We start from the raw sequence: 57,671 nt of genomic DNA, 5'->3' as shown, positions 1-57,671 counted from the left end.
AATTAATTGGTAAGCTAGTGAAAGTGAAAATTACGAAAGCTGGTTATCCATATAACGAAGCGCAATTTGTTCGTGTTATTGAAGATGATGTGAAAAAAGAATCAGCGAGCGCGTAAAAAAAGCATGCAAACGGAAACGGTTTGCATGCTTTCTTTTTTCATGGAAAAGTTAAGTGTTGAAAAGGTGCAATGATAAAAATATAGTTGTTTTCAGTGGAAAAGGATGATAGCTATTTGCATAGCTTTAAAAAAGGAAGAGCATCTATTCCTCTTTTATTCTGTCAAATAGTTGACCTGAAGTGATAAAATGTATTATAATCGTAAAAGACATGCTGAAGAAGTGTTTCTTTTTGCATGCTGAAGTTAGTATGTAAGTGTGATGTTTCGGAGGGAGGGAAAGAGAATGTCAAAAACAGTCGTTCGTAAAAACGAGTCTTTGGAGGATGCACTTCGCCGTTTTAAAAGATCGGTTTCTAAAACTGGTACACTTGCTGAAGCAAGAAAGCGCGAGTTTTATGAAAAACCAAGTGTAAAACGTAAGAAGAAATCTGAAGCGGCAAGAAAGCGTAAATTCTAAGAGAGGGTGTAAGTTATGAGTCTTCTCGGTCGTTTAAACGATGATATGAAACAAGCGATGAAGAATAAACAAAAAGAAAAATTAACCGTTATTCGTATGGTTAAGGCTGCTTTACAAAATGAAGGTATTAAACTGCAACATACTCTTACTGAAGAAGAGGAATTAACAGTTTTAGCTCGTGAAGTAAAACAGTATAAGGACTCCCTCCTTGAATTTAAAAAAGCTGGTCGTGAAGACCTTGTTGATAAACTGCAAAGTGAAATTCAGATTTTAAGCGCATATTTGCCGGAGCAATTAACTGAAGAAGACCTGATTGATGTAATCAAGCAAGTTATTTCTGAAGTTGGTGCGACATCAAAAGCAGATATGGGTAAGGTGATGACTGCTGTTATGCCGAAAGTAAAAGGTAAAACAGACGGATCACTTGTGAATAAGCTGGTTATCCAGCTATTAGCATAAAAAAACGTCTCATTTCGTATGAGACGTTTTTTTATGCTTTTTTTCAGTTTGGACGTGATATTACAAGCTCTTTTTTCATACATATGGGATGAGAGGAGGTCTTTTAAGATGAAAAAATTAGAACAAATGAAGAATTGGTTAACGAAGCAAATAGACCTGCCAGTGGATGTGCTAATGGATCTACCTCGGATCACGCTTGTTGGGCAAGTGCATATCTATATAGAAAATCATCAAGGTTTATTAGTGTTTTCAGATAAAGAAGTAAGATTGTTGCTAAAACATGGTCAATTATTAATTAAGGGGCAATCCTTCGTTATTAAAACAATCCTTCCAGAGGAGCTTTTGCTTGAAGGGATCATTGAGCAAGTGATGTTTTTAGAAAGTGAAAAGCAAAAGGAGTGAGGGAAACTTCCGTATGTGAAGTTTTTCTTCTTTATTCTCGTGATTCGACCTTACTATTCAGTTATCTCGCTATTTATGGGCAGTAAAACTCTTTATTTCATTTTCGTACGAGCTATTTTGCTAATTAAAGTGAAAAGTAGTATGTCTACTTTTTGGAAAGGTAGTGGAGGTAGTAGATGAAAAATAAATGGTTTATAAAGTGGCTTGGATATGTAAAAGTACGAATTGAAGGTAGAGGAGCGGAACGGTTCGTTAATGAATGCGTACGTAGAAAATTATTAGTTTGGGATGTTAAGAAGATTGCTGATGAAACGTTAGTTTTTTGTATGTTGTTACGCGATGTGAAAAAATTAAAACCAATTTATAGAAAAAATGAATGTAAATTATATTTCATTGGACGCTACGGTTTTCCTTTTTGGAATAAGCGTTTAATTAAAAATAGTGGATTTTTAATCGGTTTTTTAATTTTCTTTTTTGGTATGATTGCAATGTCAAATATGGTTTGGAAAATTGAGATTACAGGAGCGAAACCTGAAACAGAATATATATTGATGAAAGAATTGGATAAAATGGGTATTAAGAAAGGAAAACTACAGTTTCAAATGCCTAGTGTAGAAGATGTGCAACGCCATTTGACGGACAATATTAATGCGATTACTTGGGCGGGGCTGGAAGTAAGAGGGACCACCTATCATTTTAAAATTGTGGAAAAAAACGAGCCGAAAAAAGAAAAGGAACAGCATCCACAAAATTTAGTGGCAAAAAAAGAAGCAATTATTACAAAAACGTTTGTAGAGGTTGGGAAACCAGTCGTTATGAAAAATGACCATGTTGAAAAAGGACAACTTCTTGTATCAGGTGTATATGGTAATGAGGAAAACCCGTCAGTTGTTTCGGCGAAAGGCATTGTATATGGAGAAACTTGGTATACATCCGAGGTGAGTGTGCCGCTGAAAACACAATTTCAAGTGTATACTGGTAATGCGTATAATGAATACTTTCTTAAGTTTGGGAGTGCAAAAATAAAAATATGGGGATTTCAACATGATAAGTATAAACGCTCTCGTACTGAACATGTAAAACATGATGTGAAATTATTTGGTTTTACATTACCGATTGCATATGAAAAAGATATTGTACGAGAAGAGGAAGAAGCGAATCGAGAATACACAGAAAAACAGGCATTGAAAGTAGCGAAAGAGATGGCCGAAAAAGAACTAAAGAAAAAATTGGATGAACATGCTATGATTGTAAGTGATAAGATTTTGAGTAAAGAGGTTGAGGCGGATCAACTAAAAGTTACATTGCATTATACTGTAATTGAAAATATTGCAGAGTCACAACCGATATCCGAATCCGATATTCAAGGAGACTGAGTAATGGCAGAACAATTAGTAGAAATGAACCAACAATTGGAAAATACTAACGAAGCAATCGCTCTTTTTGGAGTCAATGATGCTCATTTAAAAGTAATGGAACGAGAACTTAATGTATCTATCGTAACTAGAGGTGAAACAGTTCATGTGTCTGGGGCAGATGAAAACGTGACACTCGTAGAAAAAATCTTACAGCAATTACTTGTTGTTATTCGTAAAAGTGTATCCATTACAGAAAGAGATGTTGCGTATGCAATTCAGCTCGCACAACAAGGGAAAATTGCTCAATTTGAAGAGTTATATGAAGAAGAAATTTTTAAAACGGCAAAGGGTAAATCTATTCGTGTAAAAACAATGGGACAAAGACGATATATTCATGCGATGAAGAAGAATGATATTGTATTTGGGATAGGACCTGCTGGAACTGGAAAAACGTACTTAGCTGTAGTAATGGCTGTAAGAGCGTTAAAACAAGGGTATGTAAAGAAAATTATTCTAACAAGGCCTGCTGTAGAAGCTGGAGAGAGTTTAGGTTTTTTACCAGGGGATTTAAAAGAGAAGGTAGATCCATATTTACGTCCATTGTATGATGCACTGCACGATATTCTTGGACAAGAATATACGCAGCGTATGATGGAGCGAGGTGTAATTGAAATCGCGCCTCTTGCTTATATGAGAGGGCGTACGCTTGATGATTCATTTGTTATTTTAGATGAAGCGCAAAATACAACTGGTGTCCAAATAAAAATGTTTTTAACAAGATTAGGTTTTAGTTCTAAAATGGTTATAACAGGGGATCCTTCGCAGGTAGATTTGCCAAAAGGGGCAAAATCAGGTCTTTCTATTGCTACAAATGTTTTATCTGGTGTATCAGGACTTTCGTTCATTACATTAGAGCAAAGCGACGTTGTGAGACATCCGTTAGTGCAACGTATTATTGAGGCGTATGATAAAATGGAATGATCCTATTTGTCAGGATCATTTCTTTTTGTATGATAAGGTTGGCGAATAGCAATTTTTTTACTATCATGAAAGAAGAAGAGTATAAGCGATAAATGACGTATGATTCTAAAAGTGTCGCTTGTTAGAAGAAACGAAAGCTATAAATAGTTTCACTTTATTTCTGGAGAGGAGAAGGTATTGAAATCATGTCAAGATCTCAAGAAATTTCTAAGTGGTTTCGTAATTTACAACATTCGAAAAAACTAAGTTGGATTTCTTACGTTTTATTAGGAGCAGTGCTGTTTTTTGCACTTATGAATAATGTAAAACCAGAGCAATTAGATGTTACAACATATTCTATTGCGAAAAAAACAATCCATTCTCCTATTAAAATTGAAGATAAAGTTACAACGGACAAAAAGAAAAAAGAAGCCGCTACAAAAGTTGAAGATCAATATACATATAAAAGTGAGTATAAACAAAATAAAGTGGATATTGTGAATGACGTCTTTGCTAAAGTAGATGAAGTGATACAAGAGATTAAAGCGGTTGGGCCGGATGAGCAAAAAAAGATTACTGATGCTGAAAAAGTGGACAAGTTGAAAAAAAAATTGCCTACTGATTTAACGAAAGAATTATCTGATTTAAACTTACTAAACTTAATTAATGCAGATTCGAACCAATTAGTATTAGCAAAAGATGCAGCAGTTACAGCTATTAATAGTATCATGACTGAGCATATTAAAATGGACGAATTGAAGGATGCGAAGGAACGATATGTAAGTGAGATGAATAGTGTTAATGTTGATAATGGTTTAAAGGAATCTATTAAGGCGTTAGGGAAATATGCGATTTCTGCAAACTATTTTTATGATCCGACCTTAACAAAAGAGAAGAGAAAAGCGGAAGAAGATTTAGTTCCACCTGTTTATATTCTTCAAGGGCAAGTCCTTGTTAGAGAAGGTGAAACGATTTCAAGTGATATGTACAATCAGTTGAAATTAGTTGGTCTGTTAGAAAAAGGGAACAGTTTTCAACCCTATGTTGGATTAGCGGTACTCATTGGTGTGCTATTGTACTTTATGCATAAGCAATTTGAAGTATTTTTACAACGGAAAAGGGAAGATAGACCGTATATTTTAGCGTACATTACCATTTTGTCGATCACGATCGTTTTAATGAAAATCATTAGCTTGTTCCAAAAGCTTGAATATGCAGGGATCGCGTATGTCGTTCCAGTTGCAATGGGAACAATACTTGTAAAACTAATGATTGGTGATCGATTTGTTTTTTTAACAAGCATGATTTTTTCTGTATGCGGAAGCATTATGTTTAATGAAGGAGTAACGAGCACCCTGAATTATAGTGTGGGGATCTATGTGTTACTAAGTTCACTATCAGTTAGTATTTTCTTGAGAGAAAAAAATCGTCGTACGATGATTTTACAAGCGGGTATACTCGTTTCTGTGTTAAATGTGGTCGTATTGGCAGCGTTATTATTGTTGCGTAATGGGAATTTTTCGCCTCTTGAAATTGGTACACAATTATTGATGGCTTCTGTTTCAGGGATTATCTCTTCGGTGTTAGCTATGGGGATTTTACCATATTTAGAGAGTGGACTTGGCATTGTATCAAGTATGAAGCTTATGGAACTATCAAGTCCAAATCATCCGCTTTTGCGTAAGATTTTGCTAGAAGCGCCAGGGACATATCACCATAGTGTAATGGTAGCGAATCTTTCTGAAGCTGCTTGTGAAGCAGTCGGGGCAAATGGTGTATTAGCCCGTGTAGGGGCGTATTATCATGATGTAGGAAAAACGGTACAACCACAGTTCTTTATTGAAAATCAGATGGGGATTGAAAACCCACATGATAAACTCGCCCCTGTAACGAGTAAAGATATTATTATCGCTCATGTAACGGACGGGGTGAGGATGCTAGAAGAGTACCATATTCCGCAAGAAATTATTGATATTGCTGGACAACATCATGGTACAACGTTACTTAAATATTTTTACTATAAGGCGATTAAAGAAGATAAAGAAAAATATACAGAAGAGATGTTCCGTTATCCAGGATCCAAAGCAACTTCTAAAGAGTCGGCGATTGTTGGTATTGCTGATAGTGTAGAGGCCGCGGTGCGTTCTATGAATCATCCAACGCCAGATCAAATTAATAATTTAGTGCAAAGTATTATTAAAGATCGTTTGCAAGATGGACAATTTAGTGAATGTGATTTGACATTTAAAGAGCTACAAATCGTTGAAAAAACGTTATGCGAGACGTTAAATGGTATTTTCCATTCGCGTATTACATATCCGGAACTACCGGAAGAGAAGGAGAAAGAATGAGTTTATTAATTGGTTTTATTGATGAAACAGAAGAAGTGAAAGACGATTATATAAGTTTGATTCGAGAGCTGGTAGAGAAAGCGGCTCAAATGGAAAACATAGAAGAAGGGGCAGAATTATCGGTTACGTTTGTAGATAATGAACGTATTCGTGAAATAAACCGTGATTACCGAGATAAGGATCAGCCTACGGATGTTATTTCTTTCGCTATGGAAGAAATGGGAGAAGGTGAAATGGAAATTGTCGGTGCGGAGATGCCACGTATGTTAGGAGATCTTATTATTTCTATTCCAAGAGCGAAAGAGCAAGCTGAAGAATATGGACACTCTTTTGATAGGGAACTTGGGTTTTTAGCGTTACATGGCTTTTTACATTTGCTTGGTTATGATCACATGACAGAAGAAGATGAAAAAGAAATGTTTGGAAGACAAAAAGAAATTTTAGAAGCATTTGGATTAGGACGATGAAAAAAGGAAAACTTTTAGATAGTTTTGGATATGCTATAGCTGGTATATTCTTTTGTCTTCGTCATGAAAGAAATATGAGAATTCATTATTTAGCCGCAGTCATTGTTATATGCTGCGGCTTTTATTTCCATATTACGAAAATAGAGTGGGTGGTATTACTTATTGTGATAGGGATTGTAATGGGTTTAGAGATGGTAAATACGGCTGTGGAAAAAACAGTAGACTTAGTGACTGCTGATATACATCCATTTGCGAAAATTGCAAAGGATGTCGCAGCAGGAGCGGTTTTACTCTTTGCAGTTATAGCCGTTATAATTGGTGCTATTATCTTTGTACCGTATGTGGTATAGTTGCATTCCGAAGCTTTTATTAAGCCTAGGAAGTGCTATAAAGGCCTTTAGTGAGAGAGTGTATCTATTCACAGCTGTGAACAGGAAGGATGCGGGATATGAATAGTAAACAATTAATTCAAGAAGCAATCGAAGCGCGTAAACAAGCGTACGTACCATATTCAAAATTTCAAGTAGGTGCAGCATTATTAACGCACGATGGAAAAGTATATCGTGGCTGTAATGTTGAGAATGCATCATATGGCTTATGCAACTGTGCAGAAAGAACTGCTTTATTTAAGGCAGTTTCTGAAGGGGATAAAGAGTTTGTAGCTATTGCGGTTGTAGCAGATACAAAACGCCCAGTACCTCCTTGTGGAGCATGTCGACAAGTTATGGTAGAATTATGTAAACAGGATACGAAAGTATACCTATCAAATTTACATGGTGACGTTCAAGAGACGACAGTCGGAGAATTGTTACCAGGAGCATTTTTAGCGGAGGATTTACATGAATAGAAAAGGTTATAAATCAGGTTTTGTCTCTATTATTGGCAGACCGAATGTTGGGAAATCTACATTTTTAAATCGTATTATCGGCCAAAAAATTGCCATTATGAGTGACAAGCCACAAACGACTCGTAATAAAATTCAAGGCGTATATACAGAAAATGATTCACAAGTAATTTTCATTGATACACCAGGAATACATAAACCGAAACATAAACTAGGTGACTTCATGGTGAAGATGGCTCAAACGACATTGAAAGAAGTTGATATTGTGCTGTTTATGGTCAATGCAACTGAAGGATTTGGTCGTGGTGAGGAATTCATTATTGAGAAATTACAAGAAACGAAACAACCGGTATTTTTGGTAATTAATAAAATTGACCAAGTTCATCCAGAGCAATTATTAGAGTTAATTGATCAATATCGTAAACTACATGAGTTTGCAGAAATTGTACCAATTTCTGCATTAGACGGTAATAATGTAGAAGCGTTAATTGGAGCAATTAAAAAATATTTACCAGAAGGACCGCAATACTACCCAGATAATCAAGTAACGGATCATCCGGAGCGATTTATTATTGCAGAGCTTATTCGTGAAAAAGTACTACATTTAACACGTGAAGAAGTGCCACATTCTGTAGCGGTTGTTATTGATGCAATTCAGAAGCGTGAGGGCGGTGCAGTTTATATAAATGCAACGATTGTTGTTGAACGTGCGTCACAAAAAGGAATTATTATTGGGAAACAAGGGAAGATGTTAAAAGAAATCGGGAAACGAGCTCGTTTTGATATTGAAGCACTTCTTGGTTCTAAAGTATTTTTAGAGGTATGGGTAAAAGTACAAAAAGATTGGCGCAATAAGATGTCTCAGCTTCGTGATCTTGGTTTCCGCGAAGACGAGTACTAAAATAAAGTAAGGCTGTAATCAGTGGATGTTTGCTCATCCGCTGATTATTGGTTTTTGTAAACTTTAATAAATTAGGAAAAATTTTTCTCACATGAAAATGGACAAAATGGGTCAATTTAATAACAAAGGAAATTGGTTTATAGGCTACGCTTATTGAGAAAGGTGGATTCTTATGCTAGATTTTACCTGGAAGTTTTTCTCCAAAACAGGAAGCATTGAAACGTATTTGCTTTTAAAAGAGATGGAAAAAGACGTAAACGATGAGATGGATCAACATGATGAGGAGCTAGCGCATCTAGACTCTCCAATTTCTTGACCCGTTTTGTTCAAACCTTGGATGGTGACGAACATGTTTCAAAAAGTTGAGGGCATCGTTATCCGTACGACAGATTACGGAGAAACGAATAAGATTGTTACAATATTCTCAAGAGAATTCGGTAAGATAAGTGCAATGGCAAGAGGAGCGAAAAAACCGAAAAGTCGGTTAGCATCTGTTTCGCAACTTATGACACATGGGCATTTTCTTATTCAAGTGGGATCTGGGCTTGGAACTTTGCAACAAGGCGAGATTATTTCAACTATGAAAGAAATTCGCGAGGATATATTTTTAACTGCTTATGCATCATTTGTTGTTGAGTTAACTGATAAAGCAACAGAAGATAAAAAACATAATCCGTACTTATTTGAAATGTTATATCAAACGTTGCATTATATGTGTGAGGGTGTTGATCCAGAAGTATTATCATTAATTTATCAAACGAAAATGCTTCCGGTATTAGGGATGCGCCCGTATTTTGATACATGTGCGATTTGTCATCAAGAAACAGATTTTGTCGCCTTCTCTGTCAGGGAAGGCGGTTTTCTGTGCTCACGTCATGCGGAGCAAGATCCGTATCGTATACCGGTGGGAGAAGCTGTACATAAATTGTTACGTCTTTTCTTCCATTTCGATTTACATAGGCTCGGCAATGTATCAGTGAAGGATAGCACAAAAAAACAAATGCGCTTAGTATTGAATACATATTATGATGAATATTGCGGAATTTATTTGAAATCAAGACGTTTCCTAGAGCAACTTGATAAGTTTCAAATATAATTTGGGGCCGTATACGGTCCTTTTTACATACTTTCTTTTTCGAATAGCATATTTAGTATATAATATTTAAGAGATAGTATAACTTTTTTCGTTGTGCATTAAAGGTGGTGATTATCATAGAGCTGAATAAACGGCAAGAACATATCATTCAGATTGTAAAAGATCACGGTCCTATTACAGGGGAGTCAATTGCTGCGCAATTGGGTTTAACACGTGCAACGCTAAGACCAGACTTAGCAATTTTAACGATGGCTGGTTATTTAGAAGCGCGTCCACGCGTAGGTTATTTTTATACGGGGAAAACTGGGGGGCAGCTATTATCTGAAGCTGTTAAGAAAATTAAAGTGCAAGATTATCAATCTAGACCGGCTGTAATTGATAAAAATGTATCAGTATACGATGCAATTTGTACGATGTTTTTAGAGGATGTTGGTACATTATTTGTTGTAGATCAATCTACACTATTAGTTGGTGTTGTGTCTCGAAAAGATCTATTAAGAGCTAGCTTAGGGAAGCAGGATTTAACCTCTCTTCCGGTTAATATTATCATGACAAGGATGCCAAACATTGCCATGTGTCGTAGAGAAGATTCTTTATATGATATTGCGATGGAATTAATAGAAAGACAGATTGATGCGATGCCGGTTGTGAAAGATACGAAGCAAGGTTTAGAAGTAATTGGACGAATTACAAAAACAAATATTACACGTGCGTTTGTAAACCTAGTAAATAACGAATAAGTGTAATTTGTTTAAAGTGAGGTAATGTAATGGATAATAAAATCGTATATGTCGTATCTGACTCTGTAGGAGAAACGGCTGATTTAGTTGTTCGAGCAGCAATGGGGCAATTCCCATTTGCTCCTGATATTAGACGTGTACCGTATGTAGAAGATACAGGGACATTAAAAGAAGTGATTTCGATTGCTAAGAGTAATCAAGCGCTTATTTGTTTTACGTTAGTAAAGCCGGAAATGCGCCAGTATTTAGTGAAAGAGGCTGCAAAAGAAGGGGTAGAGGCATACGATATTATCGGACCTCTTATCGATCAAATTGAAGAAATTACAGGGCAAGTGCCGAGATATGAGCCGGGTGTTGTTCGTAGATTAGATGAAGAGTACTTTAAAAAGATTGAAGCAATTGAGTTTGCTGTAAAGTACGATGATGGTAGAGATGCACGAGGTATTTTAAAAGCGGATATCGTGTTAATTGGAATTTCACGTACATCAAAAACACCACTTTCTCAATACTTAGCTCATAACAAACGGTTGAAAGTTGCCAATGTGCCGCTTGTACCAGAAGTGGATCCACCTGAGGAATTATATCAAGTGGCAAAAGAGAAATGTTTCGGTTTGAAAATTACACCGGATAAGTTAAATCATATTCGAAAAGAACGATTAAAATCACTTGGATTAAGTGACGGCGCAACATATGCCAATATTAATCGTATTCAAGAAGAGATTGATCACTTTGAAGCAGTAATTAGTAAAATAAATTGTCAAGTAATTGATGTATCGAATAAAGCGATTGAAGAAACAGCAAATATTATTGTGAATGCAGTGCAAAACCAAAAAATGTTTTAGCACATTTACCGAAGGTGAATGTGCTTTTTTCGCTCATATGAAATACGATACTTGTTGGATTAGTAATAGATTATAGCGGAGTGGTTATACTTATATTCTTCTGTTTTTTTATTATGTGAAAAGCATGGTTTAGTTATCCTAAAGTAGAAGATGAAAAAATAAAGGGATATGTAGCGTAGTTGAAGAAAATATATTATAATAAAAAATTGTGATAAAAACCTATATTTTACGTTTAGACTTTAATTTTTCAGAATAAACTAGGGATAGGATTTACAAAAAAGACATGTAATTACATTAAATCGACAAAATCTATACAAGAAAACGCACATTATGGAAGGATTCACAGAAGGGATGTAGAATACAGAAATATGCAAAACATCAATAACGTATTAGTTGATGCAGATGCATATCCCGTGAAGGATGAGATTGTGCAAGTTGGAACTGAATTTCATGTCGAAATTGTGTTTGTCGCATCGTATACTCATCGTTCAAGAAAACAGCAAGGCAATTGGATTTATGTAGATTCTGGACAAGATGAAGTTGATTTATATCTATCAACTTGCAAAGGTAACAGATCTCATGATCATACAGTATATGAGGCTTGCTAGTCTTCTTGTAAAAAAGGTGTATATGTATTGTCTTCAAGAGGTGCATTTGTAATAGATGAGCATATGAATACAATTTTATATAGTAGTATGTATCTGCGAAGTTACGCAGACAAAGGGCCTATATAAGAGGTCCGAAGTCGTTTACACAATGTGATCGACAATACTTTCTAACAAGTTTAGAAAAAATATTGTCGAATTATAAAGGAATTTTTTAATTTATATCGAATACAAAATACGACACGGAGATGGAGTTATGGGCAACAGAATTCCCGAAGAAGTTGTTGAACAGATTCGGACGTCATCCGATATTGTAGAAGTGATTGGTGAATACGTTCAACTTAGAAAGCAGGGACGTAACTATTTCGGCCTTTGTCCATTTCATGGTGAGAATTCTCCTTCATTCTCTGTTTCATCTGATAAGCAAATTTTTCATTGCTTCGGATGTGGAGAAGGTGGAAATGTATTTTCCTTTCTAATGAAAATGGAAGGACTTGCTTTTACCGAGGCTGTTCAAAAGTTAGGTGAAAGAAATGGAATTGCGGTTGCAGAGTATACATCAGGGCAAGTACAACAAGAAGACATATCTGATGACACTGTCATCATGCAACAGGCTCACGAACTTTTGAAAAAGTATTATCATCATTTATTAGTAAATACGGAAGAGGGAAATGAAGCACTTTCATATTTATTAAACCGTGGTATTACGAAAGAGATGATTGAGAAGTTTGAAATTGGTTATGCATCGCTTGCTTGGGATGCTGCAACGAAAATTTTACAAAAAAGAGGTTTATCGCTGTCTAGTATGGAACAAGCCGGTCTTCTAATAAGAAGTGAGAAGGATGGTAGTCATTATGATCGCTTCCGTGGAAGAGTTATGTTTCCAATCCATACGCTACAAGGTAAGGTGATAGCGTTTAGTGGAAGGGCTTTAGGAGATGACACTCCGAAATATTTAAATAGCCCTGAAACACCGATTTTTCACAAAAGTAAATTGTTGTATAACTTCCACCAAGCAAGGCCGTTTATTAGAAAGCGTGGGCAAGTAGTCCTTTTTGAAGGGTATGCCGATGTACTAGCTGCGGTAAAGAGTGGTGTGGAAGAAGCTGTTGCGACAATGGGAACAGCTTTAACTGAAGAACAAGCAAAACTTCTGCGACGTAACGTTGAAACTGTTGTTCTTTGCTATGATGGTGATAAAGCAGGACGAGAAGCGACGATGAAAGCAGGGCAATTACTGTTAAAAGTTGGTTGCCAAGTGAAAGTCACATCCTTGCCAGATAAGCTTGATCCTGATGAATATGTGCAACAATATGGGACTACCGCTTTTGAAAATCTTGTGAAATCAAGTATAAGTTTTGTTGGTTTTAAAATAAATTATTTGCGTTTAGGGAAAAATTTGCAAGATGAGTCTGGCAAAGAAGAATATGTGAAAAGTGTTTTAAAAGAGTTGTCGTTGTTACAAGACGCGATGCAGGCAGAATCATATTTGAAGTCCTTATCGCAAGAGTTTTCTTATTCAATGGAAACACTTTTGAATCAATTGCACCAATATCGCAAAGAACAAAAGGTACAGCAAAAACAAATAAAGCAGGTTTCTAAGCCGTCTCAAGTTGTTCAAACAAAACCGAAGTTAACAGGTTTTGAAAGGGCAGAAAGAGAAATTATTTATCATATGTTGCAAAGTGCAGAAGTAGCCGTTCGCATGGAATCCCATATAGAAGATTTTCATACAGAAGAACATAAAGGGATTTTATATGAACTATACGCATATTATGAAAAGGGAAATGAACCTTCAGTCGGAACATTTTTAAGTTGGCTCTCTGATGAAAAGTTGAAAAACATTATCACTGATATTTCGACGGATGAATTTATTAATCCAGAATACACAGAAGAAGTGTTACAAGGCCATTTAGAGACGCTTAGACGTCATAAGGAAAAACTTGTAAAGATGGAAATCATCTTTAAAGTAAAACAGATGGAAAAAACAGATCCTGTAGAGGCTGCTAAATATTATGTAGCATATTTACAAAATCAAAAAGCGAGAAAATAGCTTTTTTGGTAAAGATTTAGTATAATGAATGTTTGTATCTCGCGTAAGGAGGGGAACAGATGGCTGACAAACCAGCTCGTTCTAAACAAATTGAAACTGAAATGACCCTTGAGCAAGTGAAAGAACAACTCACTGAGGTCGGAAAAAAACGTGGCGTTCTTACATATGAAGAGATCGCAGAACGCATGAATGGATTTGAAATTGAATCCGATCAAATGGATGAATACTATGAATATTTAGGTGAACAAGGGATTGACTTAGTTGGCGATAACGACAACGAAGAAGGTCCTAATAATCGCCAAATTACAAAAACGGAAGAAGAATTCGACCTTAATGATTTAAGTGTGCCACCAGGTGTGAAAATCAATGATCCTGTTCGTATGTACTTAAAAGAAATTGGTCGCGTTGACTTACTATCCGCTGAAGAAGAAATTCGACTTGCGACGCGTATTGAAGAAGGCGATGAAGAAGCAAAACGCCGTCTTGCGGAAGCGAACTTACGTCTTGTAGTAAGTATTGCAAAGCGTTACGTGGGCCGTGGTATGCTTTTCTTAGACTTAATCCAAGAAGGAAATATGGGTCTAATTAAAGCGGTTGAAAAGTTCGATTATCGTAAAGGTTTCAAATTTAGTACGTATGCAACTTGGTGGATTCGCCAAGCAATTACACGTGCGATTGCAGACCAAGCGCGAACAATTCGTATTCCAGTTCATATGGTTGAAACGATTAATAAGTTAATTCGTGTACAACGTCAATTGTTACAAGATTTAGGACGTGAACCATCTCCTGAAGAGATTGGTGAAGAAATGGATCTTGCGCCAGAAAAAGTACGCGAAATCTTAAAAATTGCACAGGAGCCAGTTTCTCTTGAAACACCAATTGGTGAAGAAGACGACTCCCATTTAGGTGACTTTATTGAAGACCAAGAAGCAACATCACCTGCGGACCATGCAGCGTATGAATTGCTAAAAGAACAATTAGAAGATGTGTTAGATACACTAACAGATCGTGAAGAAAATGTTCTACGTCTTCGTTTCGGTTTAGATGATGGACGAACTCGTACGCTTGAAGAAGTTGGGAAAGTATTCGGCGTAACGAGAGAACGTATCCGTCAAATTGAAGCGAAAGCACTTCGCAAATTAAGACATCCAAGTCGTAGTAAGCGTCTTAAGGATTTCTTAGAATAGGCTAACTTTAAGTTTACTTCACTTTTGTGAAGTAAACTTTTTTATTTTGTTAATTTTTGTTAAAATTTAGCTATCGGCAACGATTACAATTTCTTGTAATTTATTTTACAGAATTGTCTTTTGATTTGCAAATGCTCATTTTTCGATTTTTCGATTAATTTTGTTTATTCTATACAAAAAAATATGTAGAAAAGCGAAAAATATGATGAGAAACGTTAATAATTATCGAAATAATAAGCGATATAACAATAAAAAACAATAAACTGAATTTATGGAATATTTTCAACAAGTGATAGTTTACTCTTTTCGGATAGAGCGTTTTCAAGTACAATGGAAATGACTGAATCATCTAACTATTTAGGGGTATAGAGGGGGGAGAAGAGATATGAAACGTAATCCGCTGATTCCGTTCGCTCTTATTGCAGCATTAGGTATTATCGTTATGTTTGTATTTTCATTTCAGGGGCTAAATAAATCTAAAGAGTTAGCTGATACAAAAAATGGCGGGAAGCCAGCGCAAACAGCATCAAAGCCAGAGGATATTGTGAAGCAAAGCTGTACGAGCTGCCATGGCGATCAGTTACAAGGGGCAGTAGGACCTAATTTACAAAAAATTGGTGGAAAACTTTCAAAGGATGAAATTAAAGAAATTCTTTCGAAAGGAAAAGGTAACATGCCTGCCAATTTAGTTCCAGCTGATCAAGCGGCTAAAGTAGCTGATTGGCTATCTAAGAAAAAATAAGGTTCCATAAAACAAGCCTTTTGCTTTTGCAAAAGGCTTGTTTTTCTATACTTTCTAAAATACGATGAGTAATAGAGAATGGAATTGTTGTTATGGGCTTGCAACAACTACTATAAATTCATTATCATGGAGACAGACTGACAAGAGAAGGAGTAATGGAAATACATGAATGAAGTAAAGCTTTCAAAACGATTAGAAGAAGTTGTGCGCGAGATTCCAGTAGGATCTACAGTAGCTGATATTGGATCGGATCATGCGTATTTACCGTGTTATACAATTATAAATAATATTGCTACAAAAGCAGTTGCAGGAGAAGTTGTAGATGGGCCGTTTCGTTCTGCGCAAGCAACTGTAGCTGAAAGTGGCTTACAAGATAAAGTGGACGTTCGTAAAGGGAATGGATTAGAAGTAATTACACCAGGGGAAGTAGATGTAATTACAGTTGCTGGTATGGGTGGAGCACTAATTCGTGACATTTTAGAAAGTGGTAAAGAAAAGTTAGAAGGTGTAACACGTTTAATTTTACAGCCGAACATTGCAGCACATCACATACGTGAATGGTTTATTGAAAATGGCTGGGAGCTTATCCGTGAGAAAATCGTAAAAGAAGACGGGAAAATTTACGAAATTTTAGTTGGGGAACGAGGAAATATTGCAGCACCTTACTCGGATAATAAACAAGCTGAATTATTTATGGGTCCATTTTTAATAAAAGAAAAAGGTGAGGCTTTTGTTGAAAAGTGGGAAGGAGAATTGAAAAACTTCCAAAATATCTTAAAACAATTAGAACGTGCAGCAGATTCTGAAGAGACAAAAACGAAACGTGTAGAAGTAGAAGCGAAAATGAAAATGATAGGGGAGATTTTATCATGAGTAAAATTCCAAATGGCCATGAGGTTATTTCTTTATTTGAAAGTATGTACCCGAAGCATTTAGCGATGGAAGGGGATAAGATTGGCCTGCAGATCGGGGCGCTTAATAAACCCGTGCAGCACGTATTGATTGCTTTAGATGTAACGGAGGAGGTTGTAGATGAAGCAATTCAATTAGGAGCGAATGTCATTATTGCGCATCACCCTTTAATTTTTAATCCGTTAAAAGCGATTCATACAGAGAAAGCGTATGGGAAAATTATTGAAAAGTGTATTAAGAATGATATTGCCGTTTATGCCGCTCATACAAATGTAGACGTTGCTAAAGGTGGAGTAAACGATTTACTCGCTGATGCGTTAGGATTACAAAATACAGAAGTATTAGCTCCAACATACGCAGAAGAAATGAAAAAAATTGTTGTGTTTGTGCCAGTAACTCATGCAGAAGAGGTTCGTAAAGCATTAGGAGACGCAGGTGCGGGTCATATCGGCAATTATAGCCACTGTACGTTCAGTAGTGAGGGAGCAGGCGCGTTTGTACCTCAGGAGGGAACAAATCCTTATATCGGGGAAACTGGGCGGTTAGAACGTGTGGAAGAGGTACGTATCGAAACGATAATTCCAGCTTCACTACAAAGAAAAGTTATGAAAGAGATGTTGGCAGCTCATCCATACGAAGAAGTGGCATATGATGTATATCCTCTTGATAATAAAGGTGAAACGTTAGGGCTTGGAAAAATAGGCTATTTACAAGAAGAAATGACACTTGGCCAGTTTGCTGAACATGTGAAACAATCATTAGACGTGAAGGGCGCAAGAGTTGTCGGCAAGTTAGGTGATAAAGTGCGTAAAGTTGCTGTACTTGGTGGGGACGGTAATAAATATATAAACCAAGCGAAATTTAAAGGGGCAGATGTATATGTAACAGGTGACATGTATTATCATGTCGCTCATGATGCGATGATGCTCGGTTTAAATATAGTTGATCCAGGACATAACGTTGAAAAGGTAATGAAGCAAGCTGTGCAAAAGCAACTGCAAGAAAAAGTAGATGCGAAAAAATTCAATGTACAAATTCATGCTTCGCAGTTACATACAGATCCATTCACATTTGTATAAGAATAATAAAAACCGTTGCTCATGTAGGCAACGGTTTTTATTATTGTTCTTTTTTCACTTTTACACGAGGTAAGATTTTTTGAAGTGGTACTTTTCGAATTCTTTCCCACGTAGCCGGATTCATTGGGTCATATTGATCTAAGAAAGCGATAACCTCTTTTGTAATTGGTGTTGGAGTAGAAGCACCTGCTGTAACAGCTACGTTTTCTACACCTTGTAGCCATTCTAATTGAATTTCACTTACATCCGCAACACGGTAAGCTTTCGTACCAGCAATTTCTTGTGATACTTGCGCTAAGCGATTCGAATTGTTACTTTTTGGATCACCAACAACGATTGTTAAATCTGCAACATCCGCTTGTTTAGCTACAGCTTCTTGACGAACTTGAGTTGCTAAACAAATTTCCTTATGGAATTCTGCTGTTGGAAATTTTTTCTGAATGTCCTCCATTAAATGTTGAACATCCCATTGACTCATCGTTGTTTGATTCGTAACTAAAATTTTATCCGTTGGGATTTCTAATGTTTCTAAATCATCCGCTCTTTCGATAAGGTGAACGATATCAGGTGCAATACCAACCGCGCCTTCTGGTTCTGGATGGTTTTTTTTGCCGATATAAATGACATGATATCCTTCAGCTTTTTTTGCTTCAATAAGGTCATGTGTTTTTGTAACATCTGGACAAGTTGCATCGATTGTCGTTAAACCTTTTTCTTTTGCACGTTGTTTAACTTCAGGAGAAACACCGTGAGCGGTAAATATAACAGTACCAGAATCGATTTGATCTAAAATATCTAAGCGACTTGGTCCGTCTAACGTAATGATTCCATCTTCTTCAAAAGCGTCTGTAACATGTTTATTGTGAACAATCATACCTAAAATATAAATAGGTCTCGGTAATGATTTATCTAATGCAGCGTTACGTGCAATTACCATTGCATCGACAACACCGTAGCAATAACCACGAGGGGAAATTTTAACAATTTTCATATGAGTAATCCTCTCCTTCTAAACAAGGGATACTTTTGTGCATAGTCCTTTACATTATAAAGGAGGAGAGGATAGAAAACAAAGGATTGTTACACATATAGTTTGGGTTTTGTTGCTATTTTTTGAACAGGCTCCTCTCGTACTTCTGTTTCTATGGCTGGCTCAATCACTATTTTTTTTCTTTTTCTTTTTTTTTGTGGAGGAGGGGGAGTTGCTACCTCAACCTTTTCTGTTAGATCTTCAGTTTGATCTTCTTCCGTACTTTTTCCAGAGGTGAGGATTTTAACAATGCTTGGTAGGTTACGCATAATGGGACCGTACTGTTCGACGACAGGGCTTACAGATTGAACGACTTGTGATACTTTTTCGATATTGTTTATCATATTAGTTGGATTCGAAATTAAATTCGAAAAAAAACTGCCGATGCCGCTGCTAGATGCTGCTGTAGTGGCTGCACCGCCGCGCGTTTCGTTTGATTCATACATTTGAGGGGGAATCATTTGCTCTGGATACTGCTGCATGTATGGTTGATATTGCTGTGAGTATTGATGCGGGTATTGTTGTTGGTATTGTTGTTGGTATTGCTGTTGATATTGCTGTTGCTGTTGCTGTTGATATTGGGGTGGCTGTTGTTGGTGCATCATTCGCGGCTGTCCTGCTATTTGTCGATAAGGCGGAACCATTTGCATGAAAGGTTCGGTTGGATCGTGTTTTTTAAAGAGTTTAGCAAGGAACCCTTTCTTTTTTTGTGCCATCGGTGGTAGTTGTGGAATGGGGTATGGTGTATAAGGTTGTTGGCCTGGATTCGGATACATTTGCCTTACGGGAGATTTTGGAAACATGTGAGAAATCCTCCTTTCTTCAGTTAGGTATATACACATACAATATGCAATAAGAGTGAAGAAGGTTAGTTTTTGAAGTAAAAACCTAAACTAAAGATGGATTTTACTTGTAGATTTCGATATAATGTAGACTTGACTGATTTGTGCGCGCAGTAGAAATTTAGAAAGAAGGTGTAACTTATGACACAACAAACTTTTACACAGTATGATTTTAAACCATTTTTAATAGATGCAATTCGTGAACTACGCTTTACAGAGCCGACAGGAATTCAACAGAAAATTTTCCCGGTCGTGAAAAAAGGTGTAAGTGTAATTGGACAATCCCAAACAGGTTCTGGGAAAACACATGCATACTTACTTCCTACATTAAACAGAATTAATCCAAGTCGTGAAGAAGTACAGCTTGTTATTACAGCTCCTACTCGTGAGTTAGCACAACAAATTTACGAAGAAATCGTGAAATTAACAAAGTTCTGTGCAGAAGATCAAATGATTACAGCACGTTGTTTAATTGGTGGAACTGATAAACAACGATCGATTGAAAAGTTGAAAAAACAACCACATATTGTAGTTGGAACACCAGGACGTATTAAAGACTTAGTAGAAGAAAAGGCGCTATTTGTTTATAAAGCGGATACTATTATTGTCGATGAAGCGGATTTAATGCTTGATATGGGATTCATTCAAGATGTAGATAAAATTGCAGCACGTATGCCTAAAAACTTGCAAATGCTAGTTTTCTCTGCAACAATTCCTCAAAAATTAAAACCATTTTTGAAGAAATATATGGAGAATCCAGAACATATTCATATTAATCCGAAACAAGTTGCAGCAGGAAATATTGAGCATTACCTTGTGCCTTCAAGACACCGTAATAAAATTGAATTAGTGAAAAATATGCTACTTCAATTTAAACCGTACTTAGCAATTGTGTTTACAAACACGAAGAAGAAGGCTGATGAAGTAGCCGATGGATTAGCTGAACGTGGGTTAAAAGTAGGGCGTATACACGGTGATTTATCACCACGTGATCGTAAAAAAATGATGAAACAAGTTCGTGATTTAGAGTTCCAATACATTGTCGCAACAGATTTAGCGGCACGCGGTATTGATATTGAAGGAATTAGCCATGTTATTAACTATGAACTTCCATCAGATTTAGATTTCTTCGTTCACCGCGTTGGAAGAACTGCACGTGCGGGTCATTCAGGGATTGCAGTGACAATTTATGATCCAGCAAATGAAGAAGCGTTAGATAGTTTGGAAAAACAACGTCATATCGAATTTAAGCATGTAGATTTACGCGGAGATGAGTGGGCGGATTTAGGTGACCGTCGTCGTCGTAAGAGTCGTAAAAAACCAAATGATGGACTAGATGTTATGGCAACAAAAGTTGTTAAAAAGCCGAAAAAAGTAAAACCAAACTATAAGCGAAAACTTGCAACAGAACGTGACAAAGTGAAGAAAAAATATAGCAATAAAAAAAGATAAGGGATTTCCCTTATCTTTTTTTTATCCAGCTATTTGTGAGAGTCGTAATCAATATGGGTAGAAAAATATGGATTAAAGCTTCACTTAATCCAGTTCATTTAAATGAAGAGTATAGTCTGTTTAAATAGTCATATAAATTTGTGTAGTGCGTTTTTTGTGAACAAACAATTCACTACATATTTCTACAAATTATGCTATCATTATAACTATTGTATATTGAAGAGGTGATTGTATGTTAAAGATTGGATCTCATGTCTCAATGAGTGGTAAGAAAATGTTATTAGCAGCAAGTGAAGAGGCTGTTTCATACGGTGCAACGACGTTTATGATTTATACAGGTGCACCGCAAAATACACGAAGAAAACCAATTGAAGAATTGAACATAGAAGCAGGACGTAAACATATGGAACTGAATGGTATTGAGGAAATTATCGTCCATGCACCATATATTATTAACGTTGGTAATACGACGAAGCCAGAAACATTCCAATTAGGTGTAGACTTCCTGCGCATGGAAATTGAAAGAACAGCGGCATTAGGTGTTGCGAAACAAATTGTTCTTCACCCAGGAGCGCACGTTGGTGCTGGAGCAGATGCAGGTATTCAACAAATTATTAAAGGGCTTAATGAAGTAATAACGCCTGAACAGACGGTTAACATTGCGCTAGAGACGATGGCTGGAAAAGGAACAGAGTGTGGTCGTAGCTTTGAGGAAATTGCAAAGATTATTGATGGTGTAAAATATAATGAAAAGCTATCTGTATGTTTTGATACGTGTCATACGCATGATGCGGGTTATGATATTGTAAATGATTTTGACGGTGTATTGAACGAATTTGACAAGATTGTTGGTGTAGATCGATTACAAGTGCTTCATATTAATGATAGTAAAAATGTGCGTGGGGCCGGAAAGGACCGTCACGAAAATATCGGTTTTGGTCATATCGGTTATAAAGCATTGCATCATATTGTACATCATCCGCAGTTAATGAACGTGCCAAAAATTCTTGAAACACCATATGTAGGTGAAGATAAAAAAGATAAGAAGCCACCATATAAATTAGAAATCGAAATGCTGAAAAACGGTACTTTTGATGAGGGGATTCTTGAAAAAATTAAAGCGCAATAAGGAGGGGGGGGATCCCCTCCTTATTTTAGTAGTTGCTGAAATAAAGTGTTTACTTGTTGCGCGGTAGCAGGGGAAGTTACTTTTGCGATTTGTTTTAAGAGTTCTAGTCGCTCATTATTATCATAAATGTTAATATTCTTTCCTTTCATAAGTAAAACAATTTGATCAGCTTGTGCAGTTGTAATTGAAACTTCATATTCTTTACTATATTTCAATAACTCTTTTGTAGAAATATGATTTAATTTTTTATTCACAATTTGTTTAATGAGATTCATCGAGTTATCCTCCTTCATACGTTCTTCTATCGAAATATATGAGTGCGTAGCTTGTACATATTCTTATAGAGTTTCTTTTTTCATGAGGAAAAGAAGCGTATGTTATAATGTAAGGACAAAACTACAGAAAAAGAATATATGGAGGACTTATGGAACAAAAGCAACATCGAAAAGAAAGCGTTATCCATCTCATTTATCGTTTAGTAATGATTATTTTTGGGGCAGCGTGCGCGGCGGTAGCGATTGAATTATTCTTAATGCCAAATAAAATTATTGATGGTGGAATTATTGGTATTTCTCTTATATTAGATTATCTTACTCCTAATATTTGGTGGTTAAGTTTTTCTACTTTAGTTGTTATCCTCAACATTCCGTTTATGTACTCTGGGTATAAGCAAATCGGAAAAACATTTATGTTATCCTCAGCATTTGGGATTGTAGCTTTAGCATTTATTGAATCGACATTACATGCTGTTCCACCATTTACAACTGAGCCCATTTTAGCAACAGTTTTTGGTGGCCTTATTTTGGGGCTTGGTGTAGGACTTGTTATTCGTCATGGCGGATCAATGGACGGAACAGAAATTATGGGGATTTTATTAACGAAGAAATTACCGTTTTCTGTTGGTGAATTCGTAATGTTTGTGAACTTATTTGTTTTTGCATGGGCAGCATTTGTATTTGGTGTCGAACAAGCTATGTATTCTGTTATGACGTACTATATTGCATTCAAAACAATTGATACGGTAATTCAAGGTTTAGATGAAACGAAAGCAGTTTTAATTGTATCAGATCAGTATGAGGAAGTATCAAATGCCATTTTGCATCGTCTCGGTCGTGGAACTACAAAGCTTGTAGCCAAAGGTGGTTACACGGATAAAGAAAAAGAAGTTATTTATGCAGTTGTAACGCGTTTGGAAGTGACGAAGTTAAAATCAATTGTGCATGAAATTGATGAAAATGCGTTTGTTACGATTATGAGTACACAAGAAACAAATGGTGGTAAGTTTAAATCAGCTATCCACTAAAAAGTTACTTGGAATATTTTTCGAAAGCAGAGAATTTTTCTCTGCTTTTTGTTATAATAGTAAGGTTTCTTGAAAAAACAGATATAATTTAGGCAGATTGGTTTACAACTATAATAAGCTGTACTATAATTCAAATAGATATAAATCGGAATCATTCTGAATTAAAATAGGTGAGATGCTATGAATAATATATTGGAAATAGAAGGATTAACGTTTCGATATGAAGATCGAAATGTGTTAGAAAATATTAATTTGCAAGTTCCGAAGGGAGCTTTTTTAGGTTTAGTTGGGCCAAATGGTTCTGGGAAATCCACTTTACTAAAATGTTTATTAGGCGTTTTAAAGCCTAAACAAGGGAGTATTCGCTTGTTTGGTGTTGATAGCAAGAAGTTTAAAGAATGGAACAAACTTGGCTATGTATCCCAAAAGGCAAATAGTTTCAACTCTGGTTTTCCAGCAACTGTTTTTGAAGTTGTGTCAATGGGGCTCGTTTCGAAAAAAGGTCTTTTTCGCTTTTTCACGAAAGACGACAAGGCGAAGGTAGAAAATGCGATTGCTGATGTAGGGATGAGTGAATTTCAAGGTCGCAATATTGGAGAGCTTTCTGGTGGACAACAACAACGTGTATTTATTGCTCGTGCGCTCGTTAGTGATCCTGAATTACTTATTTTGGACGAGCCTACTGTTGGGATTGATGTGAAAAATGTGGAAAGTTTTTATGAGATATTAGAGGATTTAAACAAAAGGCTTGGGATTACATTAATTCTTGTTACTCATGATATGGGGGCTGTTACCGAGAAAGTAACACATGTTGCATGTCTAAACCAACATTTACATTTTCATGGGAATGTAAAGGAGTTCCGAGAGTTAGAAGATGCAGAAATGTCCGTCTTATATGGACATCATGTCCATCGTTTAAAACACGAGCATGAGCATCACGGGAGGATATAATGATACAAGATTTTTTACAATATGACTTTTTACGTAATTCTTTATATGCAGGTATTTTAATTGGACTTGTTGCACCGCTTATCGGTGTGTTTGTTGTTATTCGTCGTTTATCTCTTATTGCAGATGCATTAAGTCACGTGACGTTATCAGGTATTGCAGCAAGTTTACTACTTGAAAAAACAATTTTTACAGGTGGCTTTTTAAATCCCCTATATATGGGGATGATTTTCTCGATTGGGGGAGCGTTACTAATTGAAAAGTTACGAACTGTATATAAGCATTATCAAGAATTAGCAATTCCGATTATTCTTTCAGCAGGAATGGGAATTGGAGTTATTTTCATTTCACTTGCAAATGGATTTAACACAGACTTATTTAGTTATTTATTTGGTAGTGTAAGTGCTGTAACGAGTACGGATTTAATTATTATTGGGATTGTAGCAATTGTTGTTATTGCGACAATTATTTTATTATATAAAGAGCTGTTTTTATTATCATTTGATGAGGAATACGCAGTATCAACTGGTCTAAGGGCAAAATGGATTCACTTTATCTTCATTATATTAGTTGCTCTTGTCATTGCAGTATCAATGCGTGTAGTAGGTGTTCTTCTCGTATCCTCATTAATGACGTTACCAGTTGCAGCAAGTATTCGTATTGCTAAAGGATTTAAACAAACAATTTTCTTTTCCATTTTATTTGGTGAAATTGCAGTAATTGGTGGAATGTTTGCTTCGTATCAACTTGATCTAGCACCAGGTGGTACAATTGTTATGATAGCAGTTCTTATTTTAATCGGTGCGATTTTATGGAAGAAGAAAAAAACTGCATAAAGTAGGGATAGGTATGAATCTAACAGAAGCTTTACGCCTAATGAAAGAAAAAGGATACAAACATACTGGGAAAAGGGAAGAGATGCTCAGATTATTTGCAGCTCACAATCGTTATTTAACAGCAAAAGATGTTTTAGAGCATATGAAGGATGATTATCCAGGTCTTAGTTTTGATACGATTTATCGTAACTTAACGGTTTTTGCTGAAATCGGCGTTTTAGAACAAACAGAATTAAATGGTGAAAAACATTTTCGTTTTACATGTTCCATTATGGAACATCATCATCATTTTATTTGTTTAGATTGCGGGGGAACGAAAGAGATTACTTCCTGTCCAATGGATTTTATGAATAAAGATTTTAACGGTTATGAAGTAACAGGGCATAAATTTGAAATATACGGCCGTTGTCCAAAGTGTGCAAAATAAAAACTCGTCGGTTATATAACTGACGAGCTTTTTTGCATAAAAAAGAAGGTTGCTCACAAATATTGTGGGCAACCTTCTTTTTATTGTTCTTGTGTTTCTTTTTCTTTATCTCTTTCAGCAGCCATTTCAGCAGCAATTACATCGATTTCTTTTTTCAGTTCTTCTACCATTGTTTCTTCTGGTACTTTACGAACAACTTGCCCTTTACGGAATAATAATCCTTCTCCACGTGCACCGGCAATACCGATATCAGCTTCACGAGCTTCACCAGGGCCGTTTACAGCGCAACCAAGTACTGCAACTTTAATTGGTACTTGCAGTGTAGAAATATATTCTTCCACTTCGTTAGCGATGCTAATTAAATCAATTTCAATACGACCGCAAGTTGGACAAGAGATAAGTGTTGCTGCATTAGATGCAAGACCGAATGACTTTAATAGTTCACGTGCAACTTTTACTTCTTCAACTGGATCAGCACTTAATGAAATACGAAGTGTGTTTCCGATGCCTTTACTTAAAATTGCTCCAAGACCAGCGGCACTTTTTACAGTTCCAGCAAACAATGTGCCAGATTCTGTAATACCTAAATGTAATGGATAATCAAAAGCGCGAGCAGCTTTTTCATATGCTTCAATTGCTAAGTTAACATCAGAGGCTTTCATAGATACGATAATATCGTGGAAATCTAAGTCCTCTAAAATTTTAATGTGATGTAGTGCGCTCTCAACCATGCCATCTGCAGTTGGGTATCCGTACTTTTCTAAAATGTGACGCTCTAATGAACCAGCGTTTACACCGATACGGATTGGAATGCCACGCTCTTTTGCTGCATTTACAACAGCTTCTACTTTATGGCGACGACCAATGTTACCTGGATTGATACGTACTTTATCAATGCCACCTTCAATTGCTTTTAAAGCAAGGCGATAATCAAAATGAATATCAGCAACAAGTGGAATGTTGATTTGTTTTTTAATATCAGCAATAGCATTTGCTGCGCGTTCATCTGGAACGGCAACACGAACAACCTGACAACCAGCTTCTTCTAAACGTTTAATTTCAGCAACTGTTGCTTCAACATCATGTGTTTTTGTTGTTGTCATACTTTGTATAATTAATTCATTATTACCGCCAATTGTTAAATTACCGACTTTAACTGGACGTGTTTTTGTACGATGAGTCATTTCATTCACGAATAGATCGCTCTCCTTATAAAAGAAGTTTCTTATTTAGTCCCTCATATCAATGATAGTATACGTGATATAGGGCTATAGAAACCGAAGTGCTCGGTTTCACTTTTACTATTGTATCAGCGCCTTTATGTAATTGACAAGGATTAAGTGATCGCTTATTGATATAACGGGAATTTATAAGTCTTTCCAATTTGAATTTTTGTAGCAGATGTACTTTTATTTAATTGTTTAAAGTCATCAATTACCTTTTCAATAGAAGGGATTTTTTTCTTATTAATTTGTTCTGTAATCGAAAGAACGGTCTCACCAGTTTTTACTTCAATTGCTTTATAAGTAACATCTGTTTCTTCCTTTTTGCTTTGTTTTGTAGTTGTTTCTTCTTTTTTTATAGTTTGAGCAGCTGTTGTTTTTTTGTATGAACTTAACATCGGTAAAGTACCGATTTTTATATCGTAATAAAATATATAACCGAGAACAAGCACGAATAAGAATATACCTAATCTCTTCATATTCTTCACTCCTTTGCTAGGAATATATGCTTGTCCAAAAAAAAAATGCCTATTTAGGCATTTTTTATCGTTCTTATTTTTCTTTCGGTTGTGGAACTTCTTTAAGTGTTAAGTATAGAACAATTAAAACAACTGCGATATAAATGAATGTTGAACCAGGTACGACGATTTTAAATAAATCCATAATCATAAAGAAGATTGTTGGAATTGTGTAACTGTAAGCAGTTAATGTCCAAACTTGTTTGTAGGATAATTTACGTTGTCCGCTCATAGCAGAACCGATGAACGCAAGTAAAGTCACGCCTACAAAAGTAATGAATAATTGGAATAGGTACACTAAAAATCCGATAACAAATAATAAAATTGGATAGATACTATCGAATAGAGAAATAAAGTCTTGTAAATCTTTTTTCTCAAGAGATGCACCTAATAAGTCGTTATAGGAATACGTTTGTGTTTGACCATTTCCCATGGAGACTACTTTATCTTTTAAAACAAATAAACCCGTTTTATTTTGATATTTTTCTAAGTTTGTTGAATTTGGATCAAATACGAAAAGGGCATTTCCATCTTCTTTTTCGATAGGTTGATCAATATCTGCTGTTAGTTCGCCATTTTCAATTTTAAAATCAGGTAAATCTTTTTCGATTACTTTATTTACCATATTAACACCGTCTTGAATAACGCTACCGTACAAGAAAGTTCTTGGAATAGTAGTGATTAGGCAAAGAAGCATAATATACAAAATGGTTTTACCGATTTTTTGAAAACGGAAAAGCGCAATATCTTTAGGCGAATATACGCTTTTTGCTAGCTGTTTAAAAATGGACATAGATTCACTTCCTTTATGTATGTATAAAGTCATTGTAACGTAGGAATCTAGAGAATCTCAAGATATATTATATTTACATATAGTGGAGATAACTAAATTTCTTTTTAATAATTTTCTTCTTTTAAATGAGAAAAATACAATTGACACTTTTCTTTTTTATATGGTAAATTTATCTTACATTTCTTAAAGGATATATCCGATAGGAATTCAGTTGTTTAATATGTTATTACATACATAATTATGGACCCTTAGCTCAGCTGGTTAGAGCAGACGGCTCATAACCGTCCGGTCGTAGGTTCGAGTCCTACAGGGTCCATACCCATTTCGCATGTTTATTATGTCAGCAGGAAGCTTCCTTGTAGAAGGAAGCTTTTTTTACGGAATATATGAGCATTTTAATTGAAAAGAAGTGGGAATTTTGCTACTTTAATGATAGCAAGACAATGTGATTTATTTGTTTGCACCCTATGGCAATTAGGGTAGAATGAAGTTGTATGTCACACATATGGTGGCAATACATAAACTGGGAGGAATATAACAATGGCAAAACACGAATTACCAAACTTACCTTATGCGTATGATGCTTTAGAGCCTCACTTTGACAAAGAAACAATGAACATCCATCATACAAAACATCACAACACGTACATTACAAACTTAAACGCTGCTTTAGAAGGTCATGCAGAACTAGCTGACAAAAGCGTTGAAGAATTAGTTGCAAACTTAAACGAAGTACCAGAAGCAATCCGTACAGCAGTACGTAACAATGGTGGTGGACATGCTAACCATACATTCTTCTGGACAATTCTTTCTCCAAACGGCGGGGGACAACCAGTAGGCGAACTTGCAACTGCGATTGAAGCGAAATTCGGTAGCTTCGATGCATTCAAAGAAGAATTCGCAAAAGCTGGCGCAACTCGCTTCGGTTCTGGTTGGGCTTGGTTAGTAGTAAACAATGGTGAGTTAGAAGTAACAAGCACGCCAAACCAAGATTCTCCTCTAACTGAAGGTAAAACTCCAGTTATCGGTTTAGATGTTTGGGAGCATGCTTACTACTTAAATTACCAAAACCGTCGTCCAGACTACATCGGTGCATTCTGGAACGTTGTAGATTGGAACGCTGCTGAAAAGCGTTACCAAGAAGCAAAATAATTATAATAATTATAGAAAAAAGCTAGGAGAATGCTCCTAGCTTTTTTCTATGCTTTCCTTTTACATAATTGGGCTTGTCTTTGGAAGACTAGAACATGAAGTAAAGGAGAGTTGTGTATGAAGTGGAAACATATAATTGGTGACGTTGAAGTGAATCGGGATTTAGTGTTATTGCTCCTTATTGGAGGTTTATACACGCTCGCAATTTCTTTATCGAATACGTTTGTTAATATTTATTTATGGAAACAAACACAAAATTATGTGAATCTTGGCTTGTATAATTTGGCCAGCGTTGTATTGCAGCCTCTCACATTTCTTATAGGTGGGAAATTAGCGAAACGTATTGACCGCTCAATCTTGTTACGAATAGGCGTAGGCACGTTAGCAATTTTTTTTATCGTTGTTTTAGTAGCGGGAAAAAGCGCTTCTCACTATATTTTATTAATGGGGGCTCTTTTAGGAGTCGGATATGGTTTTTATTGGCTCGCGTTTAACTTATTGACATTTGAGATTACAGAACCAGAAACAAGAGATTTCTTTAATGGGTTTCTTGGACTTCTTACATCCTTCTCTGGAATGATTGGACCGATAGCGGCAGGATACACAATTTCACGTATGGCAAAATGGAGTGGTTATACTGTCATATTCTTTCTTTCATTAGTGCTATTTGCAATTGCTGTCGTTTTAAGCTTTTTTTTATCTAAGAGAGAATGTGAAGGGCGTTATGAAATTACAAAAGTATTGAAGGAGCGACGGATTGATAAAAATTGGGGGAGAATTACACGTGCTCATTTTTTCCAAGGGTTGAGAGAGGGAACATTTATTTTTGTTATTTCAGTATATGTGTACTTAGCAACCGATAGTGAGCTCGCATTAGGGAAATATAGCTTAGTCAACTCCGCTGTATCATTTGTATGTTACTACTTAGTTGCTCGTATGTTGAAGAAAGAGTGGCGAAAAAAAGCGATTTTGCTTGGAGGCATTATTTTATATGCGGTCGTATTTTTAGTTATATTCAATGTTACATACACAAAATTACTTATTTATGCAGCATGTATCGCGATCGCATACCCTATTTTACTCGTTCCGTACGGGTCAATGACATATGACGTAATTGGTAGAGCGAAAAATGCGAGAGAGTGGCGTGTAGAGTATGTAGTTGTCCGGGAATTATGGTTAAATGCTGGAAGGATTTGTTCGGTTTTAAGTTTTTTATGTGCTGTGTTATTCTTTCCGCCTGAAAAAAGTTTACCTTTCTTACTATGTATTTTAGGTGCTGGACATTTTCTTATTTATTTTGCAATTAAAAATGTCAAATATGATGAGGGAAATGTGGGGAAAACCAGCGTTGTAGCGCAAGAAACTACTCAGAATCAAACTGAACCAGAAGGTTAACTTATCGTTTGTTTTATGCTAAAATAGAAAAAGATGTAAGACAGCAGTGAGGACACCTGTATGAAGGTGTCCCTTTCACATTACATAGCTGTTGGTAGAGGGGGTTTGTATGAGCAAGAAGCAGAAACAACAAAAGAAAAAAACTCACGTTCCTTTTCGATTAAACGTGCTGTTTTTTTGCGTATTTTTAATGTTCTCCGCGGTTATTGTAAGGCTCGGATATGTACAAATTGTTCGTGGTGAGGAATATAAGAATGAAGTAGAGAAGAAAGAGAATTCAACGATAAGTAATCCTGTACCGCGCGGGAAAATCTTTGACCGCTATGGGCGACCTGTAGTAGATAATACAGCTGTTCGTACTATTACATTTACAAAAATGAAAGGATCAACTGCAGAAGATCGCTTAGAAACAGCGAAAAAATTAGCAGAGTTGATTGAAGTACCGACAGATAAATTAACAGATCGAGATAAAAAAGATTATTGGATTGCGATGCATAAAGAGGAAGCGAAAACAAAAATTACGAGTAAAGATCGTCAAGAATTGAAAGATAACAAAATTGACGATAAAGAATTAGACGAGCGTCAACGAAGTCGTGTAACAGAAGAAGAGATTAATCAATTATCCGCAAAAGATTTAGAAATACTAGCGATTAAAAGTAAGATGGACGGCGGATATGCAATGACACCTCAAGTTATTAAAAAAGATGCTACAGAAAAAGAATATGCGATTATTAGTGAGAGCCTAGCAACATTACCAGGTGTAGATACGAATGTTGATTGGGATCGAAAATATACGTATGATGATTTATTCCGAAGTGTTCTTGGTGGGGTGTCGACGGCGGATGAAGGTTTACCGAGAGAAAGACTAGATTACTATCTTGTTCGTGATTATAATCGAAATGACCGAGTAGGGAAAAGTTATCTTGAACAGCAATATGAAGATAGCCTGCACGGTACGAAAGCAGAAGTGAAAAATATTACAGATAAAAACGGTAATATTTTGGAAACAATTAATGTATCACAAGGACAAAGTGGTAATAATCTGAACTTAACAATTGATATGGAATTACAAAAGCGTGTGGAAGATATTATTACCAAAAATTTAACGAAATTTAAAGGGTCAGAACCTCTTTTAGATCGAGCATTTGTTGTAATGATGAATCCGAAAAATGGTGAAGTATTATCTATGGCTGGGAAACAATTAGTGGATGAAAATGGCGAAACGAAAGTACAAGATTTCGCATTAGGAACGATGACAAGTTCTTATCCGATGGGATCGACTGTAAAAGGTGCGACAGTACTTACAGGATATCAAACAGGTGCAATTCAACCGGGTTCAGTTCAACTGGATGAACCAATCGTATTAAAAGGGACGAAGAGCAAATCTTCTTGGAAGACGATGGGATATATTAATGATTTAACAGCATTAAAAATGTCTTCTAACGTATATATGTTTAAAACAGCGATGAATATCGCTAATGCTCCATATGTTAGAGGTGGTACGTTAAATATACCGCAAAAAGCATATGATACGATGCGATACTATTATGGTCAGTTTGGACTTGGTGTAAAAACAGGCATTGATTTACCGAATGAATCTGCTGGACAAAGAGGTACTACAGACAATATCCCAGGTTTCTTATTAGATTTATCAATTGGACAGTATGATACGTATACACCACTTCAATTAGCGCAATATATTTCGACAATTGCCAATGGTGGATATCGTATGCAACCGCAAGTTGTTAAAGAAATTCGTCAACCGGAAGCGAAACCAGATGAAGTTGGAAAAGTTATTCACTCGATGGAGCCGAAAGTGCTAAATCGTATTGATATGCCTGAATCACAAATTAAACGTGTTCAAGAAGGATTTAGACAAGTATTTAACGATTCAGGCGGTACAGCTACAAAATACTTTACTGGTGCAAAATATAAAGCTGCAGGGAAAACTGGTACAGCGCAAACTGTGTATGGTGGAGATAAAGCGATTGGTAAAAAAGCAGATGGTCAGCGTGTGGAGACTTATAACTTAACATTAGTAGGTTATGCGCCACTTGAAGATCCAGAAGTGGCATTCTCTGTTGTTGTTCCGTGGGTACATGATGATAAGACTGGTATTAATGGATATATTAGTCGTGAAATTATGGATGCTTACTATGATTTGAAAAACCAAGAAATAAATGGTGAAGCTCCAAAAGATGCAAAAGATAATAAAAATGAAAAAGAAGATCAAGATGAGGAATAAAAAAGTTGTAAAAAAAGCACACTATCTGAAAAGATAGTGTGCTTTTTTTTATGGTTTATGCATATCGTGTAATAAATGTGGACAAGTATAAAATATTGGAAAAAGCACGCGGTCTCACAAATGATAATTTTATATTGTGTATAGGGGGATAACTGTTTTATGGACTAATTAATTATCAGTGGAAATGAATAGCGGCTACTGATTAAAGTTTTATCTTATGTTGATTCCTGTGGAACTTTACAAAACTTTTACAAACAATTAAAACCGAATTAATAGTTTAGCAGTATTCTTATATCTGTAATCCTGTTATTTCCGGTTACTTCTAGGAGGAAGAACACGTGAAATGGATGAGTGCATCGATTAAAGTTTTTATATTATCGACATGGTTCCTTTGTTTTGGCATGTCTACTGCATTTGCTGTGAACGAAATGGGAGAAGTGAGAGTTGATGGATCCTCAACGGTTTTTCCTATTATAGAAGCAGTAGCGGAGGAATATACAAAGGAGCATCCAAACGTGAAAATTTCTATTAGTGTTTCTGGAACTGGAGGAGGATTTAATCGTTTCAGTAAAGGAGAAGTGGATATAAATAATGCTTCGAGAGTAATGAAACAAGTGGAAGAAAATGAAATGAAGAATAACTCCATTCAGTTTACACCCTTTGAGGTTGCTTATGATGGTCTTACGATTGTTGTAAATCGTCACAATACTTGGGTAGACAATATGACAGTAGACGAGTTACGTCTCTTATGGAGTGAAGATGGAAGAGAGAAGCGATGGTCGCAAGTTCATTCAATATGGCCACGTGCACAAGTGAAGTTTTATGCACCAGGTGTAGACTCTGGTACTTATGATTATTTTCAAAATGTCATCTTACAAAATCGTCGCATTGTAAAAAAAGTCTCTTTGTCTGAAGATGATCAAGTTATTATGCAAGGAGTAATGCATGATAAAAATGCCATTGCTTTTGTAGGATATGCTTATTATATGGCCAATCGAGATAGGGTGAAAGCGATAAAAGTGAACGGTGTATTTCCGACGAAAGAGACTATTCAATCAGGTGATTATAAGCCGTTATCTAGATCGTTATTTACTTATGTGAATGATGCATCTATCCGACAAAAAATAAATGTAGCAAATTATGCTGAGTTTATGATCAAACATGTTGGTAACCTCGCTGAAGAGGTTGGATATGTAAAATTACGAAAAGAAAAATATAATGAACAGCTGCGAATGTTAACAGAAATCAAAAGGTAATGTCAGGGTGGAAAGGGGTTTTCATCTTTGGCTCATAATGACAAAAGTCAAATTACATTTTCTGTACAACATTTGATTGAAAGAAATACAAAACAAAGAAAAAAAACGCAGCGAATCAATCAAATAGTTCCATTATTATTAAAAATAATTGCTAGTGTGTCTATTGTGACGACAATTGGAATTATTTTTACGTTGGCAAATGAAACAATGATGTTTTTTCAAAAAATATCATTATACTCCTTTTTGACGGAGAAAGAATGGTTACCGTTTTTTGAAGATCCTAAATTCGGTATATTACCACTTATATGTGGAACAGTCCTTGTAACAGCAATCGCCATGTTTGTAGCAATTCCTATCGGTTTAGCGTGTGCTGTATTTTTGAGCGAATACGCTTCAAACGGTGCGCGAAAAATATTAAAGCCGATGTTAGAACTATTAGCAGGTATCCCGACAATTGTATATGGTTTTTTTGCATTAACAGTTGTCACGCCACTTTTACAACGAATGATACCGGATTTACAGTTTTTTAATGCAATTAGTCCAGGAATCGTGATTGGATTTATGATGATACCTACAGTTGCATCTTTATCTGAAGACTCGATGAGAGCTGTGGCGAAAGGGACGAAAGAAGCCTCGTTAGCGCTTGGTGCGACTCGGTTTGAGATGGTAAAACAAGTAGTGTTTCCCGCAGCTTTGACAGGAATTATGGCAGCGATTATATTAGCGGCTTCTAGGGCAATCGGTGAAACAATGATAGTTGTAATTGCAGCGGGATCCACACCGAATGTATCGCTGGATCCGACGCACTCTATTCAAACGTTAACAGCCTATATTGTGCAAGTGAGTTTAGGCGATGCTCCGCATGGAACGATTGCTTATTACAGTATGTATGCCGTAGGCGCAACGTTATTCTTGTTTACTTTTATAATGAACATCATTTCGCAGTATATTGTGCGCCGTTTTAGGAGGGTGACATAATATGCGAATGTTGAATCATAAAAAAATACAAGAAAATATGGCATCACGTTTTTTTAAAGATCGAATTTACAAATTGTTATTTTATATAGCAATTTTGTTTTCAATCGTAATTTTGCTTATTTTGCTTTTTCAAATTTTTGAAAAAGGGTTAAGCTATCTTTCAATAGATTTCTTTACAAACTTCGCTTCACGTAATCCGAAAGAAGCCGGGATTGCTGCAGCTTTGTCGGGGACAATATTATTTATGAGTATTGTTATACCGGTCTCATTTATATTTGGAGTCGGGACTGCCCTTTATTTAGAGCAATATGCGAAGGAATCTATATTTAAAAAGGTAATAGAAATTAATAATCAAACGTTAGCAGGAGTACCTTCCGTTGTATTTGGATTACTTGGCTTAACTATTTTTGTATATGCTCTTCATTTAGGCGAGAGTATTGTTGCAGCGGCGCTGACGATGAGTTTGCTCGTCTTACCGACAGTTGTTGTAGCTAGTCAAGAAGCGATACGATCTGTACCAAGTTCATTATTAGAGGCTTCTTACGGATTAGGTGCTACGAAGTGGCAAACGATGTATCAAATTGTATTGCCGGTAGCTTTCCCAGGAATTATAACGGGTTGTACGTTAGCGGTATCAAGAGCAATTGGAGAAGCGGCACCGTTGTTAGTAATCGGAGCATTAGCGTTTGCAAATTATGTTCCATTTAGTATGTTTGATAGATTTACAGTTTTACCAATTCAAATTTTTAATTGGATGAGTAGACCACAAGAAGAATTTCAGTATGTAGCAGCAGCTGGGATGATTGTTTTGCTAGGTCTGTTACTCTTTATCAATATATTTGTCTTATGGTTACGGAATCGAAAATAAGTTGGAAGTGGATGAAAGGGGAATTCAAATGGTAGCAACAGTAGTAAATGTACAGGTGAAAAACGAAGAGAAAATCCAGACTGCTCCAAAAAAAGTAGTATTTGATACGAAAAACCTAAATTTATGGTATGGAGAAGACCATGCTTTAAAGGATATTAACTTAAGTATTCATGAGAATGAAGTTACAGCAATTATTGGACCAAGTGGTTGCGGTAAATCAACGTACTTAAAAACATTAAATCGTATGGTAGAGTTAGTACCGATCGTTCGAACTACAGGCGTGATTGAATATAGAGAACGTAATATATTTGATAAATCGTATCCAGTTGAAGAATTACGCACACATGTAGGAATGGTGTTCCAAAAGCCAAATCCATTTCCAAAATCTATTTATGAAAATGTAGCATATGGACCGAAAATCCACGGTGTTCGTGATAAAAAAACGTTGGACGAAATTGTTGAAAAAAGTTTACGCGGGGCAGCAATTTGGGATGAATTAAAAGATCGTTTGCATGATAACGCATACGGTTTATCTGGTGGACAGCAACAACGCTTATGTATTGCACGTTGCTTAGCGATTGAACCAGACGTTATTTTAATGGATGAACCAACATCGGCGTTAGATCCAATTTCGACGTTAAAAGTAGAAGAATTAATTCAAGAGTTAAAGAAAGACTTTAGTATTGTAATTGTAACGCATAACATGCAACAAGCAGCGCGTATTTCAGACAAAACAGCGTTCTTCTTAAGTGGGGAAGTTGTGGAGTATACAGATACAAATAAATTATTCACAACCCCTTCAGATAAGCGTACAGAAGACTATATCACAGGACGATTCGGTTGATATCGCTAGCAAGGATAAGAGAAAATGCCCTCTTAACAGAGGGCATTTCTTATTTTTACCTCATTTTAATAGAGAATTAAAACTTCTCCTATCTTACTGCTTATGGCAAGTATAAGAGGTTAGATAGGAGATTTATATAAAATGGCACATAATATTGAGGGGGAAGAAACGATGGTAAGAGAACAGTTTCAGTGTGATTTAAAAACGTTACAGCAAAAGGTAATTGAGCTTGGTGAATTAGCAAAGGAAGCTTTATTAATTGCTATGGAAGGTCTGCATACAAGAGATGTAGAGAAAGCGTTAGAGGTCATTGATGGTGATTACCGCATGGATAATTTAGAAGAGGAAATAAACGATCTTGCTCTTATGCTTATTACGAAGCAACAGCCTGTAGCAAGTGATTTAAGAAGAATTTTTATTTCAATTAAAACAGCGACAGATTTAGAGCGTATTGCAGACCATGCTGTTAATATTGCGAAATCCACAATTCGTCTTGGGGAAAAAGAAGTAACAGTTAGTTTGCAAAATCTTGATGAAATGTTTGCGATTGCTCATAAGATGCTAAATTTAGCATTGGAAGCATACGAACAAGAAAATTTAACTTTTGCTAAACAAATTGCTGAGATGGATGATTCAGTTGATGAAATATATGGGAAGGCAATTCGTGAATTTATATCCTCGATCCCTGAACAACCAGAGGCTATTACACAAATTACACAATTATCCTTTGTTGCAAGATATATTGAGCGTGTAGCAGATCATGTTACAAATATTGCTGAGAATGTATTTTATTTAGTAAAAGGAAAGCATTATTTATTGAATGAATAGGAAGGAAAGTAGGTGATGAGAAATCACCTGCTTTTTTTAGTCAAAACATGACAAAAAAAGCTCGTTGTTTCCTTTAGTTTATGATGATAAGATGTATCATAATATAATGGGAAAATTAGTATTATTGGTTTTTATTCAGTGCTTTTTTACTAAGTTAACAGTAAGCGCTTTCTTTGTTGTTTGAGGGTGATAAAAATAGCCCTTCTTATTAAAGTTTCATTTTATATGGAAGAAGATTATAAGCAGAGATTTTCCATAGCACAATGATTTGTTGAAACAATCAAGCTTATATTGCTAGTTCATGTGGGATAGAGAATATACATATGGTGTATGGATTTATTGAACATTATATAAGTGGAGGCTGAAGTATATGAAGGGGGTTATTTTAGCTGGAGGAAAAGGAAGACGCCTTAGACCATTAACATGTAATACTCCAAAGCCGATGTTGCCATTATTAGAAAAACCAGTTTTGGAATACAATATTGAATTGTTACGTCAGCATGGTATTCGTGAAATTGCAATTACAGTTCAATATATGAGTGCGGCCATTAAGCGATATTTTGGCGATGGTAGTAAATGGGGAGTTAACTTGTACTATTTTGAAGACTCCCCTCCACTTGGAACGGCAGGAAGTATTAAACAAGCGGAAAACTTTTTAGATGAAACATTTGTTGTTATAAGTGGAGATGCATTAACTGATTTTCGATTATCAGAAGGAATTGCGTTTCATGAACAAAAGAAAAGAATGGTAACTATGTTTGTAAAGGAAGTAGAAAACCCACTCTCATTCGGTTTGGTTGTAATGAACAAAGAACAAGAGGTTACACGATATATAGAAAAACCGAGTTGGAATGAGGTAATCTCCAATATTGTGAATACAGGGATTTATATTATGGAGCCAGAAATCTTTTCTTACATACCACCCCGAGAATTTTTTGATTTCAGTCAAGATGTGTTTCCATTATTAGCAAATAAGAACGCGTTATTTGCATATTTGTCAGAAGGTTATTGGTTAGATATTGGTACATTTGATCAATATCGACAAGCACAATTTGATTTGTTAACGAAAAAATTGCAAGTACCTATTCCTTATACGGAAGTGTTACCGATGGTATGGATGGGAGAAGGTGTGACGATTGGAAAAGGGACGAAAATTCATGGCCCATCTTTTATTGGAGAAGGAGCAAAGATTGGTGCGGGGGCTGTAATTGAGCCGTACTCTATTATCGGGAAAAATAGTATTGTTTCAAGTTACTCTCATCTTCAAAAAAGTATTGTTTTTGCAAATGCTCACATTGGGGAGTATTGTGAGCTATTAGAAACGACAATAGGAGAGCATACAATGGTTGAAGATGACGTTACGTTGTTTCAAAAAAGTATTGTAGCGGATCATTGTCATATAGGGAAGAGTACGGTCATTAAGCAAAAAGGAAAATTATGGCCTTATAAGGCCATTGATAGTCATTCGATAGTAGGATCGGCTGGTGTTCAAGAAAGTGAAAAAAGCGCTGGCTGGTTACAAAAAAGCCGTATTGTAGGGAGAGGGAATGTTGAGATTACTCCGCAATTTATTGTAAAAGTGGCGATGGCGTATGGATCTCTTTTCGGAAAAGGGGAAAGCATACTAATTGGGAGTCAAGAACATATAGAAACAACTTCTTATAAAAATTTATTTTTACATGCTATTCATGGTATCGGGATTCATACGATGGAATGTAAAGAGATGAACGAGTCACTTTTTCAGTATAGCATTCATAATTTGCAATGTGCAGGTGGGGTTTTCGTTCAAGTGGAAAATGAAAAAGAAGTTGTTATAAAGCTGTATGGTAAGAATGGAATGCTGTTAACGTATAAGCAGCAAAAAGCAATAGAACAAGTATATATGTCCGAGTCGTTTTATTACGTATGTGAGAAAGAAATGGGACAAAATACGCCAGTCCACGTTTCTTTAAATGACTATATAGAAGCTGTATTAGAATGCATTGATATTGAACAAATACAAAAACAAAAGTTTCATCTTCTTATTAATAAGAGAAATGATATGTTACAACATTTACTTATGCTCTTTCTTCAAAGGCTTGGGTGCACAGTTACATGGATTTATGCGGGCGAACAAAAAGATCATGTGAAAGCTTTGATGAAATCAAGTAAAGCGAATATGGCGCTTATGTTTTCTGAGCAAGGAAATTATTTCGAGTTATATGATAATCATAGTAATATTTACCAAGGTACAGATTTTGAAGAAATAGATCTTCCTGACTTATTACTGGAATCAAAAGGGAATATTTACCCAATGTCTTTGAAATTAGGAGAATGTTACCTTCTATTTTATATACATGATGAAAAAAAGGCGTTTCAAGTAAAGTGGAAACGAGATATTTTATATCGAATTGGAAAGTTATTCGAGTTAATAGCACTGCAAGAAAAGGCGTTTCTTAGCATAGTAGAGCAATCACCGCCGCTTTATTTACTTTATGATGAAGTTGTGTGTTCATGGAACGAAAAAGGGAAAGTGATGAGGAAATTATTGGCCGATATGGAAAGAAAGGAAGAAGGTATATTTGAAGGAGTGCAGTTCAAATATACCGAAAAAGAATGGTCTTATATCGTTTCTGATACAAAACAACCAAAATTTTTGGTGTATTCACATGCTAGAAATCCAGTGATAGCAAGGGAAAACATGAAAAATCTTATAGAAAAAATTAGACAATATCAAAAGGTGTAGAATTTTTATTTTAAAAGTGGTATTATGGTATAGTCTGATTTAAGTTATTAGTACTGGAGGGAAATAAGAATGCGTGTGAATATTACTCTAGCATGTACAGAATGCGGAGATCGTAACTATATCTCAAAGAAAAATAAACGTAACAACGCTGAGCGTATCGAGCTTAAAAAGTATTGCAAGCGTGACAAGAAGTCTACGTTACACCGTGAAACAAAGTAAGCAGTAGGAATATTTTCCTACTGTTTCTTTTTTTATTCGATTCCTATATTAAAAGTGATACACTATCATCATAGAGTAAAGTGTCACTGTAGGGGGGAAGATGTGTGAAAGAAGAGAAAATACGTTTACGTAAACAAATAATAGAACACATGAATTCTTTATCGGAAGAACAGTATGCAACTTTATCAGAGCAAATCGCAGTTTCGTTGTATGCGCAAAAAGAGTGGGTTGAAGCTGAAACAATTGGAATCACTCTTTCAATGGAAAATGAAGTGAATACATATCCTATTATCGAAAAAGCTTGGGAAGAAGGAAAGAAAGTTGTAGTTCCGAAGTGTAATACAGGAACAAGAACAATGTCCTTCCGGCAAATTAGTAATTTTGATCAATTAGAAACAGTGTATATGCATTTGCGTGAACCGATTCCATCGCTTACTGAAGAAGTGAATGCGGATGAAATTAACCTTCAAATCGTACCAGGTGTAGCTTATACAGAGCGAGGAGAACGGATTGGATACGGCGGGGGCTATTATGATCGTTATCTCGTGCGTTATAAAGGGAAAACGCTATCATTAGCTTATGATTTTCAAATGGTAAAACAAATTCCAGTGGAACCATTTGATAAAAATGTAGAAAAAATTATTACAGAAAAAGGAACAATGGTTATAAATGGGCTTGTATAGACAAATAAAAATTGACGAGACTTTTTCTTCTTGATTATAATAAAATATGTGAACGTTTTCTTATTATAATTTTTTATAGTAAGTGAGCATAGAGGGTGATGAAATGGTATCTATTTATGATATTCAGCAATTGCTAAAGAAATTTGGTACGATTATTTATACGGGTGATCGAATTGCAGATTTGCAATTAATGCAAGATGAGCTACGTGAATTAAATCAGTCACAGCTAATCGATCCACAAGACTATCAAACAGCTTTATTTTTATTGAAGCAAGAAATTCAAAAAGAGCTAAATAAGAATTAGATAAAGGTAGGTAAGCAACATGGAAGAGAAATGGTTAGTTGGTGTTGACCTTGGTGGTACAACGATTAAATTAGCATTTATTAATGTATACGGTGAAATTTTACATAAGTGGGAAATCCCTACGAATACAAATGAGCAAGGAAAACATATTACACTTGACGTAGCGAAGGCAATTGATAAAAAATTAGAAGAGTTAGGCGAATTAAAAAGCAAGTTAATTGGTATTGGTATGGGAGCTCCTGGTCCTGTGCATGTGGCATCTGGAATGATTTATGAAGCGGTTAATTTAGGGTGGAAAAACTATCCATTAAAAGATTTACTAGAAGTAGAAACAGGGTTACCTGTTGTAATTGATAACGATGCAAACTTAGCAGCGCTTGGCGAAATGTGGAAAGGTGCTGGCGAAGGAGCAAAAGATTTAATTTGTATGACGCTTGGCACTGGTGTCGGTGGTGGTGTAATCGCCAATGGTGAGATTGTACACGGTGTAAGTGGTGCTGCTGGTGAGATTGGACATATTACAGTCGTTACAGAAAATGCTTTCCCATGTAATTGCGGAAAATCTGGTTGTTTAGAAACAGTAGCTTCTGCAACGGGTATTGTGCGTGTTGCTATGCAGAAAATACAAGAGACTGATAAAGAAAGCATGTTACGTTCTATGTTAGCAGAAGAAGGACGTATTACATCAAAAGATGTTTTTGAAGCGCACGGACAAGGTGATGAACTAGCAAATGAAGTAGTAGAAAAAGTAGCTTCTTATTTAGGATTAGCTGTAGCGAATCTTTCTAGTACGTTGAACCCAGAGAAAATTGTTATTGGTGGAGGCGTTTCTAAAGCTGGAGATGCACTATTAGAACCAATTCAAAGTTATTTCGAGCAATATGCTTTCTCACGTGCTGTAAAGAGTACGAAGTTAGCCATTGCAATACTTGGTAATGATGCAGGTGTTATTGGAGGAGCTTGGCTTGTAAAAAAGCACAAATACGAAGCGAAGATGATATAAGTTGTGAAATGTGAAAAGAGGAAGGGGGAAACCCTTCCTCTTTTTGCGTAAAATCTTGATGAAGAATAACATGTAAGTGAATTAAGCTGCTGGCGGATACCCGTTATATAGAACAGTCATGATCGTAAACCATCCGAAAACGAGTACAGTCGCAATTGCAAAGCCGCCTGCGAAAAAGTTCTTTTCGCGAAGTGTTCTAAGCGTAGCAAAAACAGCTAACAGAGTGACAAGCGTAAAAATAATAACAAGGCCCATACAATATCCTCCTCTGTCTACCTATTCTTAAATATGAGTTTTTAGAATATTTACTCTTTTACATTGTACATGTTTTAAAAATGATTGTCGAGATAGCATCCTTTCTTTTCCTAAGAGAAAGAAATGTTGTATCATTAAAAGTAAGTTTAATAACTGGAGGAGATTTTCATATGAAATGGACACAAATGCCGTTAGGACCATTACAAACAAATGCTTATATTTTAACGAATGATCAAAATGAGTGTATTATCTTTGATCCTGGTCATGAAGGAGAGAAGCTCGTTACATATTTACAAGAAGAACAATTAAAACCACTGGCGGTTTTATTAACGCATGCCCACTTTGATCATATTGGTGCTGTTGATGCGGTAAGAGACGCTTTCCATATTCCTGTATACGTACATAAAGAAGAAGCAGATTGGTTAGGAGATGGAACTGTAAATGGCTCTCAAATTTTTATGATGAACCGTAGTATTACAGCTAAGCCAGCGGATCATATTATTGATGCAGAAGGTACATTAACAGTCGGTTCATTTAATTTTGAAATTTTTGAGACGCCAGGACACTCTCCAGGAAGTATTTCTTATTATAGTAAAGAGGCGAATGCAGTGTTCTCAGGAGATGTATTATTCCAAATGAGTATTGGAAGAACTGATTTACCTGGTGGAAGTTTTGCTGAATTAATTGGAAGTATTGAAGAGAAATTATTCGTATTGCCAGATGAAACAGCGGTGCTATGTGGACATGGTCCAGAAACAAGCATCGGTTTTGAAAAAGAAAATAATCCATTTTTACAATAAGGAGTCATTATGGGGATGGAGCTCATTTTAAGAGAATGGATGGGGAAAGAGAAAGATTATTCGATTTCATATAGTACGTATATGAACCTCGTATTGTATGCAGAAGGGCATGGCTATTATATGAAGGACCGTGAAAAGATTGGAAGACAAGGCGATTTTTTTACAAGTAGCAATGTATCCTCTGCTTTTGCAAAAACATTTGCTAAGTTTTTTATTCGTCTTGTTGAGAATGATGAAGTCGCTCCAAATATTTGTGAGATTGGCGGGGGAACAGGAAAGTTTGCCTATGATGTTTTACAAGAATGGAAGCAATTATCTCCGGAAACCTTTATTGATTTAAACTATTCAATGATTGAAGTGAGCCCTTTTCATAGAAAATTACAACAAGAGAATCTGTGCTCATTTTCTAATGTATCGTATTATACATCTTATAGTAAAATGGGAGAGTCATTCGAAGGAATTCTTTTTTCGAATGAGTTATTTGATGCATTTCCTGTTGAAGTAATTGAGAAGAGAAATGGAATGTTGTATGAAGTACGTATTACGTATACAGAGGAAGGGAACCTTGCTGAAGTATGTAGACCGTTAGATAAAAGAATCGGTCGCTACTTACTGAAATATAACATTCATATTGCAGAAGGGCAGCGTTTTGAGGTGCCAATTGCGATGGAAGATTATATAAAAGGAATTGCAAAATGGTTTCAAAAAGGTATATGTATTACAGTTGACTATGGATACACAAAAGCAGAATGGACGTACCCTGCGCATCGGGAAGGAAGTTTACGTGGGTATTATAAGCATAAGTTAATACGTAATCCTTTAGCGTATCCAGGGGAAATGGATCTTACTACTCATATTCATTGGGATGAGTTAAAGGAGATTTTTAACTTTCAGGGAATGAGTGCAGTATGGCATAAGAAGCAATCTGAGTTTTTGTTAGCTGCAGGAATATTAGAACAGCTTACGAGTCATCAAGATACGAATCCTTTTTCTGAAACTCAAAAACAAAATCGAGCAATTCGTTCTATGATTTTGAACGGAGGATTAGGGAATGCCTTTGATGTTGTTATACATACGAAAGACATACAGAATTTACATCTGAATCGGTATTTAACAATATAAAAAACAAGACACAGCATATTTCTGTGTCTTGTTTTTTAATACGACGTATGTAGTATTATATATTTCCCCTCATGATATATATTTATATTAAAGATATGAGATGAAAAATATAGAATACGTTCTTTTTCTCTGTTTATTAGTCCCTAACCTAATAATACGCGAACGAGTTGAATAATTGTTTCGTTTTCTACTTTGTAGTAAATTTCTAATCCTTTTCTTTCACTAGAAACGATTTTAGCACTTTTTAATTTTGCTAAATGCTGTGAAATTGTAGACTGTGGCATGTTTAAGCCAGTGTACATTGTAGAAACGTTGCTTGGACCACGCTCGATTAATCCTTTTACGATACATAAACGAACTGGGTGAGCAAGTACTTTCAATAATTCTGCATTGCTTTCATAAAGTTCTATTTCTTTTTGAAAGGTTTCTAACATGTTCTTTTCCACCTCCGTGTGAGCTGTTATACCATACTATACATACCAAAAAATTAAAGAAAAGAAAACAGTTGTTGCAGAAAAAATTTCCTAAAGTAAAGAAATTGTAAGAAAAGAGACCCTGATGTAAATAAAATGGATAAATTAGCACAGTTTTGTAAAATGACGCTTTTGGGCGAAAATTTTGATGCATTTTAAAAATTGAAAGATATAGATATATTTGTAACACAATTTTATCATGATTTTCTTATTCTTTCAAATGAATATACAAAATTTTTAAAATAATATGACAAAGGAATTATAATGCTATATATAGAATATAAAACAGGTTAAAAGAAGCCCGATGTAATCAGCTTTTTTATGAGGATAATGAGACACTTGAGTGTAGCTGATCAATCTTAGAATGATCAAGTCATTCGTCATTTATGCTAGAGCTCATCTTTTAGCAACTTTAAAAATCTGTGATTCCATATATTCTCATAAAAGTCAATTGTCTCTTTTGCGGACATAAATGGATTGTTTAATGTAGAAGTTATTTTAGGTGCCATAAAGTTTTCGTACCCTAGTCCGTGAGCAAATTTAATCGTAGCATCCATACAGTACTCTGTTTGGGCGCCACAAAATTCAATACGATGTACAGATAATTGATCTAAAATTTCTTTTAAGTTTGTTTTATAAAATGAATTTGCATGTGTTTTTCTCACAAAGAAATCTTGGTCTTGAACATCTAGATCAGTATGAATAGCCCAAAGTTCTTTTTCGGGTACTAAATCATCATCACAATGTTGAACAAAAATGATTGGTTTATTTGATTTTCTGTATGAAGAAATTCTTTTATTTACTTTTGTAAGCAAGTTTTGTAAATCAAATAAATGCTCTCCGCTATAACATACCCCATTTTGTAAATCGATAACGATTAAAATATCAGAACAAGTATCCATTATTTTTACCCCCTTGTATTTCTTAATATATCGATAAAACCATTATTTGTAAATAAGTGATGTGCTTTTATCCCACTATTTGTGGGAGGCGGGCTGCCCGTAAACGCCCGATTGGTGAAGGCTAATAATGAGTGGGAATGAACAAAACCCCCAATGATTAAATTTTTGTACAGAGATAATAAAGTAGTTTCATTTACAATAAAATTCTTTAAAAAACAATAAAGTTGTTTTATTATAATTGGGGTAGAGTCAAGAAAATACGCATTTACAACGATAAGTATTTTGATACAAGTCTTATGAGACATTATGAGGTCTAATTGAAAGGTGATTGGATTATGTACCGATAGGTTTTACTCTATTGAGATTGTGAAGTTTCCTACTTAGACTAACGGGGCAGGTTAGTTAGATAAAGGGATATTTGGATTAAGATAGATGTAAGTAGAAAAACTACTAAAGTAATAAGATTTGCTTCAGTAAAATAAGGTATATTATATTTGTTGAATAGATTCTCTGTAAAGACAAGAAAAGTAGGTGAACAAAGTGGGCAAATATCAATTGGATTACAAAAGTCAGGTAGCTGTGGCAAAGTTTCATGAAAAACAGACGCCTGCCAAATTTGATAAAAAGCAGCAACTTGAAAAATTGCGTGCGGAGTATTTGAAAAAGAAGCAAAAACAAACAGATAAATAATATGTTTTGTTTGTCTGATTGTTTTGTATTCGGTGTAAACAAAAGGAAATAGGTAAGTTATTCATCGTTCAAATATATACAGGCTATTTTTTCAAACATCTTTCTTAATGAACTAACGCATGCGTTAGTTCATTAAGAATAAATAAAAAAGTCGATTCCTTGAGAGGGGAATCGGCTTTTTTTAATAAGTGATATTTCCTTAGCGTTGTAAATCCGCATTTTCCTGACGCTACCCCTCATTAGACTAACGAGGAGGATGGTTGAAGAAGACAAAAAAATTTGAGTACAAAAAGAAAAAACACTAAAAAGAATATACTAAACCGCATAAAAAGAAGATATGAGAACTTAATCTCATATCTTCTTTTCTCTCTACGCATTTACAGGTTCTTCTACATAAGAGAGGGCATTTTCAAAATCGGATATTAAATCGTTAACATTTTCAAGACCGACTGATAAGCGAAGTAATGAATTAGAGATACCTCTTTCATCACGAGCTTTTTGCGACAGTGCGGCGTGGGACATTTTAGCTGGGTAGGAAAGAATCGATTCGACAGCTCCTAAACTCACTGCAAAAACAGGTAATTTTACTTTTGATAAAAATTGGCGGAGTGCATCTTCTGACTGCAAAGTAAACGATAAGACCGCTCCAGCTGACGTTGCTTGAGATTGTTGAATATTAAATCCAAGATGTGTTTGTAATCCCGGATAATAGACATTTTGTACTTTAGCATGCTCTTGTAAATAGTGTGCAATTTTATTGGCATTTGCAGCTGAGTGCTCAAGACGTACATGTAATGTTTTTAGACCGCGAAGTACGAGAGAACAATCTTGAGGTCCTAAAATAGCGCCAAATGCATTTTGTAAAAATCCAAGCTTTTGAGCGAGTTCGGCATCTTTTACGACCGTTAATCCGGCAGTAACATCACTGTGACCAGCAATAAATTTTGTAGCACTATGAAGAACGACATCGGCGCCAAGATCAAGTGGCTTCTGGAATAATGGTGTCAAAAAAGTATTATCAACAAATGTAAGAGCACCAATAGATTTTGCGAGTTTAGAAACCTCGCGAATATCTGTTACTTTTAAAAGTGGGTTAGATGGTGTTTCTACATAAAAGAGTTTCGTATTCGATTTAATATTTTGCTTTATTTCTTCTAAATTGGTCATATCAACAAATGTATGTGAAACACCGTAACGGGAGAGTACTTCAGTTATAATTCGATAAGTGCCTCCGTATACGTCTTCTGAAATGAGAACGTGATCGCCTTGTGAAAGAAGGAGAAAAGCAGTAGAAATCGCTGCAATGCCTGAGGCAAAGGCGAATCCTTTTGTTCCGCCTTCTAATAAAGCAATGATATCTTCCAGAGCTTCACGAGTTGGATTTCCAGATCGGCTATAGTCGTATTTGCCAAAAGTATCTACATCAAACTGGTGAAATGTTGATGTGTTATAAATGGGAACGTTAACAGCTCCTGTTTGTGCATCGTGTTTATATTGGTTGTGTAGTAAGAGTGTATCTATAGAATAACTCATATTCTCACACCTTCTTTTACAAGTTTAATGGCTTGATTTAAGTCTTGAATTAAATCATTACTGTTTTCAATGCCGACGGAGAATCGAAGAAGACGATTACATACACCGTTCGCCGTTCTGATTTCTTCTGGAATATCAGCATGTGTTTGCGTTGCTGGATAAGTCATTAAACTTTCTACACCACCAAGACTTTCGGCAAATGTGATTAAGGATAAAGATTGTAAGAATGGATTAATCCAAGCTTCATCTTTAAGTCGGAATGAAATCATACCGCCTCTCCCTGGATAAAAGACATCTGTCACACCATCCTCATCATTTAAATAAGCAACAACTGCTTTCGCATTTTCTTCATGTTGTTTCATGCGAAGCGCTAAAGTTTTCATACCACGAATTAATAGCCATGAGTCAAATGGGCTTAAGACAGCACCGGAGGCATTATGATAATGAGCGATTTCCTCACAAAGTTCCTTTCCTTTTGCAACGACAAGTCCGCTTAATACATCATTATGCCCACCTAAATATTTCGTTGCACTATGAAGTACGATGTCAGCACCTTCTGTTAATGGCTGCTGTATATAAGGCGTGTAGAATGTATTGTCTACGATAAGAAGTAGTCTGTGTCTTTTCGCTACAGTTGCGACAGCGGCAATATCAGTAACTTGCATTAATGGATTAGTCGGAGTTTCTATGAAAATAGCCTTCGTTTCAGTTGTGATAGCTTGCTCAATCTGTTTAATAGATTGTGTATTTACGTATCTACATCGAACATTCCACTTTTTTTCGTGTTCGGAAAATAAGCGATACGTTCCCCCGTATAAATCTTCGGATACAATAAGTTCATCTCCAGAACGGAATAATGAAAGGACGAGGAGAACAGCTGCCATACCTGAACTACAGGCATAACCTTGTTGGCCATATTCTAAATCTGCGATTGCCTGTTCTAAAAGACCACGAGTTGGATTTCCAGTTCGTGAATAGTCAAAGCCGGTAGATTTACCAAGTCCTTCGTGACGATAAGCGGTTGAGAAATAAACGGGTGGATTAACAGTTCCTGTTGTAGTTTCGCTACGATTTCCGATTTGTGCTAGTTTTGTTTCGATAGTTGACATGTAAAAATTCCTCCTTTTTAAATTGAACCAGTAGTTGAATTTAAAATAAAAAAAAGCCTTCTAAGAAGAAGGCTTTCGGATTGAATAGAGTCTTCTTCTCATCTGTCAAATCTTTCACAATTTGCTGGAATTAGCACCTTATTAACAAATGTTAATGGTTGCTGAGGCGTCATAGGGCCAGTCCCTCTACCTCTCTAGATAAGAATGTTCGTATGAAATTTTTATTATGTTTTTAACTTTACAACAAAAGTTAATTGAATTGCAACTTTATTTTAAATAATTTTTATTTTTCCGCAAGTGTCATTGACTTTTATATTTGTGCATGCTAAATTTATAAAAAATTAACAAACATTGTTAAAAGGGGAACGCATTTCCTTTTAGCTACATAAATAAAATAATAAAGACAACTCTTATTGAGAGCGGTGGAGGGAAAGGCCCTGTGAAACCCGGCAACCTTCAAACGAAATGTTTGAAACGGTGCTAATACCTGCAAAACGAATGTTTTGCATAATAAGAGGCGGAACAATTATGTCCCCCTCTTCAAAGTGAAGAGGGGGTTTTTATATTGATAGAAATGAGGGAGATTCGTGAAATTACTAGATTTATTATCAAAAGGAATTGTAATAGGTGATGGTGCGGTTGGAACGTTATTACATTCACATGGTTTGCAAAGTAGTTTTGAAGAATTGAATGTATCTGATCCAGACCTAATTATATCGATTCATAAACAATATGTAGCTGCTGGTGCAGATGTGATTCAAACAAATACGTATGGAGCAAATGAGGCGAAATTACGTATGTATGGCTTAGAAAATCAAGTTGTTCAAATTAATAAAGCGGCAGTGAAGCTTGCGAAAGCATCTGTTACAAACAGAAATGCAATTTTAGGAACAATCGGTGGTATGAAACATATCGGAGCTGTCACAACGACTGATATGGAGCGAGAATTTATGCTACTTGAACAGGCAGGTGCTTTACTAGAAGAACAGGTTGATGGATTACTATTAGAAACTTTTTACGATGAATTTGAATTACTTCATGCCGTTAAAGTATTGCGTAAGCAAACGAATATTCCGATTGTTGCTCAAGTAGCGTTACATGAAGCAGGTACGACTCAAAATGGAAATGATGTCAATGAAATATTAAAACAGCTTATAGATTACGGTGCAAATGTTGTTGGATTGAACTGTCAACTAGGGCCACTTCATATGACGGAAGCTTTCAAAATGATATCGATTCCGCAGAATGGCTATTTATCAGCATACCCAAATGCAGGTCTCCCAAATTATGTGGAGGGACGTTACGTATATGAGGGAAGCCCAGCTTATTTCGAAGCGATGACACCGAAATTTATTGAGCAAGGTATTCGGTTATTGGGTGGTTGTTGTGGTACGACTCCAGAACATATTCAAAGTATGAAGCGCGCTGTTGCGAATGTTACACCTGTAATAGAAAAAGACACGATTCAAAGACCGAAAGTAGTTCATACACACGAGAAGCGTTCGAAGGTACAGGTTACTCTTGCGGAAAAGGCAAAAAAACAAACGACAGTTGTAGTGGAATTAGATCCGCCGAAAACGTTAGATACACAGCGGTTTTTTGAAGGAGCAAGAGCGTTAAAAAGAGCGGGAGCAGACGCTATTACTCTAGCAGATAACTCATTAGCATCGCCTCGTGTTTCGAATATGGCAATGGGCGCATTATTAACGAAGCACGATATTCCAGTATTGACACATTTAACGTGTAGAGACCATAACGTCATTGGACTACAATCTCATTTACTAGGTTTATCAGCGTTAGGTATGGAGGAAGTATTAGCTTTAACTGGTGATCCAGCGCGCGTTGGTGATTTTCCGGGAGCAACTTCTGTATATGATCTGTCCTCTATAGAGTTAATTAAAATGATTAAAGAAATGAACGATGGACGTTCCATTTTAGGGAAATCCATTGGACCGGCAACAAGGTTTTCAGTCGGAGGTGCTTTTAATCCTCACGTAAGGCATTTAAAAGCAGCGGTAAAGCGAATGGAACGAAAAATAGATGCTGGGGCTGAATATTTCTTAACACAGCCGATATATGATGTTGCTTTAATAGAAGAAGTATATGAAGCAACAAAACATTTGGAACAACCTATTTTTATTGGAATTATGCCATTAGTAAGTAAGCGGAATGCAGACTTTCTCCATTTTGAGGTGCCGGGTATTACTCTTCCTGAAGAAATAAGAGAGAGAATGGATGGACACGAAACGAAAGAGGCAGCTATCGAGGAAGGGATTCGTATTTCACAAGAGTTGATCGATGCAGCGATGAAATATTTTAACGGTATCTATTTAATTACACCATTTCTAAAATATGAAATTACAGAACATCTTGTTAAATATGTGAGAGAAAAGCAAGAAGTGAAAGAAGGTATTAATTGATGAAGTGTATAGAAGAAAAATTACAAAATAACATTTTAATATTAGACGGTGCAATGGGGACAATGATACAACAAGAGGACTTAACTGCGGAAGATTTCGGAGGAGAAGAGTACGAGGGCTGTAATGAATATTTAGTAGAAACAAGGCCGGATGTTATTTTAAAGATTCATAAAGCTTATATTGAAGCTGGAGCTGACATTATTGAAACAAATACATTTGGGGCGACAAATATCGTATTAAGTGATTATGAGCTGTCTCATTTAGATGAAGAACTAAATGAAAAGGCAGCACGATTAGCGAAACAAGCTGTTAAAGAAAGTGGGAATGAAGTATATGTTGCAGGTGCGATGGGACCGACAACGAAAGCAATTAGTGTTACAGGAGGAGTTACATTTGAAGAACTAATAGAAGCTTATACTAGGCAGGCGAGGGGATTATTAAATGGCGAAGTTGATGTGTTACTCGTTGAAACGAGTCAAGATATGCGTAATGTGAAAGCTGCTTATATTGGAATTCAAGCTGCTTTTGAAGAACTAAATAAAATTGTTCCTATTATGATCTCTGGGACGATTGAGCCGATGGGGACGACTCTGGCTGGGCAAACAATTGAGGCTTTTTACTTATCCGTAGAACATATGAAGCCATTATCTGTTGGATTAAACTGCGCGACTGGTCCGGAGTTTATGAGGGACCATATTCGTTCTTTATCTGATTTATCGGAGTGTTACATTTCTTGTTATCCAAATGCAGGTCTTCCTGATGAAGATGGACATTATCATGAATCTCCATCTTCTCTCGCTGAAAAAGTGAAGCGATTTGCTGAAGAAGGATGGATTAATATTATTGGTGGTTGTTGCGGCACAACACCAGAACATATAAGAGCAATGAAAGAAGCGCTAGCATCTCTTACACCGCGTGCGCAAAATGAACGAGCCGGACATGGAATTAGTGGATTAGAGGCGCTGCAATATGATGAGTCTATGAGACCGTTATTTGTAGGTGAAAGAACGAATGTTATAGGGTCACGTAAATTTAAACGATTAGTGGCAGAAGGTAAATTTGAAGAGGCTGCTGAAGTGGCAAGAGCACAAGTGAAGAAAAATGCTCATATTATTGATATTTGTATGGCAGACCCTGACCGTGATGAAATAGAAGATATGGAAAAATTCTTATCAGAAGTTACGAAAGTGTTAAAAGTACCGATTATGATTGATTCAACAGATGAAAATGTAATGGCGAGAGCACTTACTTATATTCAAGGGAAAGCTGTTATTAACTCTATTAACTTAGAAGATGGAGAAGAGCGTTTTGAAAAGGTAACGCCACTGCTTCGCAAGTATGGTGCCGCAATTGTAGTTGGGACAATCGACGAAGATGGTATGGCAGTAAGTGCTGAAAGAAAACTAGAAATTGCGAAAAGAAGTTATGAATTATTGACGACGAAATATGGTATACGCCCGTCAGATATTATTTTTGATGCACTTGTATTTCCAGTAGGGACAGGTGATGAAGAATACATCGGTTCAGCGGCAGCGACGATCGAAGGAATTCGACTTATTAAAGAAGCGTTACCAGAATGTTTAACGATTTTAGGTGTGAGTAATATATCATTTGGTTTACCACCAGCTGGACGTGAAGTGTTAAATTCTGTCTTTTTATATCATGCAACGAAAGCAGGATTAGATTATGCGATTGTTAATACTGAGAAATTAGAGCGCTATGCGTCAATTCCAGAGGAAGAAAAACGTCTTGCAGATGCATTATTATTTGAAACGACGAAAGAGACGTTAGAAGAATTTACGAATTTTTATCGTGTTGCTAAAAAGAAAGAGGTTGTTGTTCAAGAAATATTAACGCTTGATGAGCGACTAGCCAACTATATTGTAGAAGGTACAAAGCAAGGATTACATGAAGATTTAAGTCTCGCGCTGACAGAGGGAAGAAAACCTTTGGATATTATTAATGGTCCACTTATGACAGGAATGGATGAGGTGGGACGATTATTTAATAATAATGAACTTATAGTTGCTGAAGTATTGCAAAGTGCTGAAAGTATGAAAGCTGCTGTAAGTTATTTGGAGCCGCATATGGAATCTAGCGATAGTGCGAAAAAAGGAAAAGTATTATTAGCGACCGTTAAAGGGGACGTACATGATATTGGGAAAAATCTTGTTGAAATTATTTTATCAAATAACGGATATGAGATTATTAATTTAGGAATTAATGTTCGTTCGGATCGAATCGTTCAAGAAGTGCAAGAAAAAAAACCTGATATTATAGGTCTTTCTGGCTTGCTAGTAAAATCAGCACAACAAATGGTAACAACTGCTGAGGATTTAAAAGCGGCGAATATTGATATTCCAATTGTTGTTGGTGGTGCAGCGTTAACGAGAAAGTTTACAGATAATCGTATTTCTCCATCGTATAAAGGGCTCGTATGTTATGCGAGCGATGCGATGACAGGTCTTGATATTATTAATAAGCTTCAAAAAGAAGAAGAGCGTGAGAAGATGAAACAGGATAAAAAAGAACGTCATCTTCATATCGTAAAAAAAGAAGAGAAGAAAGTGGAAATTCCAGCAGTAATTGAGCCATTACCAAAATCAGAGGTTATGGTGCCTGATTCAACAAAACGAATTGTATTACGAGATGTTCCTGTCTCACATCTTGCCCCATTTTTAAATAGACAAATGTTACTTGGACATCACCTTGGATTAAAAGGAAATGTGAAGAAGCTTTTGAAAGAGGGGGATAAAAGAGCGCGCGAATTAAATGATTTAATAGACGAATTATTGGTGGAAGGACAATCTTGGTTAAAACCGAAAGCAGTGTATCAATTTTTCCCAGCGCAAAGCGATGGACAAAACATCGTAATATATGATCCAGAAGATCATACGCGCGTAATAGAGCGTTTCACATTTCCTAGACAAGGAAAAGCACCATACCGTACTTTAGGTGATTATTTGCGCCCTATTGGAGATGAGATGGACTATGTCGCTTTCTTATCTGTTACTGTTGGGGAAGGAGTTCGGGATATTGCTGAGGAGTGGAAGGCGAAGGGAGATTATTTACGCAGTCATGCAATTCAATCGTTAGCGCTTGAATTAGCAGAGGGGCTTGCTGAAAAAACACATATGCTCATTCGTGACCGCTGGGGCATTCCAGATTCACCTGAACTGACGATGGAAGAGCGTTTCCGTACGAAATATAGAGGAATACGTGTGTCATTTGGTTACCCAGCATGCCCAGAACTTGCGGATCAAGAAAAATTGTTCCGTCTAATTCATCCAGAGGAAATAGGTATTTCATTAACGGAAGGATTCATGATGGAACCAGAAGCATCAGTAACGGCTATGGTATTTTCTCACCCTGAGGCAAGGTATTTTAGTGTACTATAGTGTAGAAGGGGGAGACGTATGAAGAAAATAGTCTTTACAGGTGGCGGTTCGGCAGGGCATGTAACACCTAATTTAGCCATCATTCCATATTTACAAGAACAGCATTGGGATATCTCTTATATTGGTTCTCATCAAGGGATTGAGAAAGCGATTATAGAAAAAGAGGGCATTCCGTACTATAGTATTGCGAGTGGAAAGCTACGTCGTTATTTTGATTTGAAAAATATAAAAGATCCTTTTCTTGTAATGAAGGGGGTTATGGATGCGTATGTAAGGATTCGAAAACTAAAACCGGATGTAATTTTTTCAAAAGGTGGTTTCGTATCTGTACCAGTCGTAATTGGAGGATGGTTAAATAGAGTGCCAGTTTTATTGCATGAATCCGATATGACACCAGGACTAGCAAACAAAATTGCGCTCCGTTTTGCTTCGAAAATATTTGTTACATTTGAGGAAGCAGCGAAACATTTACCGAAAGAAAAAGTAATATATACGGGAGCTCCTGTACGTGAAGAAGTGTTAAAGGGAAATCGTGAAAAAGGTTTAGCGTTTTTAAGTTTTTCACGTAAAAAGCCGATTATTACAATTATGGGTGGAAGTTTGGGTGCGAAGAAAATCAATGAAACAGTTCGAGAAGCGTTACCAAAACTTCTTAAAAAGTATCAAATTGTTCACCTTTGCGGAAAAGGTAATCTTGATGAAAGCTTACAAAATAAAGAAGGATATAAACAATTTGAATATATCCATGAGGAGTTACCAGACATATTAGCGGCAACAGATTTTGTTATTTCACGTGCGGGATCCAATGCAATCTTTGAGTTTTTAACATTAGAAAAGCCAATGGTTTTAATTCCCTTATCAAAATTTGCTAGTCGTGGAGATCAAATTTTAAATGCAGAATCCTTCGAAAAACAAGGTTATGCCTCAGTATTGTACGAAGAAGATGTTACTATGAATTCTCTTATAAAGCATGTCGAAGAGTTAGATCAAAATAATGAGGTGTATAAAAGGGCATTAAAGAAATACAATGGAGAAGAAGCGATTAAAACTATTATTAAACATATTTCAGAGGCATGATTATACAATCATGTCTTTTTTAATAGGATGAAAGATTCCAAGAATTGATATTTTTATGTTACAATAACAAATGGTTAGTAGGGAAATTCCAATTGATTAAGCGTGAAAATACGAATGGATTAGGAGTGACTGTGTTGGAGCTAAGTCTCTATGAAAATACTGCACTTATTATATGCTTTGTGTTGTACGTTGGTAGTGTGATTGTTTATATTTCAAGGAAATTTTCGCAAGAACGAGAGCTTGAAAAATCAGAAATAACAGCAGAACTAGAAATGTTAGCTGATGAAAGTTATAAAAAACAAAAAATAAAAGAAGACCATGAAGCAACCCATCATTTAAACGCAAATAAGTTCTAAAGATGGGGATTTTTTTTGATGTCATTCTTTATTATATCTATAGCAAGTAACGCTAAAAGGAGTTTCCCCATACATATTTAAAGGATGAACATAAATGAAATTTTATATAGCATCGGGATTTCAAAATAAACACATTGTTCATTTTGTATCAGGCCAGTTAAAAGAAGCAGGATGGCACCATACATATGATTGGACAAAAAACGAAAGAGCAGTTAACCAAGAACAATTAAGAGAAATTGGTGAGGCGGAAAAGAATGCTATAAAGGAAGCCGATGTCTTTTTACTTATATTAGATGGTGGAAATGGAAGTCATACAGAGTTTGGAATGGCCATTGCACTAGAGAAAAAAATATATATGTATCATGAAGGAAATTCGCTGCAAACAACATTTTATCATTTGCCAGAAGTACATATTTTTGAAGGGGATGCAAAAGAGTTTGTAGCTCACGTTATGAATAATGTGGATGTTTAAAAGGTTATAAAGATAATCTTTTGGGTACAGTGATGATAAGGAAAGTATATAAAGGAGCTATATAATATGAAATTAGAAAATGGTTGGGAAACAAGTTTTTTAGAAGTGGTACAAAAGAGTGAATTTAAGAAAGATGCGCTTCTTAGTCAATTGCTTTTTGCAGATAGTGAAGAAGTAGAAGAGCTTACTGATGATTACGGATATGAAGAGATTATTGAACGCGAACATGATGATGAATTAGCAGAAGTTTTAGGCGAAGAACTATTCAGTGAGATGGAGCGATACGTATTCTTATCTTCACAACCAGAAGAGAAACTGATTTCATTCGTAAATGGATTAGGTTTTCATGTGTTAGATTGGATCGTGCTTCTTGAAACAGAATTTGGTGTTGATAGTGCAAACTTTACATCAGATGCTGTGAAGATGTTAGAAAAGCGTTTCAGACAGTTTCCATACATAGAGGATAAGACGATTTTTGATATGACGTTT

At 35.9% G+C, this 57,671-nt stretch carries 60 protein-coding genes, 1 tRNA gene and 2 riboswitches (2 of these 63 cut by a window edge); of the genes, 50 read left to right on the top strand and 11 right to left on the bottom strand.

Annotated features, from left to right (window positions below; all coding sequences use genetic code 11):
* The 21 genes from mtaB to F0362_RS21160 all read left to right on the top strand — a co-directional run.
* On the top strand, positions 1-116 hold the 3' portion of the coding sequence (gene mtaB, locus F0362_RS21260; RefSeq protein WP_000108699.1) for a tRNA (N(6)-L-threonylcarbamoyladenosine(37)-C(2))-methylthiotransferase MtaB. It extends 1,237 nt beyond the left edge of the window; only the last 116 of its 1,353 coding nucleotides appear in the window; its start codon lies off the left edge, out of view; the stop codon is at positions 114-116.
* Positions 117-402: 286 nt separating this feature from the next.
* Positions 403-576: a 30S ribosomal protein S21 gene (gene rpsU / locus F0362_RS21255; RefSeq protein ID WP_000048061.1), complete on the top strand. Its 174-nt coding sequence runs from the start codon at positions 403-405 to the stop codon at positions 574-576.
* A 15-nt stretch (positions 577-591) separates the two neighbouring features.
* Positions 592-1,035, top strand: coding sequence for a GatB/YqeY domain-containing protein (locus F0362_RS21250; RefSeq protein WP_000054576.1), 444 nt, complete (start codon positions 592-594; stop codon positions 1,033-1,035).
* 108 nt (positions 1,036-1,143) lie between these two features.
* The gene (gene yqfC / locus F0362_RS21245; RefSeq protein WP_000732262.1) at positions 1,144-1,437 is read left to right on the top strand and encodes a sporulation protein YqfC; all 294 of its coding nucleotides are present in this window, start codon (positions 1,144-1,146) and stop codon (positions 1,435-1,437) included.
* Positions 1,438-1,613: 176 nt separating this feature from the next.
* Complete coding sequence (yqfD, locus tag F0362_RS21240) at positions 1,614-2,813, top strand: sporulation protein YqfD (protein WP_000792488.1); 1,200 nt, start codon at positions 1,614-1,616, stop codon at positions 2,811-2,813.
* A 3-nt stretch (positions 2,814-2,816) separates the two neighbouring features.
* Complete coding sequence (locus F0362_RS21235; RefSeq protein WP_000840526.1) at positions 2,817-3,776, top strand: PhoH family protein; 960 nt, start codon at positions 2,817-2,819, stop codon at positions 3,774-3,776.
* Positions 3,777-3,961: 185 nt separating this feature from the next.
* Positions 3,962-6,106: an HD family phosphohydrolase gene (locus F0362_RS21230; protein WP_149889949.1), complete on the top strand. Its 2,145-nt coding sequence runs from the start codon at positions 3,962-3,964 to the stop codon at positions 6,104-6,106.
* Positions 6,103-6,573, top strand: coding sequence for an rRNA maturation RNase YbeY (gene ybeY / locus F0362_RS21225; RefSeq protein ID WP_149889948.1), 471 nt, complete (start codon positions 6,103-6,105; stop codon positions 6,571-6,573). The genes F0362_RS21230 and ybeY overlap by 4 nt, the downstream gene beginning before the upstream one ends.
* Positions 6,570-6,923 carry a diacylglycerol kinase family protein gene (locus F0362_RS21220; protein WP_000715513.1) on the top strand — a complete coding sequence of 118 codons (354 nt, stop codon included), beginning with the start codon at positions 6,570-6,572 and terminating at the stop codon, positions 6,921-6,923. Before ybeY ends, F0362_RS21220 begins: the two co-directional genes overlap by 4 nt.
* A gap of 98 nt (positions 6,924-7,021) precedes the next feature.
* Entirely contained in the window at positions 7,022-7,420 is a 399-nt protein-coding gene (locus tag F0362_RS21215) for a cytidine deaminase (RefSeq protein ID WP_001086291.1), read from the top strand.
* Entirely contained in the window at positions 7,413-8,318 is a 906-nt protein-coding gene (gene era, locus F0362_RS21210) for a GTPase Era (RefSeq protein WP_001080233.1), read from the top strand. The genes F0362_RS21215 and era overlap by 8 nt, the downstream gene beginning before the upstream one ends.
* A gap of 172 nt (positions 8,319-8,490) precedes the next feature.
* Positions 8,491-8,634, top strand: coding sequence for a YqzL family protein (locus F0362_RS21205; RefSeq protein WP_000883923.1), 144 nt, complete (start codon positions 8,491-8,493; stop codon positions 8,632-8,634).
* A 33-nt stretch (positions 8,635-8,667) separates the two neighbouring features.
* Positions 8,668-9,414 carry a DNA repair protein RecO gene (gene recO, locus F0362_RS21200; RefSeq protein ID WP_000487005.1) on the top strand — a complete coding sequence of 249 codons (747 nt, stop codon included), beginning with the start codon at positions 8,668-8,670 and terminating at the stop codon, positions 9,412-9,414.
* 107 nt (positions 9,415-9,521) lie between these two features.
* Positions 9,522-10,154 (top strand): transcriptional regulator CcpN, encoded by a 633-nt coding sequence (locus tag F0362_RS21195; RefSeq protein ID WP_000583755.1) that lies wholly within the window; start codon positions 9,522-9,524, stop codon positions 10,152-10,154.
* Between the two features lie 29 nt (positions 10,155-10,183).
* Positions 10,184-10,996: a pyruvate, water dikinase regulatory protein gene (locus F0362_RS21190; protein WP_000368950.1), complete on the top strand. Its 813-nt coding sequence runs from the start codon at positions 10,184-10,186 to the stop codon at positions 10,994-10,996.
* A 368-nt stretch (positions 10,997-11,364) separates the two neighbouring features.
* Positions 11,365-11,604: a DUF188 domain-containing protein gene (locus tag F0362_RS21185; protein ID WP_002039621.1), complete on the top strand. Its 240-nt coding sequence runs from the start codon at positions 11,365-11,367 to the stop codon at positions 11,602-11,604.
* Between the two features lie 253 nt (positions 11,605-11,857).
* Positions 11,858-13,654, top strand: a complete 1,797-nt coding sequence (gene dnaG, locus F0362_RS21180; RefSeq protein ID WP_000528230.1) for a DNA primase — start codon at positions 11,858-11,860, stop codon at positions 13,652-13,654.
* A 59-nt stretch (positions 13,655-13,713) separates the two neighbouring features.
* Positions 13,714-14,841 carry an RNA polymerase sigma factor RpoD gene (gene rpoD / locus F0362_RS21175; protein ID WP_000764067.1) on the top strand — a complete coding sequence of 376 codons (1,128 nt, stop codon included), beginning with the start codon at positions 13,714-13,716 and terminating at the stop codon, positions 14,839-14,841.
* A 385-nt stretch (positions 14,842-15,226) separates the two neighbouring features.
* Positions 15,227-15,583: a cytochrome c550 gene (cccA, locus tag F0362_RS21170; protein WP_000828150.1), complete on the top strand. Its 357-nt coding sequence runs from the start codon at positions 15,227-15,229 to the stop codon at positions 15,581-15,583.
* A 165-nt stretch (positions 15,584-15,748) separates the two neighbouring features.
* On the top strand, positions 15,749-16,456 hold the full coding sequence (locus tag F0362_RS21165; protein WP_001006556.1) for a tRNA (adenine(22)-N(1))-methyltransferase: 708 nt from the start codon (positions 15,749-15,751) through the stop codon (positions 16,454-16,456).
* The gene (locus F0362_RS21160) at positions 16,453-17,574 is read left to right on the top strand and encodes a Nif3-like dinuclear metal center hexameric protein (protein WP_000036258.1); all 1,122 of its coding nucleotides are present in this window, start codon (positions 16,453-16,455) and stop codon (positions 17,572-17,574) included. The genes F0362_RS21165 and F0362_RS21160 overlap by 4 nt, the downstream gene beginning before the upstream one ends.
* Before the next feature lie 40 nt (positions 17,575-17,614).
* Here F0362_RS21160 and F0362_RS21155 read toward each other — a convergent pair whose 3' ends face one another.
* A complete protein-coding gene (locus F0362_RS21155; RefSeq protein WP_000706652.1) occupies positions 17,615-18,565 on the bottom strand; it encodes a 4-hydroxy-3-methylbut-2-enyl diphosphate reductase in 951 nt (316 codons plus the stop codon).
* An 89-nt stretch (positions 18,566-18,654) separates the two neighbouring features.
* The gene (vrrA, locus tag F0362_RS21150; protein WP_098064307.1) at positions 18,655-19,407 is read right to left on the bottom strand and encodes a VrrA/YqfQ family protein; all 753 of its coding nucleotides are present in this window, start codon (positions 19,405-19,407) and stop codon (positions 18,655-18,657) included.
* 180 nt (positions 19,408-19,587) lie between these two features.
* On the opposite strand from vrrA, the gene F0362_RS21145 reads away from it, so the two are divergent.
* Positions 19,588-20,898 carry a DEAD/DEAH box helicase gene (locus F0362_RS21145; RefSeq protein ID WP_000194009.1) on the top strand — a complete coding sequence of 437 codons (1,311 nt, stop codon included), beginning with the start codon at positions 19,588-19,590 and terminating at the stop codon, positions 20,896-20,898.
* A 232-nt stretch (positions 20,899-21,130) separates the two neighbouring features.
* On the top strand, positions 21,131-22,027 hold the full coding sequence (locus tag F0362_RS21140) for a deoxyribonuclease IV (RefSeq protein ID WP_000912447.1): 897 nt from the start codon (positions 21,131-21,133) through the stop codon (positions 22,025-22,027).
* Between the two features lie 20 nt (positions 22,028-22,047).
* On the opposite strand, the gene F0362_RS21135 is transcribed toward F0362_RS21140, so the two are convergent.
* Complete coding sequence (locus F0362_RS21135) at positions 22,048-22,302, bottom strand: DUF2624 domain-containing protein (protein ID WP_001048958.1); 255 nt, start codon at positions 22,300-22,302, stop codon at positions 22,048-22,050.
* Positions 22,303-22,451: 149 nt separating this feature from the next.
* On the opposite strand from F0362_RS21135, the gene F0362_RS21130 reads away from it, so the two are divergent.
* The 4 genes from F0362_RS21130 to F0362_RS21115 all read left to right on the top strand — a co-directional run bounded on the left by F0362_RS21130 (position 22,452) and on the right by F0362_RS21115 (position 25,541).
* Positions 22,452-23,330, top strand: a complete 879-nt coding sequence (locus tag F0362_RS21130) for a YitT family protein (RefSeq protein ID WP_000435959.1) — start codon at positions 22,452-22,454, stop codon at positions 23,328-23,330.
* 180 nt (positions 23,331-23,510) lie between these two features.
* Positions 23,511-24,281 (top strand): metal ABC transporter ATP-binding protein, encoded by a 771-nt coding sequence (locus F0362_RS21125; protein WP_001059666.1) that lies wholly within the window; start codon positions 23,511-23,513, stop codon positions 24,279-24,281.
* The gene (locus F0362_RS21120; protein WP_000613814.1) at positions 24,281-25,114 is read left to right on the top strand and encodes a metal ABC transporter permease; all 834 of its coding nucleotides are present in this window, start codon (positions 24,281-24,283) and stop codon (positions 25,112-25,114) included. The genes F0362_RS21125 and F0362_RS21120 overlap by 1 nt, the downstream gene beginning before the upstream one ends.
* A gap of 13 nt (positions 25,115-25,127) precedes the next feature.
* Positions 25,128-25,541 (top strand): Fur family transcriptional regulator, encoded by a 414-nt coding sequence (locus F0362_RS21115; RefSeq protein WP_001054515.1) that lies wholly within the window; start codon positions 25,128-25,130, stop codon positions 25,539-25,541.
* A gap of 80 nt (positions 25,542-25,621) precedes the next feature.
* On the opposite strand, the gene ispG is transcribed toward F0362_RS21115, so the two are convergent.
* The 3 genes from ispG to F0362_RS21100 form a co-directional block, all read right to left on the bottom strand.
* Positions 25,622-26,725, bottom strand: a complete 1,104-nt coding sequence (gene ispG / locus F0362_RS21110) for a flavodoxin-dependent (E)-4-hydroxy-3-methylbut-2-enyl-diphosphate synthase (RefSeq protein ID WP_162861751.1) — start codon at positions 26,723-26,725, stop codon at positions 25,622-25,624.
* Between the two features lie 164 nt (positions 26,726-26,889).
* Entirely contained in the window at positions 26,890-27,243 is a 354-nt protein-coding gene (locus F0362_RS21105; RefSeq protein ID WP_000825413.1) for a hypothetical protein, read from the bottom strand.
* A gap of 73 nt (positions 27,244-27,316) precedes the next feature.
* Positions 27,317-28,075 (bottom strand): DUF1189 domain-containing protein, encoded by a 759-nt coding sequence (locus F0362_RS21100; RefSeq protein WP_000021678.1) that lies wholly within the window; start codon positions 28,073-28,075, stop codon positions 27,317-27,319.
* 242 nt (positions 28,076-28,317) lie between these two features.
* Between F0362_RS21100 and F0362_RS21095 the strand changes: the two genes are divergently transcribed.
* From F0362_RS21095 to glcK, 14 genes are all read left to right on the top strand, one after another.
* A tRNA-Ile gene (locus F0362_RS21095) sits at positions 28,318-28,391 on the top strand.
* Positions 28,392-28,615: 224 nt separating this feature from the next.
* Complete coding sequence (sodA, locus tag F0362_RS21090) at positions 28,616-29,227, top strand: superoxide dismutase [Mn] (protein ID WP_001052031.1); 612 nt, start codon at positions 28,616-28,618, stop codon at positions 29,225-29,227.
* A 117-nt stretch (positions 29,228-29,344) separates the two neighbouring features.
* The gene (locus F0362_RS21085; RefSeq protein ID WP_000871363.1) at positions 29,345-30,622 is read left to right on the top strand and encodes an MFS transporter; all 1,278 of its coding nucleotides are present in this window, start codon (positions 29,345-29,347) and stop codon (positions 30,620-30,622) included.
* Between the two features lie 109 nt (positions 30,623-30,731).
* Positions 30,732-32,867, top strand: coding sequence for a peptidoglycan D,D-transpeptidase FtsI family protein (locus F0362_RS21080; RefSeq protein WP_000039000.1), 2,136 nt, complete (start codon positions 30,732-30,734; stop codon positions 32,865-32,867).
* Between the two features lie 338 nt (positions 32,868-33,205).
* Positions 33,206-34,123 (top strand): PstS family phosphate ABC transporter substrate-binding protein, encoded by a 918-nt coding sequence (locus tag F0362_RS21075; protein ID WP_000871834.1) that lies wholly within the window; start codon positions 33,206-33,208, stop codon positions 34,121-34,123.
* A 27-nt stretch (positions 34,124-34,150) separates the two neighbouring features.
* Positions 34,151-35,101: a phosphate ABC transporter permease subunit PstC gene (gene pstC, locus F0362_RS21070; protein ID WP_000940900.1), complete on the top strand. Its 951-nt coding sequence runs from the start codon at positions 34,151-34,153 to the stop codon at positions 35,099-35,101.
* 1 nt (position 35,102) lies between these two features.
* Positions 35,103-35,969 (top strand): phosphate ABC transporter permease PstA, encoded by an 867-nt coding sequence (gene pstA, locus F0362_RS21065; protein ID WP_001242538.1) that lies wholly within the window; start codon positions 35,103-35,105, stop codon positions 35,967-35,969.
* A 28-nt stretch (positions 35,970-35,997) separates the two neighbouring features.
* The gene (gene pstB / locus F0362_RS21060; RefSeq protein ID WP_000226691.1) at positions 35,998-36,813 is read left to right on the top strand and encodes a phosphate ABC transporter ATP-binding protein; all 816 of its coding nucleotides are present in this window, start codon (positions 35,998-36,000) and stop codon (positions 36,811-36,813) included.
* Positions 36,814-36,984: 171 nt separating this feature from the next.
* Positions 36,985-37,641: a phosphate signaling complex protein PhoU gene (gene phoU, locus F0362_RS21055; RefSeq protein WP_033657342.1), complete on the top strand. Its 657-nt coding sequence runs from the start codon at positions 36,985-36,987 to the stop codon at positions 37,639-37,641.
* Between the two features lie 370 nt (positions 37,642-38,011).
* Positions 38,012-40,366 carry a sugar phosphate nucleotidyltransferase gene (locus F0362_RS21045; protein ID WP_149889947.1) on the top strand — a complete coding sequence of 785 codons (2,355 nt, stop codon included), beginning with the start codon at positions 38,012-38,014 and terminating at the stop codon, positions 40,364-40,366.
* A gap of 69 nt (positions 40,367-40,435) precedes the next feature.
* Complete coding sequence (gene rpmG, locus F0362_RS21040) at positions 40,436-40,585, top strand: 50S ribosomal protein L33 (RefSeq protein ID WP_001265616.1); 150 nt, start codon at positions 40,436-40,438, stop codon at positions 40,583-40,585.
* A gap of 104 nt (positions 40,586-40,689) precedes the next feature.
* Positions 40,690-41,268, top strand: a complete 579-nt coding sequence (locus F0362_RS21035; RefSeq protein WP_000656841.1) for a 5-formyltetrahydrofolate cyclo-ligase — start codon at positions 40,690-40,692, stop codon at positions 41,266-41,268.
* A 103-nt stretch (positions 41,269-41,371) separates the two neighbouring features.
* On the top strand, positions 41,372-41,572 hold the full coding sequence (locus tag F0362_RS21030) for a YqgQ family protein (RefSeq protein WP_000253699.1): 201 nt from the start codon (positions 41,372-41,374) through the stop codon (positions 41,570-41,572).
* Between the two features lie 19 nt (positions 41,573-41,591).
* Positions 41,592-42,575, top strand: coding sequence for a glucokinase (glcK, locus tag F0362_RS21025; protein WP_000391709.1), 984 nt, complete (start codon positions 41,592-41,594; stop codon positions 42,573-42,575).
* An 81-nt stretch (positions 42,576-42,656) separates the two neighbouring features.
* Here the strand turns inward: glcK and F0362_RS21020 are convergent, their stop codons facing one another.
* Entirely contained in the window at positions 42,657-42,830 is a 174-nt protein-coding gene (locus tag F0362_RS21020) for a DUF2759 domain-containing protein (RefSeq protein ID WP_000524850.1), read from the bottom strand.
* A gap of 170 nt (positions 42,831-43,000) precedes the next feature.
* Here F0362_RS21020 and F0362_RS21015 point away from each other — a divergent pair, with 170 nt between their 5' ends.
* Complete coding sequence (locus F0362_RS21015) at positions 43,001-43,630, top strand: MBL fold metallo-hydrolase (protein WP_000872319.1); 630 nt, start codon at positions 43,001-43,003, stop codon at positions 43,628-43,630.
* A gap of 9 nt (positions 43,631-43,639) precedes the next feature.
* The gene (locus tag F0362_RS21010; RefSeq protein WP_000525127.1) at positions 43,640-44,752 is read left to right on the top strand and encodes a class I SAM-dependent methyltransferase; all 1,113 of its coding nucleotides are present in this window, start codon (positions 43,640-43,642) and stop codon (positions 44,750-44,752) included.
* A 143-nt stretch (positions 44,753-44,895) separates the two neighbouring features.
* Here the strand turns inward: F0362_RS21010 and F0362_RS21005 are convergent, their stop codons facing one another.
* Together F0362_RS21005 and F0362_RS21000 are read right to left on the bottom strand one after the other, a co-directional pair.
* Complete coding sequence (locus F0362_RS21005) at positions 44,896-45,186, bottom strand: ArsR/SmtB family transcription factor (protein ID WP_000894375.1); 291 nt, start codon at positions 45,184-45,186, stop codon at positions 44,896-44,898.
* Positions 45,187-45,614: 428 nt separating this feature from the next.
* Positions 45,615-46,127, bottom strand: a complete 513-nt coding sequence (locus F0362_RS21000) for a cysteine hydrolase family protein (RefSeq protein WP_000379181.1) — start codon at positions 46,125-46,127, stop codon at positions 45,615-45,617.
* A gap of 540 nt (positions 46,128-46,667) precedes the next feature.
* Here F0362_RS21000 and F0362_RS30610 point away from each other — a divergent pair.
* Positions 46,668-46,817, top strand: coding sequence for a hypothetical protein (locus F0362_RS30610; protein WP_000521653.1), 150 nt, complete (start codon positions 46,668-46,670; stop codon positions 46,815-46,817).
* Positions 46,818-47,186: 369 nt separating this feature from the next.
* On the opposite strand, the gene metC is transcribed toward F0362_RS30610, so the two are convergent.
* Both metC and metI read right to left on the bottom strand, forming a co-directional pair.
* Complete coding sequence (gene metC / locus F0362_RS20995) at positions 47,187-48,350, bottom strand: cystathionine beta-lyase (RefSeq protein WP_000122270.1); 1,164 nt, start codon at positions 48,348-48,350, stop codon at positions 47,187-47,189.
* Positions 48,347-49,459 (bottom strand): cystathionine gamma-synthase/O-acetylhomoserine thiolyase, encoded by a 1,113-nt coding sequence (gene metI / locus F0362_RS20990; RefSeq protein WP_000103906.1) that lies wholly within the window; start codon positions 49,457-49,459, stop codon positions 48,347-48,349. The genes metC and metI overlap by 4 nt, the downstream gene beginning before the upstream one ends.
* A 95-nt stretch (positions 49,460-49,554) precedes the next feature.
* Positions 49,555-49,664, bottom strand: a riboswitch (SAM riboswitch).
* A gap of 202 nt (positions 49,665-49,866) precedes the next feature.
* Positions 49,867-49,976: riboswitch (SAM riboswitch) on the top strand.
* 70 nt (positions 49,977-50,046) lie between these two features.
* On the opposite strand from metI, the gene F0362_RS20985 reads away from it, so the two are divergent.
* The 6 genes from F0362_RS20985 to F0362_RS20960 all read left to right on the top strand — a co-directional run.
* Positions 50,047-51,879 (top strand): bifunctional homocysteine S-methyltransferase/methylenetetrahydrofolate reductase, encoded by a 1,833-nt coding sequence (locus F0362_RS20985; protein ID WP_000770363.1) that lies wholly within the window; start codon positions 50,047-50,049, stop codon positions 51,877-51,879.
* Entirely contained in the window at positions 51,879-55,277 is a 3,399-nt protein-coding gene (gene metH / locus F0362_RS20980; protein WP_000649701.1) for a methionine synthase, read from the top strand. Before F0362_RS20985 ends, metH begins: the two co-directional genes overlap by 1 nt.
* An 18-nt stretch (positions 55,278-55,295) precedes the next feature.
* Complete coding sequence (locus tag F0362_RS20975; protein ID WP_000724783.1) at positions 55,296-56,354, top strand: undecaprenyldiphospho-muramoylpentapeptide beta-N-acetylglucosaminyltransferase; 1,059 nt, start codon at positions 55,296-55,298, stop codon at positions 56,352-56,354.
* A 95-nt stretch (positions 56,355-56,449) separates the two neighbouring features.
* Complete coding sequence (locus F0362_RS20970) at positions 56,450-56,710, top strand: DUF3966 domain-containing protein (protein ID WP_079519680.1); 261 nt, start codon at positions 56,450-56,452, stop codon at positions 56,708-56,710.
* A 94-nt stretch (positions 56,711-56,804) separates the two neighbouring features.
* Complete coding sequence (locus F0362_RS20965; RefSeq protein ID WP_000675235.1) at positions 56,805-57,182, top strand: nucleoside 2-deoxyribosyltransferase; 378 nt, start codon at positions 56,805-56,807, stop codon at positions 57,180-57,182.
* A 66-nt stretch (positions 57,183-57,248) separates the two neighbouring features.
* On the top strand, positions 57,249-57,671 hold the 5' portion of the coding sequence (locus F0362_RS20960) for a hypothetical protein (RefSeq protein ID WP_000764243.1). It continues 66 nt past the right edge of the window; only the first 423 of its 489 coding nucleotides appear in the window; the start codon lies at positions 57,249-57,251; its stop codon lies beyond the right edge, outside the window.

This window comes from Bacillus sp. BS98 (genome assembly GCF_008432245.1).
GTDB classification, from domain to species: Bacteria; Bacillota; Bacilli; order Bacillales; family Bacillaceae_G; genus Bacillus_A; species Bacillus_A toyonensis.
Note: the sequence above shows the minus strand (reverse complement) of the source record. Positions and strands in the feature narration are given on the sequence as shown.

Excerpts from the sequence above, each read along its gene's own strand:
- F0362_RS21125 (WP_001059666.1), top strand. The coding sequence starts at position 23,511 with ATGAATAATATATTGGAAATAGAAGGATTAACGTTTCGATATGAAGAT.
- phoU (WP_033657342.1), top strand. The coding sequence starts at position 36,985 with ATGGTAAGAGAACAGTTTCAGTGTGATTTAAAAACGTTACAGCAAAAG.
- F0362_RS21130 (WP_000435959.1), top strand. The coding sequence starts at position 22,452 with ATGGAACAAAAGCAACATCGAAAAGAAAGCGTTATCCATCTCATTTAT.
- F0362_RS20975 (WP_000724783.1), top strand. The coding sequence starts at position 55,296 with ATGAAGAAAATAGTCTTTACAGGTGGCGGTTCGGCAGGGCATGTAACA.
- F0362_RS21190 (WP_000368950.1), top strand. The coding sequence starts at position 10,184 with ATGGATAATAAAATCGTATATGTCGTATCTGACTCTGTAGGAGAAACG.
- sodA (WP_001052031.1), top strand. The coding sequence starts at position 28,616 with ATGGCAAAACACGAATTACCAAACTTACCTTATGCGTATGATGCTTTA.
- glcK (WP_000391709.1), top strand. The coding sequence starts at position 41,592 with ATGGAAGAGAAATGGTTAGTTGGTGTTGACCTTGGTGGTACAACGATT.
- F0362_RS21100 (WP_000021678.1), bottom strand. The coding sequence starts at position 28,075 with ATGTCCATTTTTAAACAGCTAGCAAAAAGCGTATATTCGCCTAAAGAT.
- vrrA (WP_098064307.1), bottom strand. The coding sequence starts at position 19,407 with ATGTTTCCAAAATCTCCCGTAAGGCAAATGTATCCGAATCCAGGCCAA.
- F0362_RS21045 (WP_149889947.1), top strand. The coding sequence starts at position 38,012 with ATGAAGGGGGTTATTTTAGCTGGAGGAAAAGGAAGACGCCTTAGACCA.
- rpsU (WP_000048061.1), top strand. The coding sequence starts at position 403 with ATGTCAAAAACAGTCGTTCGTAAAAACGAGTCTTTGGAGGATGCACTT.
- yqfC (WP_000732262.1), top strand. The coding sequence starts at position 1,144 with ATGAAAAAATTAGAACAAATGAAGAATTGGTTAACGAAGCAAATAGAC.
- F0362_RS21215 (WP_001086291.1), top strand. The coding sequence starts at position 7,022 with ATGAATAGTAAACAATTAATTCAAGAAGCAATCGAAGCGCGTAAACAA.
- metI (WP_000103906.1), bottom strand. The coding sequence starts at position 49,459 with ATGTCAACTATCGAAACAAAACTAGCACAAATCGGAAATCGTAGCGAA.
- F0362_RS21015 (WP_000872319.1), top strand. The coding sequence starts at position 43,001 with ATGAAATGGACACAAATGCCGTTAGGACCATTACAAACAAATGCTTAT.
- pstA (WP_001242538.1), top strand. The coding sequence starts at position 35,103 with ATGCGAATGTTGAATCATAAAAAAATACAAGAAAATATGGCATCACGT.
- F0362_RS21105 (WP_000825413.1), bottom strand. The coding sequence starts at position 27,243 with ATGAAGAGATTAGGTATATTCTTATTCGTGCTTGTTCTCGGTTATATA.
- F0362_RS21115 (WP_001054515.1), top strand. The coding sequence starts at position 25,128 with ATGAATCTAACAGAAGCTTTACGCCTAATGAAAGAAAAAGGATACAAA.
- ispG (WP_162861751.1), bottom strand. The coding sequence starts at position 26,725 with ATGACTCATCGTACAAAAACACGTCCAGTTAAAGTCGGTAATTTAACA.
- F0362_RS21000 (WP_000379181.1), bottom strand. The coding sequence starts at position 46,127 with ATGGATACTTGTTCTGATATTTTAATCGTTATCGATTTACAAAATGGG.
- F0362_RS21020 (WP_000524850.1), bottom strand. The coding sequence starts at position 42,830 with ATGGGCCTTGTTATTATTTTTACGCTTGTCACTCTGTTAGCTGTTTTT.
- F0362_RS21185 (WP_002039621.1), top strand. The coding sequence starts at position 11,365 with ATGCAAAACATCAATAACGTATTAGTTGATGCAGATGCATATCCCGTG.
- recO (WP_000487005.1), top strand. The coding sequence starts at position 8,668 with ATGTTTCAAAAAGTTGAGGGCATCGTTATCCGTACGACAGATTACGGA.
- pstB (WP_000226691.1), top strand. The coding sequence starts at position 35,998 with ATGGTAGCAACAGTAGTAAATGTACAGGTGAAAAACGAAGAGAAAATC.
- F0362_RS21165 (WP_001006556.1), top strand. The coding sequence starts at position 15,749 with ATGAATGAAGTAAAGCTTTCAAAACGATTAGAAGAAGTTGTGCGCGAG.
- cccA (WP_000828150.1), top strand. The coding sequence starts at position 15,227 with ATGAAACGTAATCCGCTGATTCCGTTCGCTCTTATTGCAGCATTAGGT.
- F0362_RS21135 (WP_001048958.1), bottom strand. The coding sequence starts at position 22,302 with ATGAATCTCATTAAACAAATTGTGAATAAAAAATTAAATCATATTTCT.
- metC (WP_000122270.1), bottom strand. The coding sequence starts at position 48,350 with ATGAGTTATTCTATAGATACACTCTTACTACACAACCAATATAAACAC.
- F0362_RS21010 (WP_000525127.1), top strand. The coding sequence starts at position 43,640 with ATGGGGATGGAGCTCATTTTAAGAGAATGGATGGGGAAAGAGAAAGAT.
- F0362_RS21160 (WP_000036258.1), top strand. The coding sequence starts at position 16,453 with ATGAGTAAAATTCCAAATGGCCATGAGGTTATTTCTTTATTTGAAAGT.
- metH (WP_000649701.1), top strand. The coding sequence starts at position 51,879 with ATGAAGTGTATAGAAGAAAAATTACAAAATAACATTTTAATATTAGAC.
- dnaG (WP_000528230.1), top strand. The coding sequence starts at position 11,858 with ATGGGCAACAGAATTCCCGAAGAAGTTGTTGAACAGATTCGGACGTCA.
- F0362_RS21085 (WP_000871363.1), top strand. The coding sequence starts at position 29,345 with ATGAAGTGGAAACATATAATTGGTGACGTTGAAGTGAATCGGGATTTA.
- F0362_RS21230 (WP_149889949.1), top strand. The coding sequence starts at position 3,962 with ATGTCAAGATCTCAAGAAATTTCTAAGTGGTTTCGTAATTTACAACAT.
- F0362_RS21235 (WP_000840526.1), top strand. The coding sequence starts at position 2,817 with ATGGCAGAACAATTAGTAGAAATGAACCAACAATTGGAAAATACTAAC.
- F0362_RS21080 (WP_000039000.1), top strand. The coding sequence starts at position 30,732 with ATGAGCAAGAAGCAGAAACAACAAAAGAAAAAAACTCACGTTCCTTTT.
- F0362_RS20965 (WP_000675235.1), top strand. The coding sequence starts at position 56,805 with ATGAAATTTTATATAGCATCGGGATTTCAAAATAAACACATTGTTCAT.
- F0362_RS21140 (WP_000912447.1), top strand. The coding sequence starts at position 21,131 with ATGTTAAAGATTGGATCTCATGTCTCAATGAGTGGTAAGAAAATGTTA.
- F0362_RS21145 (WP_000194009.1), top strand. The coding sequence starts at position 19,588 with ATGACACAACAAACTTTTACACAGTATGATTTTAAACCATTTTTAATA.
- F0362_RS21205 (WP_000883923.1), top strand. The coding sequence starts at position 8,491 with ATGCTAGATTTTACCTGGAAGTTTTTCTCCAAAACAGGAAGCATTGAA.
- F0362_RS21155 (WP_000706652.1), bottom strand. The coding sequence starts at position 18,565 with ATGAAAATTGTTAAAATTTCCCCTCGTGGTTATTGCTACGGTGTTGTC.
- F0362_RS21120 (WP_000613814.1), top strand. The coding sequence starts at position 24,281 with ATGATACAAGATTTTTTACAATATGACTTTTTACGTAATTCTTTATAT.
- F0362_RS21030 (WP_000253699.1), top strand. The coding sequence starts at position 41,372 with ATGGTATCTATTTATGATATTCAGCAATTGCTAAAGAAATTTGGTACG.
- F0362_RS21005 (WP_000894375.1), bottom strand. The coding sequence starts at position 45,186 with ATGTTAGAAACCTTTCAAAAAGAAATAGAACTTTATGAAAGCAATGCA.
- F0362_RS21250 (WP_000054576.1), top strand. The coding sequence starts at position 592 with ATGAGTCTTCTCGGTCGTTTAAACGATGATATGAAACAAGCGATGAAG.
- era (WP_001080233.1), top strand. The coding sequence starts at position 7,413 with ATGAATAGAAAAGGTTATAAATCAGGTTTTGTCTCTATTATTGGCAGA.
- yqfD (WP_000792488.1), top strand. The coding sequence starts at position 1,614 with ATGAAAAATAAATGGTTTATAAAGTGGCTTGGATATGTAAAAGTACGA.
- ybeY (WP_149889948.1), top strand. The coding sequence starts at position 6,103 with ATGAGTTTATTAATTGGTTTTATTGATGAAACAGAAGAAGTGAAAGAC.
- rpmG (WP_001265616.1), top strand. The coding sequence starts at position 40,436 with ATGCGTGTGAATATTACTCTAGCATGTACAGAATGCGGAGATCGTAAC.
- F0362_RS21220 (WP_000715513.1), top strand. The coding sequence starts at position 6,570 with ATGAAAAAAGGAAAACTTTTAGATAGTTTTGGATATGCTATAGCTGGT.
- rpoD (WP_000764067.1), top strand. The coding sequence starts at position 13,714 with ATGGCTGACAAACCAGCTCGTTCTAAACAAATTGAAACTGAAATGACC.